We start from the raw sequence: 47,284 nt of genomic DNA on the forward strand, positions 1-47,284 counted from the left end.
GGGCCCTTGCCGGAACCGGGCAGGGCGTCGGGGGCCGGGGTGACCCGGGTCCACAGCAGCACGCCGTCGGGGAGCGGGTCGCCCGAGGCGACCCCGTGCACGAAAGCGGGGACCCGCTCGTGGGCCGACGCGGACGAGGACACATCGGTGCCGGCCACTACGGATCCGGCGACAGCGGTGGCGGCAGCGACCTTGACGACCGTGCGCCGGCTCGTGGTTGTGCGGACTCTGCTAGTCACGTCGGATCAGGTTACTGACGGGTCTCACGAACGGGCAGTCGCATTCAGGCCGCCGCCCGCATGCTCGCCGCCGTGAGTCGCGACCGACTGCTCCGGACCTCACGGACACGGCCCAGGGGGCCGAACTCCCCCGCGTGTGGCGGTGGTGGGCGCGCACGGGCCCACGACGAACCGTCGCGTAGTGACCGGCACAGGACAGCCCTCCGGCCTGGACGTCCCCCGCGGGCTCAGCGCTGGGCGCCGACCGCAGGGGCACGGGTCGGCAGCCCAGAGGTCCCCGTCCCCCGCCGCCGACCGCGAGCAAACGGCGGAACCTGCTGAAGCCCGTCCTGGCAGCCCGGCGTGGCCCGCATGCGCACCGCCCTTCACCGGCCGGGCGACTCGTCGCCGTACCGGAGACCCACTCTCGCCTGCTTGGATACCACCCCCATCCGGCGCCAGGCGGGCGCCGGACTCCCCTTTTCGTCATGTACACGACCCAACACGCCGCGTCTGCAAAGCAGTTGACAAGCAATCCAGGACAACGCTTTGATCTGGCACTCGTGACGACCCGACACCTACAGGGGGAACGCACGATGAAGCGCAGGACGGTAGCAAAGGCCGGTATGGCTCTCGCGGCGAGCGTCATCATCGTCGGGGGCATGGCGGGCTCGGCCTCCGCAAGCGGAAGCAATGTCACCGTCTCCCGGACCTGGGGCACGGCGACATTCAAGACCTACGGCGACGAGCTGTGGGTCAAGGACCTGTCCGCGGACGGCTACTCCGTGCGGGCCAAGATCCAGCGCTGGCAGAAGGTCAACATCGACGCGTGGAGCTGGGTGGATCACCGGACCGGCTGCTACGACACGACCTCCAAGAGCGACACGACCGACGGCTACTCGTTCTGCAACTACGACCTGATCGAGAACGACCCGGTCCGGGTCTGCATCGTCCGCTCGAAGAACGGCGTCCGCTACGGCGACTGGGTCTGCAGCGCCCAGACGAAGGCCTGATTCCTGCCGCCCGTCGCGCCCCGCCCACCACTTGCCGCGGGCGCGGGCGCGCTGGGCGCGCCGCTTCACCGTCCGCGGCGGAAGACAGGACGGCGTTTCCGCTCTCAAGCACCCGCGACGGGCACGGCGGTTCCACGTAGCCGGATCAAGGAGCCGTGCCCGCTGAAGCCGTCCCCCGTCCGCCTTCCGACCTCCTGGCCAGCCGCATGCGTGATCCCTACCCGTACTTCGCCTGGCTGCGGCGCCACGCCCCCGCCTACGTGGAGCGGCGCCCCGGCCGGGCAGCGGTGTGGCAGGTCTCCCGGTACCAGGACGTACGCGCCCTGCCGGCCGACCCCCGGCTCAGCAAGCACCCGGGGATGGTGCCGGGATACGTGCCGGGGCCGGCCGGCTCAACCGACACCTGGTCCACTCCGACCCCCCGGCCCACACCCGGCTGCGGACCCTGGTCAGCACCGCGTTCCTGCCCCGCCGGATCGCCCTGCCGGAACCCTTCATCACAGGGGTGGCGCACCGCCTCCTGGACCGGGTCGAACACCAAGCGCACATCGACCTGATCGCGGACTTCGCGGCGCCGCTGACGTTCCGGTTGATCTGCGCGGTCCTCGGCGTCCCCGAGCACCTGGACACAGCGTCGACGCCTCCGAGGGCGGAGCCATCCGCCTCCCCTGCCGGCTCCCCCATCACCGGGCCATGGAAATGCTCCTGACCGCATCACGGCTGACCGCCGCGGACGGCTTCCGGTACGGACTCGTCAACCGGCTCACCGTCGAGGGCGAAGCCCTCGACGCCGCGATCGCCCTGGCCGAGCGCGTTCGCGCCAACTGCCCGCAAGCGGTCCGGATCACCCGACAGGTCGTCACGGGCACCCGAGGCCTCGACGACCGCACGGCGTTCACCGTCCAGGACCCGCTCACCGCACCCGTCTTCCACACGAGTTCGGCAGCCGAGGGGGCCCTGGCATTCTGCGAGAAGCAGCCCCCGGCCTGGACACCCTGACGACCCGACCGAGCCCCGGGGAAACCCTTCCCCCATCGGACACCGACCGGGGAGGAGCCGCCTCATCCACCTGGCACCCCTCCGCTGAACACCCACCCCGCAGAGAGGGCACGCCGCCTCTCCAGCGCGGCAGACGGTGCCGGTCGCAGAAGCCGTGTCGAGCGCGATCCCCAGCCCGTTCCGCCGAGCGGGGTCGGCCTGGTCGTCGTGGTCCGCCCTGCGGGTACCCGGACCTCGTTGTGTCGAAATCCAGCCAGATTCGTGGGCCGATTGTGAACAATCGGCCCACGATTCCGTTCTTCCCGCGCCGCCGACCCGACGGGAACAACGAGACGGGATTTCCGCTGCGGACCGCTCGGACAACGGGCCGCAACACCCTCACGAGAAGTTTCCGCATTCAACGGAATCACTCGCTCCGAATGCGCACCGTCATCCTGCCGTCACATAAGCAGCCGCCGATTTCCCGCCATCACGCACAGCGACCCCACGCCGACGACGAGTGGTGATCGTCACAGGTCCGCAGCGTGAGACCGCCCGGATCGGTGCGATAGCGTCGACGTGCAGCGCACCGAGGTCCGGGGTTTCCTGTCGCCGGACCACGTCCCGCCGACGGTGAAACCAGAATTTTTCGATGGCTTCACCACACGAGAACATGACGCGGACAAGGATTCCCTGACGTCTGTTCATTAATCAGTGCGACGACGCGCCGCGTGAACGAGAAACCACCGGGAGAGTTTGTGTACAACAGTCGCTTAGAGTCCATCGGGGCCTATCTGCCATCGGCTTCCATGAGCACTCCGGAGCTCCTCGCCCGTATGGAGAAAGCGCCTGAATTTGACCTTCTGAAAATTACCGGAATGGCCGAGCGCCGGGTCGCGGACGACACCGCCGGCACCCCCGAGGACTGCCTCACCATGGCCGTCTCGGCGGCCCGCGCGTGCCTCGGCCGCTCGCGCTACACCGCCGACGAGATCGACATCGTGATCTCCTGCTCCATCAGCCGTACGACCGACGGCCGACGCCACCAGTTCGAGCCTTCGTTCGCCCGCCGCATCGCCGGGGAACTCGGCGCGGACAGGGCGATTCACTTCGATGTGTCCAACGCCTGCGCAGGCATGATGACCGGTGTCTATCTGCTGGACCGGATGATCCGCTCGGGTGAGGTGCGCAGCGGTCTGGTGCTCAGCGGAGAGCACATCACCCCGATCGCCTTCACCGCCGCGCGCGAGATGGAGGACAGCCGGGATCCTCAGTTCGCGTCGCTCTCCGTCGGTGACTCCGCCGTCGCCGTCCTCGTCGACCGCGCCACCGACGACGCCGACGTCATCCACGACATCGAACTGATGACCTGCTCGGAGTACTCGCACCTGTGCCTGGGCATGCCGAGCGACGACACCGGCGATCTGGCCATGTACACCAACAACAAGGAGATGCACGCCGAGGACCGTCTCTCGCTGTGGCCGGCCTTCCACCGCGACAGACTCGCCGACGACGGCCGCCGGTTCGGCGACGAGGGGTACGACTTCGTGATCCAGCACCAGGTCGGCAGCCGCTTCATCGACTTCATGAACCACGTGGGCGAGAGCATGTTCGGGACACCGATGCCCGAGTCGCTCTCGGTCGTCGAGAAGTTCGCCAACACCGCGACCACATCCCACTATCTGGCCCTGCACCAGGCACTCATGGAGCGCCGCATACCCAGGGGCTCGAAGATCCTCATGGTGCCCGCCGCCTCCGGCGTGGTGACCGGGTTCCTGTCCGCGACCGTCTCCTCCCTGGAGGTATGACCATGGCCACCGTCATCACCTCGACGGCACTCAGCCCGACCGACGAGACCGGCAGCGCGATCGGATACGCGGCATCCGCCGGTAGTGCGTGTCTGCGGCGAGCGGGTCTCACACCCGCGGACGTCGACGTGCTGATCAACGTCGGTGTCTACCGCGACTCCAACGTCTCCGAGCCGTCCGTCGCCGCGCTCATCCAGAAGCGCATCGGTATCAACCTGGACTACCTGCACGCCACCGACAGGCATGCCGCGTTCTCGTTCGACCTGATGAACGGTGCCTGCGGCGTGCTCAACGCCGTCCAGGCCGGGAGTTCGCTGCTGGTGGCCGGCAGCGCCCGCCGGGTGCTGGTCGTCTCTGCCGACACCCACCCCTCGATGGACCCGGCCAGAGCGGGGACGGCCGCGTTCCCGTATGCGAGCACCGGCGCGGCAGTGCTGCTGGAACGCAGCGACGACGCCCGCGGCTTCGGACGGGTGCACCACCGTTCGCTGCCCGGCGGCCATGGCGTCAACGGATACCTGCCGCTGTACGAGGCCGGCTCCGAAGGCCGGAACACCGTAGCGGTCGACCGCGACAGCGGCGTGGTGGAGCGCATGCTCGATCTCGCCGTCGACTCCGTGCGCGACGCGCTGGCAGCCGAGTACGGTGCGGAAGCGGCCCAGGCACCGACGGTCCTGGACCGCACCCTGCTGATCACCTCCCAGCCGTCGCACGACTTCGCCTCCCGCCTGTCCAAGCGCCTGGGCCTGGCGTCCGATGCCGCGGTGACCGTCGAAGGGCTCAAGGGCGACCCGCACACCTCCGCACTCACCTACGGCTTCGCTCAGGCCCGGGACTCGGGACGGCTCACGGGCCACGACCGGATCCTCTTCCTCGCCGTCGGCGCGGGCCTGAGCTCGGCTACGTCCCTCTACCGTCTGACCGGCGACACCGAGGGAGCCGCCCGCTGATGTCCGGCACCATGACCGGGCCGGCCCGGAACGCGTCCCTGGCCGAACTGCTCGCCCGGCACGCCGCGCGTACCCCCGACAGGGCAGCCGTCATCCATCCGGCCGGGAGGCAGGGCTCGTCGGGGCAGGCCGCCTACACCTCGGTCGGCTACGGCGACTTCGCCGCCCGGGTCACCGCGTGCGCCGCCGGTCTCAGCGCTCGTGGCATCGGCCGCGGTACCCGTACGGCCCTGCTGGTGACTCCCGGCGCCGACCTGCTCGTCCTGGTCTTCGCCCTGATGCACACGGGCGCGGTCCCCGTGGTGGTCGACCCCGGCATGGGACTGGGCCGCATGCTGGACTGCATCCGCCGGGTGGAGGTCCAGGCCTTCATCGGCGTACCGTCCGCGCACATGCTCCGGCGTCTTCGGCCACGTGCCTTCGCCGGAGTGAAGAGCGTGATCACGCTGCCCCGGCGGAGCGGCACCGGACTCGCGGAGCTGTCCGCCCTCGGTGCGGGCCGGCCGCAGCTGCCTCCGCAGGCGTCCGGGCCGGACGACGTCGCGCTGATCGGCTACACCACCGGCAGTACGGGTCCGGCCAAACCGGTCGAGATCACCGTCGGCATGCTGCGAGGGATGGCACACGGCGTCGAGGCCGGCCACTTCACCGCTGACATGACCAGCACTCTGGTCACGATGCCGCTGATGGGTGTGTTCGACCTCGCGGCGGGCCGCACGGTGGTGGTGCCGAGGATGAACATGGGCCGGGTCGGCGCCGCCGACCCGATGCTGCTCACCGACGCCATCCAGCGTTTCGGTGTGAACGCCATGTTCGCTTCGCCCGCCCTGCTGGGACCGCTCTCGGCCCATCTGGCGAAAACCGGCGCCCAAGTACCGTCACTGCGTCTGATCGTCTCCGGTGGAGCCCCGGTGAGCCCTGGACTGATGACCGCTCTGCGCGCCGTGCTGCCGGACGACGCAAACGTGTTCAGCACCTACGGGTCGACCGAGGCACTGCCGATGGCGCTGGTCGAGAGCAGGGAGGCACTGGCCGGACCCGCCGACGGCCCTGCCGCCGCCCTCGGTGTCTGTGTGGGGCGGCCCGCACCCGGCACGACAGTCCGCACCATCGAGGTCAGCGACGGGCCGGTGCCCTTCTGGACGCCCGAACTTCCCGTCGCGGAAGGTGAGATCGGCGAGATCGTGGTCAGCGGCCAGGCGGTCAGCCCGCGCTACTTCCGCTCACCCGGGGCCGATGCCGAGCACAAGATCCAGGATGACGGGCGTCGCTGGCACCGCACCGGCGACGTCGGGTGGATCGACGGCGAGGGCCGCATCTGGTTCTGCGGACGCAAGAGCCACCGTGTCCGCACGGCGAACGGCGACCTGCACACCGTGCGATGCGAAGGCGTCTTCAACGCCCATCCGCAGGTCAGGCGCACAGCGCTGGTGGGCTTCGGCCCGCACGGCGAGCAGCGGCCCGTGCTGTGCGTGGAGCTCGAACCGGACACAGGTCCGGGGCACTGGCCGCGGATCGAGCGCGAGCTGCGCGCCCTGGGCGCCGGCACCCCGGTGACCAAGGGGATCGAGGACTTCCTGCCGCACCCCGCCTTCCCCGTGGACATCCGCCACAACGCCAAGATCCGCCGGGAGCTGCTGGCCGGCTGGGCCGAGGACCGGCTCACCGGAAGTCGCCGTCCGACAGCCGCGGACCGGGCGTTGCGCACCGTTCCGCTGCTCGGCTGGGCCTATCTGCCGGTCTGGCCGCTGCTGCCCTGGGACCACGTGGCGCTGACCGCCTTGTGGTGGATCGACGCCTTCCTGAGCGTCGTCGTCCATGCGCTCCAGATACCGTCCGCCCTGCGTGTGGAGCAGGAGCTGGCCACTGGGCGAAGGCCCTGGACGACGGCCGCGCTGACGATGCTGTTCGGTGCGACCTGGTGGCGCCGGCGCGGCGGCAGGGCGAGGGGGGCGGCCTCGTGAAAGTACTGGTGACGGGCGCGTCCGGGTTCCTGGGCAGCCACATTGTCGATGCCTGTCTGCGCGCGGGCGACACGGTGCGGGTCCTCGTCCGCGAGGAGAGCGATCTCAGCCGTCTGCGCACCGTCGCGGGTATCGAGTTCGCGTACGGAGATCTGCGTGACACCGCGTCCCTGCGAAGGGCGACGGAAGGCGTCGACGTCGTGCACCACAGCGCGGCCAGGGTCACCGACCGAGGCACCCGGGCCCAGTTCCGGGACGAGAACGTCGAGGGCACCGAGCGCCTGATGGCGGCGGCCCGGCGGGCCGGGGCACGGCGCTTCGTGTTCATCAGCAGCCCCAGCGCGCTGATGGGCGTTCGCGGCGGTGACCAGATCGACATCGACGAGAGCGAGCCCTACCCCGCACGGCACCTCAACCTCTACTCGGAGACCAAGGCCGAAGCGGAGCGTCTCGTCCTGGCCGCGGACCGCGGGGAGTTCACCACCGTCGCACTGCGCCCGCGGGCCGTGTGGGGCCCGCGTGACCACTCCGGTTTCATGCCTCGGCTGATCGCGAAGATGATGACGGGAAGTCTGCCCGACCTCTCCGGCGGCAGACCGGTGTACGCCTCGCTGTGCTACTGCGAGAACGCCGCCGATGCCTGTGTACGGGCGGCACGTGCCGACGGGGTCGGCGGCCGGGCGTACTTCGTCGCCGACCGGGAGCCGGTGGAGGTGTGGAGCATGCTCGCCGTCCTCGCCGGACGGTTCGGGGGCAAGCCCCCCACCCGGCAGGTCTCCCACGGTCTGCTGCGGGCGCTCGCCGTCACGGCGGACACGCTCTGGAAGCTACCGCCGCTGGCCAGGCACTCCTCCCCGCCGCTCTCCCGGTACACGCTGGCCCTGCTGACGCGTTCGGCGACGTACGACACCTCGGCAGCACGGCGGGACCTGGCGCCGCCGCCGGTCACCCACGAAGTGGGGATGGCCCGGCTCGAGGCCTGGATCGACAGCATCGGCGGCGTCAACGAGTACATCAGGAAGGTGCAGTAGTCATGAGCACGCAGCACGCCGCCGTGGGCGGCGGTGCCGGTACCGGGTCCCGCGGCCGGGCGACCTTCCGCCGCCCCGTCTCCCCTACCGAGTGGTCCTATCTCGCCGCCGCCCGGCTGGGCGGCGAACTGCTGGTGCTCCAGTTGGTGGTCGAGGGCACCGGGCCGATCGACGCCCTGGCCCTGAGCCGTGCCGTGGCCGAGGCCTCAGCGTCCTGCCCCGGCTCGCGGTTGGTGCGCCGCGGCAGGATGTGGGTCGACAGCGGACGTCCCCCACGGGTCGTGCTCGTCGAGGGAACGTCGTTCGACCGCACGTCGCTCACGGGACCGCCGGAGCTCACCACCCCGCTCGCCCACGCGGAGGACCGCCCGGGCTGCGAAGTGCTGCTGCTCACCGGCGAACCCGGCACCGTGGTCTTCAGGGCGTCCCACGCCGTGATGGACCTCAAGGGCGTGTCGGTATGGGCCACGGAGGTCTTCCGGGCCCTGCGCGGCGAACCCCCACGGGGTGCCGCGGACCCGCTGACCGACTACGCGCTCCTGGACTCGGTGGGCAGGACCGGGCAGCGGCCCCGGCTCGGGCTCGACCAGCGCTCACCGCTCGGCGGCCGGCCCGGCAGCGATTCGGTGTGGCGGCGGCGTACGGTGGCGGGCCGCCACCCGGCGCTGGCCGCCAAGGTGGCGGCAGCGATCGCGGAGGACCTACCCGGCCCGGCGGCCCGGATCATGCTGCCCGTGGACCTTCGACGTCACGACCCCGGTGTGTCGTCGACGGCCAATCTGGCCCTACCGGTGTTCCTCGACATCCCGTCCGGCCAGGGTGCGGACGCCGTCCACCGGCGGTTGCTGGATGCGCTGGCCTCCCGGCGGGAACTGGCGGCCGGCCCGGAAGCGGCCCTGGCCCGCCTTCCGCTTCCGGCGGCAGCGGCCCTGGTGGGCGCGTCACGGGCCGCCGCCTCGGCACGGCACCGCTACCTGGCATCGGCCGTCGTGTCGAACGCCGGCCGGCTGACGCCTGCCGACTTCAGCGCAGGGGAGTTCACCGCGACGACCGTGTACGTCCTGCCGGTGCACGCTCCCCTGGTACCGGTCAGCATCGCGCTGCTGGAACTGCCCGAGCACGTCGAGCTCGTGGTCTCCGCCCGTGGAGCGGCGGACGTCGGCGAGCGCTGCGAGGCCCTGCTGGATCGCATCGGCTCCGCGCTGGGCGCGGACGCACCGGCCTCGTGCACGCCACCCCCGGCAGCGCCGCGGGAGCCCGGCGCCGCCGAGCTGCTGCTCGCGCCCGGGCCAGGTGGCCTTCCTTCACTGGACGGCTCGGTGGTGCAGCTGTTCCGGGCTCAGGTCGCCCGCCGGCCGGACGCACCCGCTGTGCTCGGCGACGGCCTGCGGTGGTCGTACGCGGAACTGGACCGTCGCTCCGACGCCGTCGCGGTCGAGCTGCTCGCCCGCGGCGTCCGGCGCGGCGAGGTCGTCGGAGTCCTGGCGGACCGTTCGGCAGCGGGCCTGGCCGGAGTCTGGGGCGTCCTGAAGGCGGGCGCGGCCTTCCTGCCCGTCGACGTGCGCAATCCGGCGCGGCGGGTCGAGGAACTGCTGCACGACGCGGGGGCTCGCATCTGCCTCGCGGAGACGGCCTCGTGCGACCTGACTCAGGGCAGCGGTTGCACGACGGTTCTCCTCGAGCACGTCGCGGGCGACGGAGCGACCGTCGACGAGCCAGGCCGCGCGGCCCTCACCGCCGCCGCTCCCGGCCCCGACGATCTGGCGTACGTCATCTACACCTCGGGCTCCACCGGCAGGCCCAAGGGCGTACAGATCGAGCACCGCAGCCTGACCAACGTCGTCGGGTGGATCGCCCCCTTCATGCGCTGCGACGAGGAGACCCGGGCCGCGTACTCCTTCTCCCCCGGATTCGACCTGTCGATCATGCAGATCTTCCCGCCCCTCGTGCACGGCGGTGCTGTCGTGCCAGTGCCCGGTGAGCTCGACCACGTCAAGCTGCGCGAGATGTTCTCCGGACGCCTGGCCAACACCCTCGGGATGACGCCGACCCACCTCGATCTCGCCTGGCGCCTCGGAATCCGCGCCACACGCATCCGCGCCCTCCAGTCCGGCGGCGAGAATCTCACCACGGCCGGCAGCAGCCGGGCACGCGCGTCGTTCGGGCCCGACTGTCTCTTCGTGAACGTCTACGGCCCTACCGAGGCCACGGTGGCCTGCACCGTCGCCGTCGTCGACGACGGCACCGGACGCCCGTCCGCACCGATCGGAGTGCCGGTGCACCGCACGTCCGTGGCCGTACTCGACGAGCGGGGACGCGAAGTCCCGGACGGCGAGTTGGGCGAACTCCACGTGACCGGCGTCCAGTTGGCCCGCGGCTACCTCGGCCGCCCCGATCTGACGGCCGAACGCTTCGTCCACCTTCCGGACGGCCGACGCGCCTACCGCACCGGGGATCTGGTGCGCCGTCTGCCCGACGGACAGCTGGAGTACGCCGGCAGGATCGACTCCCAGGTGAAGATCCGCGGTCACCGTGTCGAGCCGGGCGAGGTCGAGGCCGCGCTCACCGCTCTGCCGGACATCGCGCAGGCCGCGGTGGTCGCCCGCCGCAGGAACGACACCGGCGCGCAGGCGCTGTGCGCTTTCGTGGTGCCGGTCCGGAGCGCTGCTGCCTTCGACGAGGCGGCCGTACGAGCGGATCTCGAGCGCGCGCTGCCGTCCCACCTGGTGCCCACGGTGATGCGTACGGTCACCCGACTGCCGGAGACGGCCAGCGGCAAGACCGACCGCGGCGCGCTGCCGAACCCCTTCGACGGGGCATCCGCTCCAACGCGGGCGACCGACGTCCCGGACCCCGCCACCGGAGCGCGTCCTGCGGGGGCGGCAGACGAGCCGGGACCGGGTGTGGCCTCTGTGACGGCCGGGATCTGGGCCCGTGTCCTGCGCTGCGAAGCCACGGACCTCGATGCCTCGTCCGACTTCCATGCTCTGGGCGGCGACTCGCTCGCCGTCCTGGAGATGCTGGCCGCGCTGGGCCGGGAGCTGCCGGGGAGGGACGCGGAGCAGCGGTTCCTGACCCAACTCGGCCCCCTGAGCGACAAACTGACGCTCGGCCGGGTGGTCGAGGCCGTCGAGGCCCTGCGGAGCGGGTCGTGATCTTCGTCGGAGAGGGCGCTCTCCTGTGGCGCGCCGTTCAGCACACCCTCGACAGCGGCCTGCCTGTGGACCTGGTCTGCGGGCCTCCCCCTGCTGCGAACGCCACTCGGCCCGATGTTCCCTTCCGGGCCGCCGCGGACGTCAACTCCGTGGCGGCGGAACTGGTCACCGCCAGCACGGACGGTGTCGTCTGGTCGTTGAACAACCGGATGATCTTCCGTACGCCGGTGCTGTCCAGCGGGCTGCGCGTCCTCAACGTCCACCACGGTCCGCTGCCCACCTACCGGGGGCTGCCGGAAGTGGCCCTGGTCTACGCGATGCTGCGTGGCGAGCGGGAGTTCGCCGCGACCCTCCACCAGGTGGACGAGGGAATCGACACCGGCCCCATTCTGGCCGCCGACCCCTATCCGATCGGGCCCGACGAGCCGTTCCACATGGTTCTGCGCCGCGGGCTGCAGATCTGCCACCGGCTCTTCGAGCGATGTCTGCCCCTGGTCGCAGCCGACCCTGCCTGGAACGGCGAACCGGCCCGCCGAAGCGGCGCCGGCGCCATCGGGTACTTCGGCCGCAGGGAACTGGCCCGTCTGCCCGATCACCGGGACCACCCGGAATTCGGCCGGGCCACCAGCCTGGGCTTCCTGGCGGACTACCTCCCGGAGCTCGCCGCGGTCCTGGGATGAGGCGACCGCGGGTCCCGCGGGGACACAAGCAGCACGGACTGCCCGTCCTTCACCTCGCGGATGTGCGGGGTGATCGTGTGGCGAATCGCGCAGGCCCCCGAGGGGCGGCGCCGCGGCGTTCCCACGGCCGCGTGTGGCACCCCGGCACCGCGGCAACGGGACTGCGGGCTTCGTGTCCCGGGAAGGCGATCGGGGCGCCGGCCCTGGAGGTCAGCGGCCGATCGCCTTGCTCAGGACGGGTGCGCCGATACCGGCGGTCGTCACGCCGGTGAGGACTGCTGTGTCGATGCTGCGGGTGCCCGGTGAGGTGAGGAATCCGGCGATCTCACCGATCAAGGCGGCCGTCAGGACAACGATCGCGGCATGGGCCGTCAACAGCGGCGGCTCCGGATCGCGAGACGGCGGGGCAGTGGAGGGAGGAACGCCGGCGGTCACACGAGCTCCTTGCTCCGCCGCTCGCCGGGATCGCGACGCCCGAGCCCCCGGCCGACGTCGCGCACGCCCACGCGCACGCGTCTGCGGCGAGCCGGCGGCGCGCACCCGCTCTCCTCCGCAACGGCCCTATCCGGCCAACCTCGCAGCGTCTTCGACGCCGCGGACAACCGAGCGTCCGGTCCGTTCCTCTCACCGTGCGGGCAGGCGGCCGCGTATGTCGTCGAGCCGAGTGGCCCGCTGTCTGCTTCCTTCCCACACAGCATCCCGGAGGACGAGGGAACGATGACCACAACGCGTACCACCCGGCTGCGGCGTCCGCTGCTCGCGGGCACCACGGCCATCGCCGTCATGGCCGTGACAGCCGGATTCGTGGCCACCACGTCGGACGCGCCGAAGGCCGCGACGGGGCCCAACCTGAGCCTCATCGCGGCGAGCACCTCGCTCACGCTCACCTCCTGGAAGGAGGATCCTGGCGTCTACCTGGATCTCGGCACCTACCTCACCGCGGAGGGGGCGCCGCTGGAGCTGAAGGTGACCCGGAAGTCCTACAAGGACCCGGTGACCATCACCCAGACCGTGTACGAGGGCGGTAGGGCGAAGGCCAGGACGCTGCCCAACGGCACCGTGACGGACTTCTCCGGGCTGCCGGGCTTCGCGGTGATCACGGTCACCGACAAGGCGGGCAAGCAGGTCCTCAGCCGTGCCGAGAGCTTCTGCCCGAACAACGCCAGTGGGCGCGTACGGCCCGACGCGCCCGCCACCTCGAAGTATCCGGAGAGCTGCCCCACCAACCCCTTCACCCTCGGTTCCGTGTGGGGCGTGGAGAAGGGCTGGGCCGCCAACACCTACGCGGGTTCCTACACCGAGCCGGTCAAGCTGGCCGCCGGTACCTACACCGCCAAGGTCTCGGTCGCCAAGAAGTACCGTGACCTGTTCGGCATCGCGAACAAGCCCGTCACGGTGAAGGTGACCGTGCAGGAGCACAGCTTCGAGGACGGTCGGGGCGCCGCAGCTCGGACAGCCAAGCCCGGTGAGCACTCGGGACACGGGGCCGCCCACACGGCGCCGTCGGCAGCCGGTGCCGCGCACGCCGGCCACGGGCCGGGGCACGCCCCGACGCCCGCCCAGGCCGCCGCGGCGGTGACGAGCGGCGCGGGCCCTTCGTACAACGTCGGTCACGGGCCGCTGAAGGCCGCCCCTCCCGCTCTGCCGTGGGCGCTGAAGAAGCAGCAGGCGGCACGTTCGACAGAGGTCGGCGACTCCGAGGGCCGGACCGACGGCTCGCGCCAGGCGCCCGCCCTGGGGCCGCTGTCCAAGCGGCCGGCCGGCAAGCCCTCCGTCCCGAACGTCCCCAAGCCCGACCTGCGGTCGCTGCCGGCCTACGGCATCACCATCAGCGACGGCGGAGAGGACGTCCCCGGCAGGGACTACCTGGCCTTCAGTGCCAACGTCTGGAACGCCGGCCCGGCGCAGCTCGTGGTGGACGGATTCCGCTCGCCCGGCAAGGCCAAGATGGACGCCTACCAGTACTTCTACGACGCCCGGGGCAAGCAGGTCGGCTACACCCCGACCGGCACGATGGAATGGGATCCGAGGCCGGGCCACATGCACTGGCACTTCACCGACTTCGCCAGCTACCGGCTGCTGAAGTCGGACAGGAAGGAAACCGTGCGCAGCGGCAAGGAGGCCTTCTGCCTGGCCAACACCGACGCGGTCGACTACACGGTGAAGAACGCCAACTGGCACCCGTACAACACCGATCTGGCCACCGCCTGCGGCCAGGAGAACTCGATCTCGGTCCGCGAGGTGCTGGACGTCGGCTCCGGTGACACCTACACCCAGGACCTGCCCGGCCAGTCCTTCGACATCACCAACCTGCCCAACGGCACGTACTACATCCAGGTGCTGGCGAACCCGGAGAACCGGCTGAAGGAGACCAGCACCGCCAACAACAGCGCTCTGCGGAAGGTCGTGCTCGGCGGCAAGCCAGGAAAGCGGACGGTGACGGTACCGGCGCACGACCTGGTGAACGCGAACTGACGCGTACTTCCGCACCATCACGGCCGCCCGTGGCGTCACCGGCAGGGATCTCACGGCGGCCGTGATCCACCGGGCACGCGCCGGGGATCAGTTGCCCACCCGGACCGTGGAAGTGGTCTGCCGGCACGGACGGATCGGACGGCACGCAGCCCGACAGGTTCGCGCGGATGAAGCCTCCCCTCGATCGTGGACGCCTGAAGGCTGGGATCTCGAGGTTCCGGAGGAATGGCAAGTGAGGCGCCCGCTTTTGCCGACTTGGCAACGTTTCTGGCCGTGCCGGGCGGTACCGGGCAGGATTCCCGCTGTGGGAGCCCGGTCGTGGATCGGTCTTCGGGCGGGCCCCCGCGCCTGGACCGGCGTCGGGTCCGCCCGGGGAACACCCGGCGTCCGGGCGCCCCCGCTCCGTACCGTGGAAGGACGACGCCTCATGGGCACAGAGGAGACCGCAGCGGCCGATCCGCAGGCCGCGATGTTCGAACCGGCGGGCTGGGACGAGCGGTATGCCGGGAAGGGCGCCGCCTGGCGGGGGACGCCCAACCCGCAGCTCGTCGCCCTGGCGCAGGGGCTTCGGGCCGGGCGCGCGCTCGACGTCGGCTGTGGTGAGGGCGGAGACGTGATCTGGCTGGCGCGTCAGGGGTGGACGGTCACCGGCGCGGACTTCTCCGCCGAGGGCCTCGCGCGGGCCGCCCGGCACGCCGAGGAGGCAGGCGTGGCCGAGCGTACCGACTGGTGGCGGACCGACGCGCGGGCCTTCACGGCGGGCGGGCGGACGTACGACCTGGTGACGACGCACTACCTGCACCCGCCGAACGGCGCGATGGTGGACTTGGTGCGGCAGCTCGCCGGGGCCGTCGCTCCCGGCGGACATCTCCTCGTGGTCGGGCACTCCCCCACCGCCCACTTCACACAGCTCACGGAGACGCACCTGCGGGCCATGTTCCTGGCCGAGGAACTGGTGCCGGGGCTGCCCGACGGGTTCGAGGTGCTCGCGGCGCAGCAGCGGCCCCGGACGCTGATCCGGGAGGGCCGGGAGGTCGAGGTCGAGGACTCGACGCTGCTCGCCCGCCGGCGCCCCGAGTAGCCGGGGCGAGGAGGTCGGGGACGACCCCGTCGCGTTCGAAGGTGCACAGGGCGCCGTGCGGCACGGGCCGGTCCGCTCCTCGTCGAGGACCAGGAGCATCCCGCGCTCCCGGCACTCGCGGCGGTGGCGGCGAGGGCGGCGGGGGCGGCGAGGTAGCCGGCTGTGTCACTCGGATGCCGGGAGCCACCCGCTTGAGGGTGATGAGAGCCGGAACGTCCCGTCAAGGGCGCCTTCGCCGTCGCCTGCGGCGATGACCTTCGGTCACCTCTGACCGGCCGTTCCGGCTCTTGGCCGGCCTGGTTGTCGGGCGGCCCCTCCTGTGTGGCGCCCGACCAGAAGCCGTACGCGGCGAACCGGTTGGCGCTGAGGCGCAGGTCCTACTGCCACGTCAGGCAAGGTTTGCCCGACAAGGAGCGGCGTCGGGTGCGGTGGATCGCAAGGCGCCGGGTCGACCTCGTAGTGGGCCTACTCGGTTGACTCGGCAACGCCGCGAGTCGCCGTGCCGGGCGCCGCGACAGGGCGAACGTTGCCTGACGCGGCACTAGCTCAGTGTCTTCAGCGCCGTCGCGTCGTACGGCTTCAGCTCCTCGAACCGGCCTTCCAGGACCTTCGCCGCCCACTCCGGGTCCTGGAGCAAGGCGCGGCCGACGGCGACCATGTCGAACTCGTCGCGCTCCATGCGGTCCAGCAGGTCGTCGATGCCCTGGACCGGGGCACCCTCGCCCATGAAGGCGCCGATGAAGTCGCCGTCCAGGCCGACCGAGCCGACGGTGATGCTGGGCCTGCCGGTGAGCTTCTTCGTCCAGCCCGCCAGGTTCAGGTCCGAGCCCTCGAACTCCGGGAGCCAGTACCGGCGGGTGGAAGCGTGGAAGGCGTCGACGCCGGCCGCTGCGAGCGGCGTCAGGATCGACTCCAGCTCCTCCGGGGTCTCAGCGAGCCTCGCGTCATAGGCCTCCTGCTTCCACTGCGAGTAGCGGAAGATCACCGGGAAGTCGTGCGAGACGGCCGCGCGGACCGCGGCCACGATCTCGGCCGCGAACTTCGCACGGGCCACGGCGTCGCCGCCGTAGGCGTCGGTACGGCGGTTCGTCCTCTCCCACAGGAACTGGTCGAGGAGGTAGCCGTGGGCGCCGTGCAGTTCGACGCCGTCGAAACCGATGCGCTCGGCGGCCTCGGCGGCCTCGGCGAACGCGCCGATGACGTCGTCCAGGTCGCTCCGGGTCATCGCCTTGCCGGTGCCCTCGGTGCCGTCGACGCGGATGCCGGAGGGGCCGACGGCGGGGGCGTCGGCGTAGGGCGGCTGGCCCTGCTTGCGCACCATGCCGATGTGCCACAGCTGCGGCACGATCGTGCCACCCGCCGCGTGGACGGCCTCGGCGACCTTCGCCCACCCCGTCAGCTGCTCCTCACCGTGGAACCGGGGGACACGGTCGCTCTGCCCGGCCGACTCGTGGCCGACGTAGGTCCCCTCGGTGACGATCAGCCCCACGCCCGCTGCGGCGCGACGGGCGTAGTAGGACAGCACGTCCTCACCGGGGACGCCGTCCGGGGAGAACATGCGTGTCATCGGCGCCATCGCGATGCGGTTCGGGACGGTCAGGCCGTTCAGCGCGACGGGCCGGGACAGGACCTCGGCCGCACGGGAGGCGGAGGACGCAGTGACGGTCACGGGATACTCCTCACAGGTACTTGACAACTTTGATGCTTGAGAACTTCAGACAATGAGGAGACGGTAGAGGCAGATATTTGAGATCGTCAAGTTTCCTGGGTAGAGTGACCCCCATGCCAGAACCTCCCCGCGTCGACACGGCCCAGCTCATGGAGCTGCTCTCGGTGTCGCTCGGCGCCTACTACGGCGACTTCACGGTCGCGGCGGCGAGCGAGAACCTCACAGCGAGCCAGGGCAAGGCGCTGACCGTGCTGCGCCGGGGACCCGCCGCGATGCGCGCCCTGGCCGACACCATGACCTGCGACGCCTCCAACATGACCGGGATCATCGACCGGCTGGAGAAGCGCGGCCTCGTGCGCCGCGAGGCCAGCGCGTCCGACCGGCGCGTCAAGACCGTCGTCCTCACAGCCGAGGGCGAGCGTGTCACCGACGCGATCCGCGCGAGGATGCACGCCACGCGGGATGGCCTGGACAGGCTCAGCGACCAGGACCGGGACTGCCTGTACGCCCTGCTGGAACGAGTCTTCATCTCCCAGCCCGCCCCCTGACCGAGGGTGACCTGCAGCCGACCGCGTTGATCAGCCGGCCCGCGGCCCAGGCTTCGTGGCCGCCCCGCAGACCGGAACGCGCCGGCGGAAGCCCACCGGGACGGGCACCGACCGGAACGACGGATCCGGAACCCCGCTCGCAGACGGTGCCGCTGCCGGTCCTGAACAACAGCGGCCACACCGCCACCGCACACCCACGGGCCGGGACGGGCGGCCGCACCGCCACCCCGCCCACCCTTCACCGACGCTTCGTGCGCTCCACTGGCACCGCACGACAGTACGGGTGGAGGGCAACCACCCCCGTCCGCTGCACCGCCGACCCTGCGGCGAATCCAGCCCCAGGCCCTCCTCACGGGTTCGGCAGCGGTTGTTCAGCGCTTCGGACAGCCCCGTGAATTCGGACAGCCCCGTGCAGGTGAGGGAATCCAACGAGGGCCCCGACGCCCATGCCGTCAGGACCCGCTGAGGGCGCCTCCGACAGCCGGGCGGAGGGCCGATGTCAGGCAGTCTGCTTCTGCGGGTGCAGGTCGAGTGCGATGTGCGGGGCGAGCGCGCGGAGGAAAGCCTGGGCGTCGAAGATCTCTCCGGCGGAGGCGACGCCGACGGCCTTGGTGCGGCCGGTCAGGACACGCTCGAGGGCCTCGGCGACAAGCGGCGCGGTGACGGCGTAGATGTCCCGTCCGCTGGCCGTGGCCCGGCGGTCGGCTCCGCCCGAGCGCACGACGACGTCGACGAGGAAGGTCTGGTCCGAGCGCCCGCTCGTGTCCGCGGCGGTCGGGGCCGGTGTGTGGGGGGCGGCGACGTCGCGGACCGCCTCGGCGGTCATGTAGGTGGTCACGTCGGGGACGGACAGGTGTTGGGAGACGGTGACGACGTCAGCCATCGTGAACTCCGCGATCACCGGCCGGGGTCCCATCGGATCCGGGAAGCTCCACTCCAGGGTGGGGGCGTCGTCGGTGCGGTGCTCCCACTGTCCGCCGCTGTAGCGCAGGCGGTTGGCGCCGCGCCGCTCGCGGGAGACCGCGCCCGAGAGCCGGGTGCCGGCGGTGGGGTGCCAGCTGCTGAGTCCATAGGCGATGTGTGCCTCGTCGGCTTCGGTCCAGTCGCCCATCGCCGCCGTGGCCAGCAGGTCGCCGAGACCGCCGAAGAAGGCCATGGCCGGGACGATCAGCGCTCCCGCGTCCCGGGCCCGCTCGCGGTAGTGGGCGAACGTGTCGAGGTTGGCCTCGAGCTCGGCGGCCACGTCAAGGTACGGGATCCCCGCGCGCAGCGCGGCCTCGATCACCGGGCCGGCAGTCGAGGCAAAGGGGCCTGCGCAGTTGATGACCGCCGCCGTGCCCGCCAGGGCCCACACCAGGGAGGCCGGGTCCTCGACCGATGCCACCCGGGCCTCCAGCCCGTGCTCGTCGGCCAGCTCCTCCAAAGCCTGCGCGTTGCGCCCGGACGGCACCGGGACGAACCCGCGCGCGGCCAGCTCCGCAACCACGAAGCGCCCGGTGTGACCGTACGCGCCGAACACCGCCACCAGCTGACCCGACCCCATGAGACTGCTCCCGTGTACTCGAACGCCCGCTGCGATGTCGATCCACAGCTGCCTGACAGCCACATCCTGTCCTCGCGGCAGCACCCCGCACGAGCGTCGGAAACGACACGCCGCATACAGTTTCGGACATGCCCACTGTCGCGCTGGCCGTCACCGACGGCATGCTCCACTACGAACTCTCCGTGGCCGTCGAGGTCTTCGGAGCCGACCTCACCCACATCGTGGACCCCTGGTACGACTTCTCCCTCTGCGGGAGCGGTCCGGTGCGTGTCGACCGCTTCCGCCTGGAACCCGATCACGGACTCGACCGCCTCGCGCACGCCGACACGGTGATCGTCCCCGGCTGGGCCGACACGGATCGCGAACCGCCGGCCGAGCTGATCGAGGCGGTGCGCGCCGCTCACGCGGCCGGCGCCCGCGTGGCCTCACTGTGCACGGGCGCCTTCGTCCTGGGCGCGGCGGGGCTGCTGGACGGTAGGCGCGCCACCACACACTGGGCCCACACTCGGGAACTGGCCCGGCGCCACCCAGCGGCCACCGTCGATCCAGACGTCCTCTACGTCGACAACGGCGACGTCCTCACCTCCGCGGGCAAGGCCGCCGCCATGGACCTGTGCCTGCACCTGGTCCGCCTCGACCACGGCTCGGCCATCGCCAACAAGATCGCCCGCCGTCTGGTCATCCCGCCGCACCGCGACGGCGGCCAGGCCCAGTTCATCGCAACGCCCGTCCCCTCCCCGGACAACCACCCCCTGGGCGAGCTCTTCCCCTGGGCGCTGGAGCGGCTGGACCAACCGCTGACCGTAGAGGACCTGGCCCGCCAGGCCCGCATGAGCTCACGCCACCTCGGCCGCCACTTCAAGCACCTCACCGGCACCACACCACTGCGATGGCTCCACACCCAGCGCATCCGCCACGCCCAGGAACTGCTGGAGACCACCAACGCCACCGTGGACACCATCGCCGCGGCCACCGGCATGGGCACCGCCACCACCCTGCGTCGCCACTTCCACCGCAGCGTCGGCGTTCCACCCGACACCTACCGCCGCACCTTCCGCCCCTAGGAGTCGTCCCCCAGTCCCCACCGGGCAATCGAGCAACGCCACGGCACCGTGCTGCCAACGTGCTGAACAACCGATGCCCGAACTCGGGTTCTGATTCACCTTCTGTGATGAAGACACGGTGAACGATGGCTGGGAGATGGCGCTCTGGCTGACCAGGAGTGTGTCCCGGTAACCGGCAACTGACCGGGTGATCGTGGTCGCCGAGGTCGGTTGCGGTCGCCCGGCCAGTGCCTGCCGCGCGGGTGTCGGGTCCTGTGTGGCCCGGGAAGCAGCGCGAGGGAACGGGGGGCCCGGGCCGGTCAGGCGATCGCCGCGGCGAGTCCGGCGGTGCCGACGTACCGGAAGGCCTTGCGGAAGTTGTGGCAGGCGGCCGGCAGGCGCCACTCGCCCCGGGCGCCGTCCTCATCATCGGCGCACTTGCGCTCGATCGCCCGGGAGGAGCGGATGCCGGTGGTGCAGCCGTAGATCAGCAGGCGCACCATCAAGCGGGGGTCGTAGGGCGGGTAGCCGCGCTTCTCGGTGCAGTCGGCCAGGATCGGCGCCGGGTCGAGCGCATGGTCGACCAGGTCGGCGACGAACCGGGCCAGGTGGTCCTCGGGCAGCCAGTCGTCCAGGGACGGCGGCAGCAGGAGAACCTGGTGCGGGTCGAAGGGACCTGTCCCCTCTTCGGCCCTCGCCGAAGGATCGCTGGTGGATGATGGACGGCAATGAGAAACCATGACGCGCACCTGGAGGGCCCGGACCTGGCTGCTCTGGCCGGACTTCTGGCGGACGGCACCCGCGCGAGCTTCTGCCTGGCTCTCTTGGACGGTCGGGCATGGACCGCGACCGAGTTGGCGCGACATGCCGGGGTGGCCGCCTCGACTGCCACTGAGCACCTGAACCTCCTGGTCGGCGGAGGATTGCTCGCGCAGGAGCGTCGGGGCCGTCATCGCTTCGTTCGTCTCTCCGATCCCGACACGGCCCAACTGATCGAGACCCTTGCCTCCATGGCGCCTCGGCGCGTCACTCCGCCACGCTCACTGCGTTGCTGACCCACGCACCCAACGGCGGCTGTCGCGCCTCGCCGGCCGTCCCCCGGCGAAGCCCCGTGCGTGATGTGAGTGCGTTCAAACATGGTTGGGGCCCGGCCGGCGAGGCCGGACGGCGGCGGCTGCCCGGGGCGTGCGGGGAGGGGTTGGAAGCCGTCGAGACGCGCGGCGAGGTCCGCGACGGTGCCTGGTCGCGGACCTGGCCGGTGACATCCTGACCGGCCGATCGCCGAGTTCGGGCTCCGCCACCCGCACCGGGCCCGGATCATCGCATTGCCCGCCCATCTCGGCGCAGATGTACACCTGGCCGGGATCGAGTGGATCGCCAGTTCTCCCACAGCGGCGGCAGCTTGCGCATCAGGTGCTCCGTCCCCTTGGCATAGCCGATGCCGAAGAGGACGGCGGTGACGAGCGACAGCGGCTCGGAGACGTCGTCGAGGATCGGGTAGATCTGCCAGTGCGTCAGATAGATGGAGAGCGAACTGGCGGCGAGGAGTCCCGCCACCTGGTTGACACGAGGGTTGCTCGGCAGAGTGGGGAACCACACCAGCAGGACGAAGCCGATGACGACGAACGCCTCACGCCGGGGTTCGCCCGGGAAGAAGCCGGGGACCGTGGCGAGCGCGGCGAGGGTGACGAGCAGCCGATGGGGCGTCGTGCGGGATTTCGCGGCCGCCCATCCAAGGGCGAACAACCAGAAGACGGTGACCGCGTCGGTGATCTGGGAACGATCGGGGAGGCCGACCAGTTCGTAGCGGGTGAGCAGGCCGATCGCGACGAGGGTGAGGGGCAGCCCGTACGGGAAGCGTCGCTCCGCCCGGTCGACGGCGGGGAGGGCCAGCAGCGCGAGGGTCGCCAGCAGGATGTAGACGAGCGCTTCGACGAACCACAGATGTATGCCCGGTCCCATGTCCTGCGGGAAGAGCGCGTTGTGCAACAACAGGACGTTGCTCAGGTCGTAGTCGGCGCCGATCAGCAGCGCGAAGGCGGTCCATGCCATGCACGGCAGCGCGATGCGCGCGATGCTCCGCCCCGTCCGGCGGACGCGTTCGCGACGCTCTGCCGAGGTGAGCAGGAAGCGGGCGAAGTTGAACCCGGCCACCGCGAGCAGCAGATGCGCGCCACCCCGGATCTCGAAGAGCCGGATGTGCGAGCCGACGATGCACACGATCGCCACCGCGCGCAGGGCGACGCTGGTCTCCAGGGCCCGGATTCGCGAGGGTGGCTTGGGTTCGGCCGAGCGGAGGGCTCGTATCGGTGTGGTGTGCCAGCTCGCGGGCAGATGGCCGAGGCGCTGCTCGAGGCGGAGCGACACTTCGACGTAGGAGAGGGAGTCGCCGCCGAGCCCGACGAAGGTACTGTCCGGCGTCACGTCCGGACGGTCCAGGATCCTTGCGTACAGGGCGCACAGGTCCTCGCCGGTCGCCTCGCCGGCCGCCTCGCCGGCCGTCCGGTCGAGGGAACGGACGGCCTCGTAGTCGGGCTTCCCCGAGGGCAGGCGGGGGAGGTCCGGCAGCAGGTGGACCCGGACCGCGCGGGCGGGGAGCCCGCATTCGTCCACCACACGTCTTCGGATCCGCCGCGCGTCTCCCCCGGGCTTGCCCATGACGGCGAGCACGAGCCGCTCGTCGTCGCCCGCGCACAGCGCGCTCAGCCCGTGCCGTTCGAGCATCACCTCGACCTGCCGGGGGTCGATCCGCAGGCCGAGGATCTTCAGGAACCGACTTCGGCGGCCGACGATTTCGTACAGGCCCTCCTCGGTGCGCCGTGCCAGATCGCCGGTGCGCAGGGTGTCCACGGTGCGGCCGAGGGCGAGGTCGTCAGGGGTGGAGGCGTAGCCCAGCATGACGTTCGGCCCGTCGTAGACGAGTTCACCGACACCTTCTTCGGCTGCCTCCTCGACGGGTTCGAGGGAGAACGAGCCACCGGGGACCGGCACGCCGATGGCTTCCGGATGTGCGGCGGCGAGCTCCGGCGGCAGGTAGGCCATACGGGCGGTCGCCTCGGTCTGGCCGTACATGACGACGAGGTCCCAGCCGCGCCGCTGCCCGAGCTCGGCGTAGTGGGCGACCCGTTCGGGGGCGAGACGGCCGCCGGCCTGGGTGACGTACCGCAGGTGCGGCAGGTCCATCCCGGCGAAGCCGACCCGGTCCAGCAGGTCGAAGGTATACGGGACGCCCGCGAACGCCGTGCCACGGGCGGCGCGGAACAGGTCCCAGAAGCAGGTGTCCGCCACCGAGAGTTCGGTGAGGACGAGTCCGGCGCCGCGCAGCAGGTGGCTGTGGACGACGGACAGGCCGTAACAGTAGTGCATCGGCAGGGTCGTGGCCGCCCGGTCGGTGTCGCGGATCCCGAGGTATGTGGCGATCGACTCGGCGTTCGCCTGAAGGTTCTCGTACGAGAGCCGGACGAGTTTCGGCGATCCGGTCGAGCCGGACGTACTGAGCAGCATGGCCAGGTCCGGGTGCAGCACATGGGCGGAGCCGGTCCGCCGCTCCTCGATCCGCCACCCGGCGGGGTCCGGATGGACCACGACGTCGGGGTCGTAGGCGACGGTCATCGCCTCCACGGCCTCTGGATGGCCCCCGGGCACCAGGAGCACGGGATGTCCCGCGGCCAGGGCGGCGAGAAGGACGACGAGCGCTTCGACCGTGTTGGCCCCGGGCAGCAGCACGAGGCGCCGCCCGGTTCCGAGGCGCAGCGCGGTGTCCGCCACTCGCACGGCCAGCTGACCGTAGGAAATCTCACCATTGGAGGTGATAAGGGCAGTTTTGTCGCCATGGGCTGCGAGATCGCGGGCGAGGGGAAGCGTCTTGCCGCTGACGAGCGGTGCTGGGTGGAGCGTCACGGGCGCATCGTAGGTAAGGCTTCCCTTATCGGGAAAGGGGTCCACCGGCCGGCCGGGCGGGGAGAGTGGCGGCGAAGCCCCACTGCAGCACGCCAACGGGCATGCAAGTCGGGGGAATTGGGTGCACGAAAGTACGGCGGGGATACGGCGCGCCCCCGCTCGGTGGGCCCATCTGCGGCCAAGCCGTTATACAGCGCACTTGACCCTTAGGTAAGCTTTACCTTATTAATGCCTTGTTCAAGGTTCTCCCCTCGGCACCGTTTTCGCCGCTCGCGGTGGCACCCTCCCTGAGCCCTGCGGGCGCGGGGCCGCCAGCGCGGTGACGGCGTTGAGCACGGCAGGAAGGCATTACCCGTCATGCGACGCCCCTTGGCCCGCAGTCTCACCGCGCTCGCCGCGGCAGCCCTGACCCTCCCCGTCCTCACGAGCTGCAGCGACGAGCCGGCCGGGCTGGTCATCTACTCCGGCCGCAACGAGAACCTCGTCGGGCCGCTCATCGAGAAGCTGGAGAAGCACCTCGGTACCAGCGTCGACGTCCGCTACGGCGACAGCGCCGAACTCTCCGCCCAGCTCCTGGAGGAGGGCGACGAGACCGAGGCCGGGCTCTTCCTGTCGCAGGACGCCGGCGCGCTCGGCGCGCTCTCCAAGGAGGGCCGGCTCGCGCAACTGTCCCCGAAGACGCTCGACCGGGTCGCCCCGATCTACCGCAGCGCCGCAGGGGACTGGGTCGGCGTCAGCGGGCGTGTCCGGGTCATCGCACACAACCCGGACAAGGCACCCACACCCCCGGACAGCGTCCACGACCTGGTCAAGCCGGAATGGAAGGGCAAGATCGGCTTCGCCCCGACCAACGCCTCGTTCCAGGCGTTCGTCACCGGCATGCGCGTCCTCGAGGGCGACGAGGCCGCACGGTCCTGGCTCAAGGGCCTCAAGGCCAACAAGCCGAAGGCGTACGAGAACAACCTCAACGTCCTCGACGCCGTCGACTCCGGCGAGGTGTCTCTCGGCCTGCTCAACCACTACTACTGGTACGAGCAGGCGGCCGAGAAGGGCGCCGACAAGCTCAAGGCCAAGGTGCACTACCTGCCCAAGGGCGACCCGGGCGGCCTTGTCAACGTCGCCGGGGTGGGCCTGGTGAAGGGTGCCGACAAGCAGCAGAGCGCCTACGCGCAGAAGGCCGCCGACTTCCTGCTGTCCACCGAGTCGCAGCGCTACTTCGCCGCGGAGACCAAGGAGTACCCGCTGGCCGCGGGCGTCGAGCAGGCCGACGGCGTACCTCCGCTGGAGAGCCTCCAGCCGCCGAAGATCGACCTCGGCGAGCTCGACTCGCTGAAGGAGACGCTGGCCATGCTCCAGGAAGCCGGACTGGTCTGACGTGGTCTCGCCGGATTCCCCCGTCCGGACGCGTCACGACACCCGCCCGGCGAGCGCCCCCGCGCCCGCCGGGCGGAAGCGTGCCGTCGATCCGAAGCGTGCGGGCGGCCGCGTCGACCGCGCCGCCGGACCCTCGTGGGTCGTGATCGTGCCCGCATGCGTCGCGGCGGCCCTCGCCGTCCTGCCCCTCGGCTACCTCGCCGTACGCGCCCTCGAACGCGGCCCCGCCTTCGCCTGGAACGTCATCGCGGGCGACAGGAGCGTGCAGTTGCTCCTGCGCAGCCTCGGCCTGAGCGCCACCGTCGTCGCCGCCTGCCTGCTCCTGGGCATCTCACTGGCCTGGCTGACCACGCGCACCGCCCTCCCCTGCGCCCGCGCCTGGTCGGTCCTGGTCACACTTCCCCTGGCCGTGCCCAGCTACGTCACCGCCTTCGCGTGGCTCTCCGCGGCTCCCTCGCTCGCCGGGTTCGCGGGATCCGCCCTCGCGCTGACCCTCGCCAGCTTCCCGTACGTGTACCTGCCGGTCGCCGCCGCCCTGCGCGGCACCGATCCCGGGCACGAGGAGGTTGCCCGCTCGCTCGGCCACGGCCCGCTGCGCACCTTCCTGCGCGTCACCCTGCCCCAGGTGCGGCCGGCCGCCGCGGGCGGCGGGCTGCTCGTCGCGCTCTACGTGCTCTCCGACTTCGGCGCGGTGTCGCTCATGCGGTACGACACCTTCACCCGGGGCATCTACACGTCCTACCGGGCCAGTTTCGACCGCACCCCGGCAGCCGCACTCAGCGCGGTGCTCGTCCTCATGACCGTTGCGCTCGTCACCGCGGAGACCCGCAGCCGCGGCCGGGCCGGGTACTCGCGCACCGGAGGCGGAACCGCCCGACGGACCGCTCCCGCCGCGCTCGGCCGTCTGCGGCTGCCCGCCCTCGTCTGGTGCGGGACCGTTGTCACGACCGCGGTCGGCTTCCCGCTCGCCATCCTCGGGTACTGGCTCGCCGTCGGCTCCTCCGCCACGTGGGAACCGGCAACCCTCACCACCACCGCTCTCACCACCCTCGCCGTCGCCGCCGGCGGCGCCGCCCTCACCACCGTCCTGGCCCTGCCCGTCGGTGTCATCGCGGCCCGCCACCGGGGTCGGCTCGCCCACCTCCTGGAGCAGGCCGCGTACGCGGGGCATGCCGTACCAGGCATCACCGTCGCACTCGCCCTGGTCTTCTTCGCGGTCCGCTACGTCCGACCGCTGTACCAGGAGACGCCGCTGCTGATCTGCGCCTACGCCGTGCTCTTCCTGCCGGTCGCGGTGGCGGCCACCCGCGCCGCCGTCATCCAGGCACCCCCCGTGCTGGACGACGTCGCCCGCTCCCTCGGGCGCACGCCCTTCGGGGTGCTGCGCGAGGTCACCGTGCCGCTCGCCGCACCGGGAGTCGCCGCCGGCGCGGCCCTCACCTTCGTCGTCTGCATGAAGGAACTCCCCGCCACTCTGCTGCTGCGGCCCACCGGCATGGACACGCTGGCGACACGGCTGTGGACCGAGACCGGCACCGGGTCCTTCGCAGCCGCAGCACCGTACGCCGCCGGCCTCATCCTCCTGGCCGCCGTCCCCTCCTACGTCCTCGGAAGGCACCGCACATGAACGACCTCCAGGTCAGTGGCGTGGTCAAGTCGTACGGTCCCGGCGCCACCGTCCTCGACGGCCTCGACCTCACCGTCCAGGGCGGGCACCTCGCCGCCGTCCTCGGCCCCTCCGGCTGCGGGAAGACCACTCTGCTGCGTGTGATCGCCGGCTTCCTGCAGGCCGACGCCGGCACAGTCACCGTCGCCGGTCGCACCCTCACCGGCCCCGGCGTGCACCTTCCCCCCGAACGCCGACGCATCGGCATCGTCCCCCAGGAGGGCGCCCTCTTCCCGCACCTGAGCGTGGCCCGCAACATCGCCTTCGGGCTGACGGGAACGGACCGCCGCGCCCGGGCACAGCGCGTCGACGAGATGCTGGAACTCGTGGGACTCGGCGGCTACGGCGACCGGATGCCGCACGAACTCTCCGGCGGACAGCAGCAACGCGTCGCCCTGGCCCGTGCCCTCGCACCCGAACCCCAGCTCGTCCTCCTCGACGAACCGTTCGCCGCCCTCGACAGCGGACTGCGCGGAGCCGTACGAGCGGATGTCCGCGCCGCTCTCCGGTCCACTGGCGCCACGGCCGTCCTCGTCACCCACGACCAGCAGGAGGCGCTCTCAACGGCCGACGTCGTCGCTGTCGTCCGCCACGGCCGGGTGGCCCAATGTGCCGTTCCCGAAGAGCTCTACCAGCGCCCCGCCGACCCGTGGGTGGCCTCCTTCGTAGGCGACGCCGTCTTCATCACCGGTACGGCGGAGACGAACACCGCAGCCGCCACCGCACTCGGCCGAATCCCCCTCGCCGCCCCGGCCGGTCTGCGCGAGGGCCTCGTCCTCCTCCGCCCCGAACAGCTCCACCTGACCGACCCGGGCACGGCGACCGCCCGAGGCACCGTTACCGACGTCCGGTTCTTCGGCCACGACTCCATGGTCACCGTCTCCGTCGACGGTGTGAACCAGCCGATCGACATCCGCGCCCCCGGCCCGCTCCAGGTGCGCCGGGGCGGGACGGTCGGCATCCGGGTCACTGGCAAGGCCACCCTGCACGCGAGCCCGTCCTGATCAAACCACACGGCGTTCGCCGTCCAGGACCCGCTCACCGCACCCGTCTTCCACACGAGTTCGGCAGCCGAGGGAGCCCTGGCGTTCCGCGAGAAGCGGCTCCCGGCCTGGACACCTGACCATCCGACCGAGCCCGAGCGCGTCGAGGTCCCTCTTCGCCGCACGCACGGCCGGGTGGTCACCCGACCAGGAACTCTGTTCGACCATGCAGACCCCGACATCGGTTGGGATGGGTCCTACCGCAGTCCCCGCCACCCACGAGTTCAGGAGATGCGGGCCGTGAGGGTGAGGCCGGGACGGAGTTGGCCGCAGGGTTCGTTGGGGTTCGTCTTGTACCGGCTCAGCAACCTCGGCACCTCCCGGGCAGCCCATGCCCTGGTGGCGGCAAGCCGCTGTGGGTCATGAACGGCCTCTGCCCGCACCCAGTCGCCGCCGGCGCCCTCGGAGAAGAGGCGAACGTAGCCCGCGGCCGTCAGCCGGGGAACGGTCAGGCCAGGAGTGGTGACCCAGACTCCGTGGGTGTGGATGAAGGTGGGCCGGAGGGTTGTAAGGACATGGCGCCGCAGGGCGGTCATGTTCCGGCTGGCGTAGGCCTCCGCGATGGTGGGCTCGGTCAGGCCCGCGAGGTCTCTGACGGCGAGGTTGCTCGTGAGGAGAGTGCCGCCGAGGTCTGGGGCGAGAAGTGTGCCGTTGGTCAACCTCAGGTGCTTGGCGTACTCGTTGAATACGGCGCCGTACCGGTGGGCGACATGGCACACGGGCAGGGTGGGATGGGCCTGGAATGAGGCGGCACGCTCTCGCTGCCCGCTCCAGGACACGAGCAACGCCGTGCAGACGGTGACGCCGGCCACGACCCTGGCACGTCGTGTTCCTCGTTCCACCTGGTCCGTCAGAGCGATGCCGACAGTGAGTGACGCCAGCACCCACACCGGCGTCGCGAAGCGGAACATGCGCATCCAGTCCGGATTGAGCACCCCGAAGGCAGCGAGAGTGAGGGCAAGGGGTACGAGCACGCCCGGCAGTGCCGTCCGCACGGGTCCAGAGCGTCCCAGGGCCGCTCCCGTCACCAGAGCTCCGGCCAGCACGGCCGTCCATCCGGCGAACGACAGGAGGGACCCGGTCCCGGAGAACGTCTCCCACGTTGGGGCGTCCTGTGCCTTCGCCAGCGCGGTGTTGGGCACGAGACGGGCGAAGACGGCATAGCGCCATCCGAGGAAGGCGGCATACGGCACGGCGAAGGCAGCGACGGCACAAGCCGCCGCTCGTGCGGACGCGCCCAGCGTCGCACGATGTACCCGCAGCAGCAGCACCCCGGGATAGGCCGCTGCCAGGACCGCCCCGTCCGGCCGGGTCAGCGCCGCCAGCAGTGCCAGAAGACCCGTCACCACAGCAGGACGCGCCGCTGTGAGCCGGTTTTCCAGCAGAGCACGGGCGAGCACGGCGGCCAGCAGCACGGCCAGCAGGGCGTACAGCGGATTCTCCAGACCGGAGAACATCCAGGCCACAAACGACATGTTGCCGGCCAGAAACACACCGCAGAACAGCACCACGACCCAGGAACTCGACACCAACCGCCGCGCGACGTGGGAGACGGCGATCAGGATCCCCAGCGTGCACAGGACACCGAGGACCTTCGGGTACAGGACCTGATCCGGCACACCGAAGTAGGTGCGGTGATCGAACAGGCCCAGGCGCCTGCCCACGACCAGCAGAGCGAGCCAGGCCGGGTTGGAGTAGCCCTCGACCGGAGGCGAGCCGGCCTGTTGCACCGGCCCGAGACCCTCGTCGATGCTGCGGGCGTAGGCGAAGGTGATCGCGGCGTCGTCGACCACCCAGCGACCGAGCCGCGAGCCCCGCAGGGTGATCAGGACCGTGCCCAGCAGGACGGCAGCCGTGTCGCGAAGCGAGCGACCCGTGAGACCGGTGCTTCTCGCGGGCCAGGGCCCCGCGTCCTTCTGCGCGACGGGGTGGACTTCGCGGACACTGGAAGGAGGCAAGGCAGACCCATCGCTCGACCGGACTGGGCATATGAGAGAGCAACGGCCCACCATGCCCACCGGTTACGCCCGGCACCTCCAGTAGCGGTAGCGTGGCGCTCAGGCCGAGACGGACGCGTGATCGTCGGCACTTCCGGCCTGGCGACGTAGACGCGAGGAGTGCGTTCCCACCACGTGCGTTCTCCACCCGGAGCAGATCCTGGAGCGCCAGTTGCCTCGGCCTACTGAGTGAGGCCCTCCAAGAGCAGATCGCCGAATGGGAAGAGGGCCTCCTCGACGAGGAGGATGCCGAGGACGCCCACGACTCCTCGGCTCCGGCAAGCCATGCCACCTACGAGGAGTTCGAGGCGGCCATGGACCGCAGCCCTCGCCGAGGAACCGGACGAGATCGACTGCATGAGCGACCTCTTCCTCGCCCCGGGCCGGAAAGTCGGCGGCTGCGCCTCCTGGCACCTGACCGACCCCGCCCCCGTGGACCGCCCTCGCTGCGGGACCCCGATGCCGCCGATGCCCACCGTCGACAAATGGGAGTGCGACGGCGCCTCAGGGAGCTGGCTGCCCGTCGAGGACCGGCGGGATGCCCGGGAGCCATCGGTCCCGTCGGTGTCCGTCTCCGCCGAGGCCAGACACGCGTTCCGCACCTGCCCGACCGATCCCGCCCACCCACACCGCCTCAGTTTCCCGTGAGCCCCCATCAGGGCGTGCGGCAGCAAGGGGATGCGTGACCCCAACGGCAGGGGCGCCGGATCTCGGATCAACGCCCGCCGACGGTGTACGGCGAATCGCGCTCCTGCTCCGGCATCGGCAGCGCGGGGCACGGAGCCGGACAAGTTACCGGCGTCCGTCGACCTGCGGAGGAACGCGCCGGCCGTGAGGCGGGCGCGCCCCCGGGCCCGGTCGGGCCACGGCACGAATCGCTCCCCCGGCGTCGCCCGGCCGTGCTCCCCGAGCAGGTCGGCGGGGAAGGGCGGCGCGGCGAATGCGACGTCGGCAGTACGTACTTCTTCGTCTGCCGCGTCTGCCCCGAACTGCGTACACCCACCACGATCGCTGATTCCCCGCCCGGGAACTGCCTTGCGAGTGCAGCGGAGCGCGGCGAACTGGCCACCGCGTCCGGCGCACGAACCAGGCCCCCGGAGCGTCGGGCGGACTCCGGGGCCTGGTCGCGGCCGGCGCCGGTCAGGCGAGGGTGATGTTCTCCGCCTGGGGGCCCTTCTGCCCCTGGGTGATGTCGAAGGTGACGGCCTGGCCTTCCTGGAGCTCACGGAAGCCGGTGGCGTTGATGTTGGAGTAGTGCGCAAAGACGTCGGGGCCGCCGCCGTCCTGTGCGATGAAGCCGAAGCCCTTTTCCGAGTTGAACCACTTGACGGTTCCGCTGGCCATGCCGGTGCCTCTCAGTCGATAACGGATCCGCACCGTGCGGACCCGGAGGTGATCGCCCTGGTCCTCAGGCACTGCACAGCAAAACGCCCACGCCAGGGCGCGGGCAGGTACTGCGAACCACGACAGCTACGACTGACGCTACACGGCGATACCGTCCATGACCAGAGAGCAACGGCCATCCGTTGATCTCGCGGAGTAGTGCCGCACGCTGTCTCCCTGCCGAAGGGGGCCGCCCCAGTCTGCGGTGAGTCCGACGGCCGGAGCGCTGCCTCGGCAGCGGTCGTTGCGGAGGTGGACGCGTGTCCTGGGCGTCTGCGATCGTTCTTGTCCCCTCGGAGCGACGCCGTCGCTTGCAGGCGAACCGTTCTTCCGACCTCGCGCCAGATCCCGTGTGGGGCGACGGATGACTGCAGTGGCACGGTACGCGTACGACATCAGCCTTTCGGCCTTGGCCTCGCCGGGGTAGGGATCGGCGATCGGCCGCATCGTCAGACCCCCTGACCAGCGGTCTGTCGGTGCGTCCGGAGCTGGTGACACGGCCACCCAGGCCATGCGTTCGACAGGGGAAGAAGGTCATGCCGACTCCGGAGGCCGGGCGCCCCCTTTGCGGGGCCACCAAGAAGGCAATGGGTGACGACATCCCCCTCGTCGAGCCCGACTCCGCCACCTCCGGTGCCGGGTAGCGAGCCGCAAGCCCCTCCAGCGGAGGAGCGTGGGCGGCGGGCGGCGGGGGTCTTCTGGTCGTCGCGGACGACCGCCCAGGACATGTGAACAGCCTTGGGCGTCGTGACGCCACGCGGCGAGTCGATGGCGGTGAGTGCTTCAGTCGGCGGCTGAGTGCCCGGCCTGACGGCGCTGAGCGCTCGAGGCGGCGGAGCCACGGCCAGGGGGGTTCCCCGGGGTCGTCTGATCCGGGCCCGCGGTCTCGTCCGGGTGGAGGGCATCAAGGATGAGGGTGAGGCCGAAGGTGAACTCGTCGGCGTAGTCGTAGCCGGGCATGAGGGCGTACTCGGAGGCGAGTTCGGTGAGGTGGGGGTAGGCGTCGGCGGGCATCTCGCGCAGGATGGCGCCCGCGACCTCACCCAGCTCAGCCGAGCCGCTGAACGGCAGGCTCAACTCCTGGATCACGAAGCCGTACAGATAGCTGTCGATCAGCGAGAAGGCGTGCGCGGCCATCGGGACGGAGAAACCTCCGGCGCGCAACACGCCGATAACGGCGTCGTGGTGGCGCAGGGTCGCGGGACCGGGCTGGGAGCGGGAGTCCATCAGGCCGATGGCCCACGGATGGCGCCCGAGGACGGTACGGGCGGAGAACGCGCGGTGGCGCATGGCACTTTTCCAGTCCGTGTCGCGCGGCGGCAGATCGATCTCCCCGAAAACCGCGTCCACCATGCCGTCGAGGATCTCCTCCCTGCCCGCGACGTGGTGGTAGAGCGACATCGCCTCGACGCCCAGCGGTTCGGCGATGGCCCGCATGGTGAGCGCGGCCGACCCCTTCTCGTCCGCCACCGCCACGGCCGTCCGAATCACGCGCTCGCGACTGAGTGGGGCGCGTGCCGACGCCCCCCTCCGACCCTTGTCTCGCTCGCGCATCCGGCTCTCCTTTTCGCCCCTCTTGACTACCTTACAGCATAAGGCTAGCTTGCCTTACAGCATAAGGTTGACATACGGGCGAAGGGCTGGGGCATGGGCACGGATCACGCTAAGAAGGTCTGCATCGTCGGCGCTTCGGGGAAGCTCGGGCAGTACATGGTCAGGCACGCGCTGGAGCGCGGTTACGAGGTGGTCGGCGTGTGCCGGGAGCGCAGCGTGCCGAAGCTGGCCCCGTTCGAAGGTCGGATGACCGTCGTCCCCGGACCCACGAACGACCCGGAGGTGATCCGGCGGGCGGTCACCGGTTGCGACGGGGTGCTGACGGTGCTGGTGCCCTGGGGCGTCCAGCAGTACGCGTCGGGCACGGCGCAGGCGGTGCTCGACCACGCACCACCGGGCGCACGACTGGTCTTCTCATGCGGCTGGCACATCACACGCGATGGAAAGGACGCCTACTCACGGACGTTCCGGGCCGCCGTCCGGGTCGCGGCCCTGCTGGGCAAGCTGGCCCGCGTTGTCGAGATCGACGACCAGGTGGAGGCGTGCCGCCGCGTGTTCGCCAGCGAGACCCGGTGGACCGTGGTGCGCGGCAGCAGCCTGGAGGAGGGCGAGAGTCAGGGCCTGCCCGTTTGGAGCCGGCACGTGGGCGACCCGGTACTCGCCAGCAACCTGACGCGCCGTGTGGACTTCGCACTGTTCATGGTGGAGGCGCTTACCGACGACTCGCTGGTCCGAGAGGCCCCGGCGATCGTCGGCCGCCGCACCCCCAGCGCACTCGCCCACACCGGCGGCCCCGACGGCTTCGGCCATGACCGGTGATCGGGGGACGGATCGGGACTGCTTTGCGGGGTGAGAACCCGACCGTGATGCGACGATCGACGTCGGGGTTCGCGGTGATCGGGGATGTTCGGTTCCTGCCGGGCCAATCGGTCCCGCTCGTGGACGCGGGCGGCCCGAGCGTTGCGAATGTACGAGGGACGTGCTCGCGCAGCCACTCGTCGATCCGCTTCCACGAATCCCGGACCAGGTCTTTTGTCATGAGGCCGACCCTGAGGACAGACACTGACAGCCTGGTCACCGCCCGCCGGCCTTGGACGTCGAGCCTGCCACTCATTCCCGCCAACTCAGTTGCTGTCCTGTCGCATCCGAACTGGCAGCGGCTGGGTCTCTGGCCAGTGAGGTTGCCAGGTGGTTTGCGAATGTCGGCGGGCGTGATTCTCAGGCGAGTTGGCTTTGACGGAAGCGGCGCTCCGGCAGCGAGCTCGTCAGTCCCCTCTGGGTGGCGAACTGTCTCACGATCCGACCGACATGTCATGGCCGGTTCGCCGGCCGATGCTGTCGGACGCTCGGGCTAGGGTGAGCGGCCACCACGCCCGAGGAGGTGCGGTAGTTGACCTTGATGCCGTAGTCGTTGACGGTCCTCCAGACTGCGGGCAGCAGTTCGATGCAGTCCTCCGCCGACAGGGCGACGGGCAGGTATCCGGCGCGGGCGACGGCGATGGCGTACGACTCGTTCGGCGACAGTGTCCGCCGCGCCATGTAGGGGTTGCGCAGGCCCTCGTGGGGACGCTGCTGCCAGCAGATGATCCACTCGTCCAGGAGGCCCTGGAGCTGGGCGAGGGTCCAGACCGACTCGGAGGCCGGATCGCTGCCGCGACGGGTGACATCGGAGCCGGTGCAGCCCGCGACGTACTGGCAGAACAGCGAGTTGATCGACGCGAACGTCCTCTCCACGATCGTCTTGTCCGTCGGAGTCCTGGGCCGCGCGAGCTGCAGCGAGATCCCCAGCAGCGAGCAGGCGGAGGAGAAGGTGTCGGAGACGAACACCTTGCCGTGGTCGATCACGATGGTGTCCGGGACGATGACCGGCTTGGCCGCGGCCTTCTCCAACCGCGCGTCGGCTGTCATGAGCCTTTGGTGCGGCAGGATCGAGTCCGACATCGCCAGCGTCTGGCTCCAGCCCGGCCGCATCGGCTCGGGAACCAGCATCCTCGCCAGCAGCACCGCGGCGTCGACACCCTTCGTGCCCGCGGGCCTGAGCAGAGCCGCGCAGATCGTGCGCGTCGTGACATCGACCGCGATGGTCAACTCCGGGCGAGCGACGACTCCGTCGTCCAGCACCGCCATCACGTCCAGCCGTGTGGAGTCGATCTGCACGATCTCCCCGGGGCGGGCGGCCATGGACGGGGTGAACGGGCGCATCCTCCGGGCCGACCCGGCCCACCGGCAGGACATCGACGACCAGGCCTGAACCGTCGTCCAGCCGTGCGAAGTAGTCCGGCGTGTGCGAGATCTGGCGCTTCTCGCCCTGCCATGTCACCCGGAACGGCTGCGAGGCCAGTCCCACCACCCTCTGGTCATGATCCAGGAGCATGGCCCGGTCCCGCTCCAGCCATGACTCGAACCCCACCAGCGACTCCGTCGTCGCCGCCCAGTACCAGCCGGTGAAGTGCCGCTGCCCGCGGTACGAGGTGAACCGCCGCACCGGGAGCACCGACTCGAACCGAACCCGGGAGACCGCCTCCAGCACGGACTTCATCGGCCCGCCGCCTTCACCGTCAGCCCACTCGACATCGACCAGATCCAGATCCATCGCCACCCCCGGCTCCGCGCACCTGCCGAAAGCGACCGGGACAGGTACAGCGAGAACCGGACCAGGAAAATGAGATCAAACCCCACGCACTGGGCAAACGCCGCCGCTCAGCGCGCGACGCAATGAGAATCCGACAGCACGAACGAGAAGCACTGAGAATCCGACAGCTTCGGTGCGACAGGACAGTTGCTCACTCAACAAGAACAACGCTCAGTCCCACCCGATGACAACAAGCCCGCCTACGTGACAACTATCGTGCCGGCTCAGGCGCACGGAGAGAGGGGCACTGGCCGGGCGGGTCAGATGTCGAACTCGACGTAGTCGACGTCGGTGAACTCCACGGACAGACCCGCCGCACGGCGGCCACGGTCCTTGAAGTACTCCTCCTGGAGTCCCTCCGCCGCGATGCTCCTCAGCTCCCGGTCGGTGGCTCCCTGTGTCTGGGCGTCGAAGAGACGGGCCGCGTACGCGGGGGGCAGGTGCTGGGTGATCAGCCGGATGCGGGCGTCGTCGGTACTGCCCGGAGCGGCGGTGAACCCGAACCTGGCGCGGGTCTCGATCACGATGCCCGTGGACGTGGCGGCCTGCTTCCTGGCGCGCTGCCGCACCCGGGGCTGCCAGCGCCGTCGCACCTCCGCGGCGAGGCGGGCCGCGAGTTCCGGGCGGGGCCGTTTGATCTGGTCCTTCACGTAGCGCTCGACCGTGCGCTGGGAGACGCCGAGCAGTTCGGCCACCGGCCTGGTGCCCCTGAGCTGCCTGACCAGGAACCGCATCTGCGCCGGGGCGCTCTTCGGCGCCGGTCGGGTGACCTTGTTCGCCAACGCTTCGTCGAGACTGTCGTCGAACATGCCCATCGCGTCCCACTCCCCCTCGTGGGCGGCGTCGTGTAGGTTCTGGCCGCCGTTGTCATTCCGGACCGCGGTGACCTGCTGCTTTTGCTGCTGTCTCATCAAATGTCCCGCGGGTTCCGTCTCAGTTCGGTGGCATTTCTTCATGCCGCATCGCCTTGCTGGTCCCGGTCCCGCTTCCAGGTCTGGTCGAACCAGGTGATGAAGTCCATCACGGTGCCGACGCGGGCGATGCGCTCGTGAATGGCCCGCTGGTCGTGGCCGGGAAGGAAGTCGCCCCGGCTGATCGGCTTGCCGCATCCGCAGTTGCACTCGCGGTTGCCCAGGGGGGAGTCAAAGTAGGTGATGGGATTCTGCTGGGCACCGTTCGGGGCGGGCTTGCCGACGTAGTGGTCGTGGACCGGATGCCCGGGGCCAAGGAAGCGGCCTTCGAAGGCCCGTCGCCCACCAGGGACGTCGACAACCCGGTCGATCTCCATGGCCTGGCGGATGACTCCGCCGCCGTTGACGACCGCGAACCGTTCTCGTTCGATGCGCGATCCGGGCATCACCCAGACTCCGCGGGCAATGTCGTAGAGCTGCCGGTCTGACAGCCCGTCGCTCCAGCCGATCTGTGAACGGCGGAGAGGATCACTGTTCGGGTTGACGTCCTTCTTCTTGCCGAGAGTGATCTGAATCATCGCGCCTCCCTGCGAGGCCGCCTCGTGGTCGGAGAGGCCGAGGCGACCTGTTCAGGATAGACCATGTACCCCCGTTATAACGGGGTATCTTGAGTTCGATAGGCATGGCGGCAGTGGTGATCATTGGCATCCGCGCTTCCGGACCGCGTCATTGCCCCAGCCACAGGCCCAGAGCGCAGCGCACGAGTTCCCTCACCACACCCGACGCCACCCACCCTCCGGCGGTCTTCAGCACCTCGTGCCTCCATGCCTGGTCATGCCACTTCTCTGCGAACTTCTTCATCGCCTGCCCCTTCTCGGAATCCGCCCGGTTGGCCGGTCGGTGACCAGTGATCCGGTTCGGCGTGGGGTTCAGCGACCGTCGAACATGCTGAACAGGACGACGACGCAGGCTGGACCTGGTGAAATTGGCGTTCAGCGGAGGTTCAGACTGAACGGGGGACGAATGGAGGTGCGGCCAGCGCCTGAGCTCCTTGCACACGAGCTGAGGCAGCTCAGGGAGGACGCCGGCGCCCCCTCGTACGACACGATCGAGGCCTGGGGCCTGCAGCAGAAACCGGCCGTCAACCTCAGCAAGGGCAAGCTCAGCGCGTGGTTCAGCGGCTCGAGCGTGCCCGCACACGGCCGGCCCTTTGACACCCTCGTCGAACTGCTCGAGGGTCGCGCGCTGCGGAGGTCCGGCACGCCTAAACGAGGCGTTCCCGTCTGGCGGGAGATGCGGAAGGCGGCGGACCAAGAGCGGCGCCGCGCCACTTCAGACAACCTCGCCTCCAAAGGCGACACCCCGTCAGCCCGAGACGGAGACGAGGGTCCGCCTTCTGCGGCACGCGATGCCGGCAACGCCCGCCACGGCCTACTGCAGCGGCTGCCTCCGCCCGCGTTCACGCTCCGCCGAGCGGCGACCTGGACGGCGCAGCGGCTAGGTGTTCACGCGGCCGTCTCCGGTCGGCCCGCGCACCTGGAGGACGATCCCTTCGTGCTCCCCACGTACGTGATGCGTGAGCACGACACGCGGGTACGCGGCTATTTGACGGAAGCTGTAGACGGCGGGGAGAGCGTGCTGGTGGTGGTGCGGGGCGAGTCCTGCACTGGCAAGACCCGCACGATGTTCGAGGCTGTCCAGGCGACCGTGCCGGATTTCGACCTGTTCTTTCCCCTGGCCCGGATACCCTCCGGGCGGCGTTGGAGGAGGGAGTACTCGGCGCGCGTACTGTGCTGTGGCTGAACGAGGCCCACGAATACCTCTCCGGAACGCAGGGCGACGCGATTGCCGAGGCGCTGCTGCGGCGCTTGGACAACGACACCCCGCTGATCGCGATCGCCACCCTCCACCCCGACCGGTATGACACCCTCACCGCACAGCCCGCGACGGGCAACAGCGACCCGCACCGCTCCGCCAGGATGCTGCTGGCTCAAGCCCGCCTGGTCAGTGTGCCGCGCTCGTTCGCCGAGCACCTGGACGCTGTCCGTGCCCTCGCCGCACACGACTCCTCCTTGGCCGCCGCGCTGGAGTCCGGGGCGGCGGCGATCACCCAAGTCCTGGCTGCTGGACCTGACATGGTGGACCGCTACGAAAATCCCCCCGATATCAACGGCGCGTACGCCCGGGCTGTGATCACCGCAGCGATGGACCTCCACCGCCTGAGCGCCGTCAGCCAGGTCCCCCTCGAGTTTCTGCGCGCCGCCGCACCCGACTACCTCACCGACGCCCAGCGTGCCGACGCCGATCCCGACACCTGGTTCGACAGTGCCTTGGCATCGGCCAGCGTTCGAGTCAAGAACGTTGTGGTCCCTCTGGAGGGCGTACGTCAGCCCACCGGCATGGGGCGCATGCCCGGGGTGGTCCGCTCGGCGGATTACCTTCAGCAGCACGGCCGCAGATGCCGCAGCACAGTGTTCCCGCCCCGCTCCTTCTGGGAGGCCGCCCATGACCACCTCACCGAGCCCGACGATCTGACCGCCCTGGGCGGCGCCGCTTCGAGCCGTTCCCGTTACCGGGAGGCCTCCCGACTGTTCGAGCAGGCCGAGCGCCGCGGCGGCCGTGCTGCATGGCTGGGGCTGACCTGGATGTGGCAGGAGGCAGGACAGCGAGAGCAGGCCGAGCGGGAAGCCCAGCGTGCCGCCGCTGACGGAAAAATCGACGCCCTGCGGTGGCTGGCGAGGTAGCGTGCACTCGCCGGAGACCACCAGGGCAGCCCATCGCCTGAATCAGCAGGCCGCCGAGGCCGGAGATGCCGACGCGCTCGAGGCGCTGGCGTGGGAGCGATGGCCCGGGAACACTGCGGCGGCCGAAGAACTCGCGCTGCGTGCTGCGGAGGCCGGAGCTGCCATGGGCATGGTGCTCCTGGGGCGCATACGCGAGACTGCGGGGAATCGCCCGGAGGCCATCGAGTGGTACCGGCGCGCAGTGCAGGTCGAGGACGGTGGGGCTGAGGCTGAGGCACTGGGGTCCCTGGTGCCCTTGCTGGAGGAGGCCGGGGACCATGAAGGTGCCCAGGAGGCCGCACTGCGGGCTGACGTAGTGCTAGGGAGTCCCGAATGCCTGGAGCCTCTGGTCGAGTGGCGGGAGGATGCCGGGAACCACCAAGGCGCGGAAGCCGCAGCGCAGCTCGCAGCCGAGGCAGGAGACCCCGGGGCTCTGGAACTCCTGGCGCGGCTGCGTGAACAGCGGGGGCGTCCGGCTGACGCGGAACGCCTGGCCCGGTGCGCAGCCGACGCCGACGGCCTGGGGCCTTGCTGTGGCTGGCGCAGCGACGACGGAACAGCGGGGACGCGGACGCGGCAGACCAGCTCCATCAGTACGCCCTGGGTGCAGCCTCCGCGCAGAGTCTTCTGTTCGGGCATATGAATACAAGCGCAAGGGGGACCGGGAGGAGGCAGAACGCCTGTGTCGGTGCTTACTGCCGGGCAGCCGGCGGCCATGGTTCTACTGGCCGAACTGCGGGCGCAAGTCGGCGACTACCGCCAGGCGGAGCAGCTCTACCAGCGCGCCGCCGACGCCCAGTTCCCGGAAGCGCTGGCGTGGCTGGCACAGCGGCGGGAGGAAGCCGGGGAGCGGGACGGGGCCGAGCAGGCCGTCTTGGCCGCCTTGGGCGTTGCCGAGAACGATGGGTCTGCCACCGAGTGCCTCAAGTGGCTTGTGCAGCGGCGGGAAGAGCACGGGGACCGGGACGGGGCCGAGCAACTGGCCAAGCGCGGTCTCGACGCGGGCGCGGATGACGCGCTGAGATGGCTGGCGGAGCTGCGGCAGGAGTCTGGAGACCTTCACGGAGCTCAGCAGCTGTACGAGTACGCCGCCCAGGACGGACACTCGTTCGGCCGATACGGACTGGCCATCTGCCTGGCGAAGGCAGGCGACCGGCAGGCCGCCCGGAATGAGCACCTGCAGTGCGTCAACGCGGGATACTTCCGTGCGGCCCGTCGCATGGCTGCCTTCCTCGGCGGCGAGGACGGTCAGCGGATGATGCGGTACGGGCTGGAGCTGGGCGGCTCACCCTGCGCCCCCTGGCACCGCGATGAGCGGTACTGACCCTCGGCCACCGCCTCTCCTCCTGCAGGTAATGAAGGGAGGCAAGGTCACGACCGGCAGTTGGGAGAACCGCCTCCCGCTTCGGCCTCCATCGCCTCTTCGCAGCTGCCGCACAGACGGATCCCGAGAAGATCCAGGCGTTCGCACCGGCCACACCGCACCGCGAGGACCGGGTAGGGGGTGCCGGTGAAGACCAGAGCGCCTCGCGGACGGACGAGCCAGTAGTGCGCTCCGTCAATCAGGATCTCGTCACCCTCGGCCACCTGACCCAGCAACGGGCCTCTGTGAGAGGGCAGTTCGTACATCAAGCTCGGGAGGAGATCCTCCTTCCCCCGAGCACACACCATCATGGGCAGCGGCTCCTCATCTGCCTGCCACGGCATCACCAGCAGGTGCCCGTAACTGTGCTTGAGCCGGCTGTCGAATCGGGGGCGCCACCCCGTGTATATGGTGATCACCGGCGGAGCCTAAATCCTGCTCCGCCCCTGCCGTACCTCGGCCCCGGCCACGCGACACGGCACCCCGGCGCTCTCCTCTGAACGGTGATTGGGGGTAGTGGCTTGGACCACCCGCTTCAGTTCGGGCAGATGTTACGTGGCAGCCAATTGGGCAGTCCCCGGCGCTCGTCCCTGGTGACGTCACGGCCGAGGATGTCGCACAGTTGGTCCTTCCAGAGCTCTGGTTCGAGGTGGAGGAGGTCGACGTGGGTGTCGTCGGTGAGCCGTAGCAGAGTCCTGCCGTCCTGGGAGGCGGCGAGGAACTCCTGGTCCTCCGCGAAATCGTAGGACTCCGCGTTGCCAGGGTCGACCGCGTCTTGGAAGCGTATGGAGTTCCCGTTGGCCAGCAGGAACTCCGAGCTGTCGCCAAGGAAACCGGCCCGGTACCGGCCGTACGACTGGAGGGGTCCGAAGGGACCGAGTACCCGCTCCGGCGGTCGCCCGGGCCGTATCGACCACAGCTCCACCATGGTGCCCTTGGTCTTCACGGCCGCGTACCGCCCACTGTCATCGAGTGAGACGATGTCCACCTCCCGGGGGAACTTAATGCCAAGTGCCTTGTTTTCCCTGCCCGTTCGCAGGTTCACGGCGTGGAGGACCGGGCTGCCCTTGATCATGACCTGCACATATCCCGGCTTCGGGTATCTGTCCAGGCTGAACTCTGGCGGGTCCTCCTTGGTGAGCCCAAGGCTGCGTACGTCGACCGTCTTCGCCAGCCGCTGGCCGGTCCGGGCGTCCCAGTACTCGATCCGGCTGCCGGAGACCGTCACCAGCTCGTCGCCCGGACCGAAGAGAAATTCCACCGGATCGCTTGTCGTCGCCGTGCCGGCGGGAGGCATGACCGTGGTGATCTCGGCGACCTCCCGCAGGGACGGGATTGCCCAGACCCGGATCTTGTTCCGGCCGACGACGTCGGCCACGAACGTTTGTGCCCCATTGACCTTCACTTCCGGAGCGTCCTGAGCCGCGTCCGTCGACGTGTCCCGCGGAGGCCGCTTCACCTCCTTGACGATCGTGGTGTCTCCGTCCACGTCCATCCGTGCGATGCCCATGCGGTCGCCGTTCGCGCCCATGCGGAGCACCATCTTGTCCCCGCGGCCGAGCAGCACCGGATAGCTGTCGGCATCGATGGTGCCGGGGATCAGCGGTCGCCCGGTCACGGCGGTTTCGTCCCAGGTGACCAGCGTCGGCTCTCGCCTGTCCCCGACGAGGCGCAGGGCGTCCAGATCGGAAACCTCGCTGGGCCCGTCCGCCTCTTGCACCCCCTTGCCCGGACGCGTGTCGACGAGGACCCACGAACTCCCTGTGTCCTGCGCGGCGAAGTGCTCGCCCGTTCTGTCGATCGCAATGCCTTTGCACGAGTCGCTGCCGAGCTTGCCGGGCTGGTAGCGGGTCAACACCCGCCCGTCCGCCACGCGTACGGCCCGGTACACCGGGCGGTCGTCCGAGCCGGGCCCCCGTCGGCAGAAGGCCAGCACACCACCGTCGCCCGACAGTGCGAGACGCGGTCTCATCGACGTCTGAACACCGGCGGCCAGTTCACGCGTCTTGCCGGTGAGGATGTCGACGGCCATGACCGAGGAGTCCCCATCCGTCTCGCGGCCGTACTTCGGCTGAACCACGAGCGTGTTCTCGTCCGGCCCGAACCACACCTTCTCCAGCAGGGGGACCCCGTCGGGCAGCCCTCGCCCCCGTCTCGTGGCCAGATTCCAGAGCCGGGCGCGCCCGTTCACCACGGTGACGACCTCACGGGCGTCCGGGGAGAAGTCCGCGACTCCGAGTTGCTGACCGAACACCGGGAATCCGTTGAAGTCGCTGCTACGGATCGAGTGCGCCGGGCCCAGGATCTGCTCCGGTTCCTCGGCCTCGCGGTCCACGTCGTACCAGACGAGTGTGCCGTCATTCGCCGAGGACAGATAGGCGACCCTCCGCCCGTCCCTGCTCACCAGCGGATAGAACGCCTGCTCGGCGAGTCGAAGGTACACGCGCTGGACCCTGCCCGCGGTGCCGCGGACGAACAGCACCGCACTGCCGAGCTCACTCGCCAACCCTCCGACGTCGGTCGTCACGAGGGTCACCGCGCCGTCCGCGCTCGTCGCGACCTCGTCCACCGGTGACTCGGTACCGGTCAGCACCCACGAGTCGTTCTTGTACTGGTCGTATCTGCGCAGCAGGACGTCGCGGGCCTCCTGCGTCGGAGAGATGTCATAGGCCGCCATGGCGACCAGGGCGGCCAATCCCGAGTCCCGCTTCGTCAGCTCCTCCGAGAGCGAGGCCAGTGAACGCGACCTACCCTGCGCCTCGCGCTCCGAGCTGACCTTCGACTGGTACACGAGGAAGGTGCCCAACCCGACGATCAGGGCGAGTACCAGCGCCGCGGCGATCCACGCGGCGCGGAGCCGGTTTCGTCTCGTCCGGTGGTGACGTTCGGTGAGCTTGAGGAAGTCCCTTTCCTCCTGGTCAAGTTGGTCCTTGTGCTTGGCCAGTCGGCTCTGCAGGGATTGAAGTTCGTGTGGGCTGGGCAGCAGGTCGGATGATTCGTCGGCTCGCCGCCAGCGGTCGAGGTCGTGCTGGAGTTCCGCTCGGCCTGCCAGGAAGTCCCTGTTGTCCTGCACCTGTTGGGCGAGCGTCGGCCAGGCCGTGATCAGTGCCTCGTGGGCGAGTTCAACGCTCTCCGGTTTCCCGCTGCCGCCCTGGAGCACTAGCAGTCGCTGTTCGGCGAGTGACTCTGCGATCCTCCACTGCTTCTCGCCCGCCTCCTTGCGGGGGAGCATGCGGCGCAAGGGAGCCTCGCCGCCAGGCAGGAACCGGACGAGGCCGGTAAGGAGCCGGAGCGCCTGCATCTCATGCTCCCTTTGCTTCTTTTCCTCACCTTCATCCTTTTCCTTGCTTTTGTTCTTTTCTTCCTTCTTCGGCTTGACGCACGCCTCCCAGGCCTCTTCCGCATGGCGCTTTAGCGCTCCGGAGACGCCCTTGATCTCCTCGTAGGTCGCGGCCTGCAGTCTCCCCTCGTTTTTCTTGTCCCACAGCTGGGTCAGGACGAATCCGAGCAGGGGCAGCACGCCTGGCTCGCCGCCTGCGTCGTCCAGGATGCGCCGTTCAAGTCCCGGGTCGTAGTCCACCGCGGGGATGCGCCGGACCGGCTCGCTGATTACCTTCGCGAGCTGTTCCCGGGACATCGGGGCGAGCGGGACCGTCACGCCCCGGTTCAGCGCGAGGCCGAGACGTGCGTGCTTGAGTGCCGCGTCCATGTAGTCGGCCCGCAGCGTGAGCAGGACACGGACCCCGCTCTGCCGCCCCTCGGGAAAGAGCAGATCGGCAGCCTCGCCGGCCACGTCCTTGGACGGGTCCAGGAGCGCTTCGGCCTGGTCGAGTATGACGAGGAGTTCGTCGACTTCCGGCCCCAGCGCACGGCGGGCGGTGTCGGCCAGCCCCAACTTCGTGAGGCAGGACTCGATTTCACCGGCGCTCGCAATACGGGGTTCCCCGTATCGCAGAGACCGAACGATCTCGTAGAGCTGGGTGGCGAGTTCGGCGCGCAGGGATTCGAAGTGCCCGGCGTTGAGCTTGAGGATCTCGCGGCCACTCCGGCGGACCTTCGGCACCACACCGGCCATCACGAGCGACGACTTGCCGCAACCCGACGGCCCGTACACGGTGACGGACGGCGCACCGCGGTCCAGGGCGGTGACCACCCGGGCGATGTCGGCGTCCCGGCCGAAGAAGACCCCGGCGTCGCCCTCCTGGAAGACGGCCAGGCCACGGAAGGGAGTGGGCGGACTCACCACCGGGTCAAGTGCGGGCACTTCATCGAGCAGGGTGCTGGTGCGCAGCACAAAGGCCTGCTGGGCCTCGCGCACCGGCTGCGCCGCCACCATCATGCCGACAACGGCGCGCAGCCTGTTGTCCCAGACCGGGCTGCCGCTGAAGCCGCCCTTGACGCGGACGGCCTCGCCGTCGTCCCGTGAAAGCTGGACCCAGCCTCCGCCGACGCGTCCGCGGAGTCTGCCGCTGTGCCAGATTCCGTTCAGGTTGTCATCGGTGAACCCCATCGCTCGCGCGTTGTGGTTCCAGACGTCCCGCGCGTCGAGCAAGGGCAGCGGACGGGCGCCCGGGATTGTGTCCGGCAGGCGCAGTACGGCTATGTCCCCGGTCTCATCGCCCCTGATCGGTTTCCAGTGCTCGACCACGGCTGTCCACTCGCCGCCGTTCCCGGCCAGCGGCTGGTCGAGAGTGACCTTCCTGCCGATCTTTACGGTGCCCTCGCGCTTCAGTCCCAGCGCGTCCAACACCACATGGGCGCAGGTCAGCGCAAGATCTGGGGCGATGAGGAAACCCGCGCCGCCGATCGTGCCGTCCGGACCCTTGACGCGGACGATCGCCGAGACCAACAGAGTCTCGGCGTCTTCCTCGTCCGTGTGCATCTCCGGCTCTGCCAACGCCGCCTCCGCTTCACTGCGCCCCCGTCAGGTCAACTCCCTTGGACAGTATTTCCGTTGACGCCACGTCCGTCACTCCGGCTCCACGTCAGGCTTACGGAGAAGTTGGCCGCGGTCGCCGTGCTGGCGATCACCACGTCTGCCTCGGCCGACAGGGACACTCCGAAAGCCAGGGTGATCTCGTCCGGCGCGTTGGCGAGATCCCGGAACCGTCCGACGAAGCTCTCCGCGACGGGGCGTACGGTGTCCAGCATCTGTCCCAGCGACCGCTCGGCCCGCGCAATGGAGCGGCCGCCCCGGCCCACGCGGACGAGGGTCTCGTCCACCTCGCGGATCTGTATGCGGACAGATGCATCGCTGCCGTCACCCAGGGGAACTTCCACCGTGTGGACGGGACGATCACTCATAGCAGTCCTCCAACGCTCGGGATCCGGAGATCGTAGCGATGTCCGTCAGGGGAGTCCTGCCGGACGGCATACTCGGGGCTGCCGAACGGGGCCTGGACGGGGTCGGTGTACGACGGGGAGCGCGACAGTGACTGCGACCGGGACCAGCAGCGATACGGCCTTGCACAAGGCGATCGTCCGAATTCGCGACCACGCGACCGGTGATGGCACAGGTGTCGGTTTCCTGTTCCTGGTCACCTCGGAGATGGTCGTGACCTGCGCCCATGTGGTGCGCGCAAGTGGCTCGAGGTACGGCATGACGTCCTCAGTGACACCGAAGCCGACGACTTGGAGCGCGGGCCACGATCGCTGCCTGAGACCATCGAACGCATGGGCAAGCGCCACCGCCAACCCAGTCCTCCCGAACCAGCCGTCCCGCGCGTGAATGCGGATGACCCGCTCGCCGCGCACAACAGGCGCCGCCGGGGATCGACCACGTGGACCCGCTGGTCGTAGCGGGCCAGGGTCATGGCCTGCACTTCGTCCTCCGTGGCGCCGGCGGACCAGGCGAGGGCCGCCGCCTGGTCCGGGGTGAGGAGGGTGACGAGGCAGCTCAGGATGCCCGAGCTCACCGGCTTGGACGGGCTGCGGGGCAGTAGGCCGATCGACGTCAGCACGTCGCCGGTAGTGGTTCCCAGCCGGTGGGCGATCGCCTCCCACCAGGAGTCGAGTGCCTCGCCCGGATGCGGGGCGAGGCGGATCGGCAGAGTCCGCGCGCGCGTCACCGGCGAACCGCCTTCTGGCGGGTCCGTCGTGACCGCTGGCCCTTCAGGCGATTGCGCTCGCCGTCCTGGGCCAGGTGGGCCGCCTGGTCGATCTTGACGCGGTTGAGGAGATCCTCGTCAAGCCGCTCGACGCCGGTGCGGACGGCCCGCTGGCAGCCGCGGTTGATCAGGGTCATCAGCGAGCCGATGTGGCCGCTGGAGCGGATGAACAGGTAGTCGAAGAGGTCGTCGGCGAGCATGCCCCGGTATTTACCGCTCAGCACTAGGGTGCGTTTCAGAAGTGGATCTTGATGTGTCAAGATCCACTTCGTGGGGCGGCATGATCTGACGAATGCACAGTGGGCGAAGCTGGAGCCCTTGCTCCCGGTCGGCAAGAAGCCTGGACGCCCACCGGTGCACACCAAGCGGCAGTTGATAGACGGCATACGCTGGCGTACCCGTGCCGGTGCTCCCT

40 protein-coding genes and 4 pseudogenes are annotated in these 47,284 nt (G+C 70.1%); 24 read left to right on the forward strand and 20 right to left on the reverse strand.

The window, feature by feature from the left end:
* Positions 1-239 (reverse strand): PhoD-like phosphatase N-terminal domain-containing protein (locus QMZ92_RS30395; protein ID WP_283300786.1); only part of this gene is annotated, 239 nt, incomplete at its 3' end.
* 575 nt (positions 240-814) lie between these two features.
* On the opposite strand from QMZ92_RS30395, the gene QMZ92_RS30400 reads away from it, so the two are divergent.
* The 9 genes from QMZ92_RS30400 to QMZ92_RS30440 all read left to right on the forward strand — a co-directional run bounded on the left by QMZ92_RS30400 (position 815) and on the right by QMZ92_RS30440 (position 11,797).
* Positions 815-1,231 (forward strand): hypothetical protein, encoded by a 417-nt coding sequence (locus tag QMZ92_RS30400; protein WP_283300787.1) that lies wholly within the window; start codon positions 815-817, stop codon positions 1,229-1,231.
* A gap of 505 nt (positions 1,232-1,736) precedes the next feature.
* A complete protein-coding gene (locus tag QMZ92_RS30405) occupies positions 1,737-1,940 on the forward strand; it encodes a hypothetical protein (RefSeq protein ID WP_283300788.1) in 204 nt (67 codons plus the stop codon).
* Positions 1,925-2,230, forward strand: a complete 306-nt coding sequence (locus tag QMZ92_RS30410; protein WP_283300789.1) for an enoyl-CoA hydratase-related protein — start codon at positions 1,925-1,927, stop codon at positions 2,228-2,230. Before QMZ92_RS30405 ends, QMZ92_RS30410 begins: the two co-directional genes overlap by 16 nt.
* A gap of 788 nt (positions 2,231-3,018) precedes the next feature.
* A complete protein-coding gene (locus QMZ92_RS30415) occupies positions 3,019-4,017 on the forward strand; it encodes a 3-oxoacyl-ACP synthase III family protein (RefSeq protein WP_283300790.1) in 999 nt (332 codons plus the stop codon).
* A gap of 2 nt (positions 4,018-4,019) precedes the next feature.
* Positions 4,020-4,967, forward strand: coding sequence for a beta-ketoacyl-[acyl-carrier-protein] synthase family protein (locus QMZ92_RS30420; RefSeq protein WP_283300791.1), 948 nt, complete (start codon positions 4,020-4,022; stop codon positions 4,965-4,967).
* Positions 4,967-6,931, forward strand: a complete 1,965-nt coding sequence (locus QMZ92_RS30425; RefSeq protein ID WP_283300792.1) for a fatty acid CoA ligase family protein — start codon at positions 4,967-4,969, stop codon at positions 6,929-6,931. The genes QMZ92_RS30420 and QMZ92_RS30425 overlap by 1 nt, the downstream gene beginning before the upstream one ends.
* Complete coding sequence (locus QMZ92_RS30430; protein WP_283300793.1) at positions 6,928-7,962, forward strand: NAD-dependent epimerase/dehydratase family protein; 1,035 nt, start codon at positions 6,928-6,930, stop codon at positions 7,960-7,962. The genes QMZ92_RS30425 and QMZ92_RS30430 overlap by 4 nt, the downstream gene beginning before the upstream one ends.
* A 2-nt stretch (positions 7,963-7,964) precedes the next feature.
* On the forward strand, positions 7,965-11,117 hold the full coding sequence (locus QMZ92_RS30435) for a non-ribosomal peptide synthetase (protein WP_283300794.1): 3,153 nt from the start codon (positions 7,965-7,967) through the stop codon (positions 11,115-11,117).
* Positions 11,114-11,797, forward strand: coding sequence for a formyltransferase family protein (locus tag QMZ92_RS30440; RefSeq protein WP_283300795.1), 684 nt, complete (start codon positions 11,114-11,116; stop codon positions 11,795-11,797). Before QMZ92_RS30435 ends, QMZ92_RS30440 begins: the two co-directional genes overlap by 4 nt.
* 210 nt (positions 11,798-12,007) lie before the next feature.
* On the opposite strand, the gene QMZ92_RS30445 is transcribed toward QMZ92_RS30440, so the two are convergent.
* Positions 12,008-12,172 (reverse strand): hypothetical protein, encoded by a 165-nt coding sequence (locus QMZ92_RS30445; RefSeq protein ID WP_283300796.1) that lies wholly within the window; start codon positions 12,170-12,172, stop codon positions 12,008-12,010.
* 342 nt (positions 12,173-12,514) lie between these two features.
* Here QMZ92_RS30445 and QMZ92_RS30450 point away from each other — a divergent pair, with 342 nt between their 5' ends.
* Both QMZ92_RS30450 and QMZ92_RS30455 read left to right on the forward strand, forming a co-directional pair.
* A complete protein-coding gene (locus QMZ92_RS30450) occupies positions 12,515-14,272 on the forward strand; it encodes a lysyl oxidase family protein (protein ID WP_283300797.1) in 1,758 nt (585 codons plus the stop codon).
* A 427-nt stretch (positions 14,273-14,699) separates the two neighbouring features.
* Positions 14,700-15,353, forward strand: a complete 654-nt coding sequence (locus QMZ92_RS30455; protein WP_283300798.1) for a class I SAM-dependent methyltransferase — start codon at positions 14,700-14,702, stop codon at positions 15,351-15,353.
* A 541-nt stretch (positions 15,354-15,894) separates the two neighbouring features.
* Here the strand turns inward: QMZ92_RS30455 and QMZ92_RS30460 are convergent.
* On the reverse strand, positions 15,895-17,022 hold the full coding sequence (locus QMZ92_RS30460; protein WP_283300799.1) for an NADH:flavin oxidoreductase: 1,128 nt from the start codon (positions 17,020-17,022) through the stop codon (positions 15,895-15,897).
* A 113-nt stretch (positions 17,023-17,135) separates the two neighbouring features.
* Here QMZ92_RS30460 and QMZ92_RS30465 point away from each other — a divergent pair, with 113 nt between their 5' ends.
* Positions 17,136-17,570: a MarR family winged helix-turn-helix transcriptional regulator gene (locus QMZ92_RS30465; protein ID WP_283300800.1), complete on the forward strand. Its 435-nt coding sequence runs from the start codon at positions 17,136-17,138 to the stop codon at positions 17,568-17,570.
* 499 nt (positions 17,571-18,069) lie between these two features.
* Here the strand turns inward: QMZ92_RS30465 and QMZ92_RS30470 are convergent, their stop codons facing one another.
* Complete coding sequence (locus QMZ92_RS30470) at positions 18,070-19,113, reverse strand: saccharopine dehydrogenase family protein (protein ID WP_283300820.1); 1,044 nt, start codon at positions 19,111-19,113, stop codon at positions 18,070-18,072.
* 128 nt (positions 19,114-19,241) lie between these two features.
* Here QMZ92_RS30470 and QMZ92_RS30475 point away from each other — a divergent pair, with 128 nt between their 5' ends.
* Complete coding sequence (locus QMZ92_RS30475; protein ID WP_283300801.1) at positions 19,242-20,177, forward strand: helix-turn-helix domain-containing protein; 936 nt, start codon at positions 19,242-19,244, stop codon at positions 20,175-20,177.
* 404 nt (positions 20,178-20,581) lie between these two features.
* Here the strand turns inward: QMZ92_RS30475 and QMZ92_RS30480 are convergent.
* A pseudogene (locus tag QMZ92_RS30480) lies at positions 20,582-20,806 on the reverse strand (transposase); the annotation flags it as partial.
* Positions 20,807-20,884: 78 nt separating this feature from the next.
* Here QMZ92_RS30480 and QMZ92_RS30485 point away from each other — a divergent pair.
* Positions 20,885-21,202: pseudogene (locus QMZ92_RS30485) on the forward strand (helix-turn-helix domain-containing protein); the annotation flags it as partial.
* A gap of 271 nt (positions 21,203-21,473) precedes the next feature.
* Here QMZ92_RS30485 and QMZ92_RS30490 read toward each other — a convergent pair.
* Positions 21,474-24,056 (reverse strand): AMP-binding protein, encoded by a 2,583-nt coding sequence (locus QMZ92_RS30490; protein ID WP_283300802.1) that lies wholly within the window; start codon positions 24,054-24,056, stop codon positions 21,474-21,476.
* Between the two features lie 357 nt (positions 24,057-24,413).
* Between QMZ92_RS30490 and QMZ92_RS30495 the strand changes: the two genes are divergently transcribed.
* From QMZ92_RS30495 to QMZ92_RS30505, 3 genes are read left to right on the forward strand one after another with little or no spacing between them, the layout of a single operon-like run.
* Positions 24,414-25,430, forward strand: coding sequence for an iron ABC transporter substrate-binding protein (locus tag QMZ92_RS30495; protein ID WP_283300803.1), 1,017 nt, complete (start codon positions 24,414-24,416; stop codon positions 25,428-25,430).
* A 1-nt stretch (position 25,431) separates the two neighbouring features.
* On the forward strand, positions 25,432-27,057 hold the full coding sequence (locus QMZ92_RS30500; protein WP_283300804.1) for an ABC transporter permease: 1,626 nt from the start codon (positions 25,432-25,434) through the stop codon (positions 27,055-27,057).
* Positions 27,054-28,100: an ABC transporter ATP-binding protein gene (locus QMZ92_RS30505; protein WP_283300805.1), complete on the forward strand. Its 1,047-nt coding sequence runs from the start codon at positions 27,054-27,056 to the stop codon at positions 28,098-28,100. Before QMZ92_RS30500 ends, QMZ92_RS30505 begins: the two co-directional genes overlap by 4 nt.
* A 263-nt stretch (positions 28,101-28,363) precedes the next feature.
* Here the strand turns inward: QMZ92_RS30505 and QMZ92_RS30510 are convergent, their stop codons facing one another.
* Both QMZ92_RS30510 and QMZ92_RS30515 read right to left on the reverse strand, forming a co-directional pair.
* Positions 28,364-30,097 (reverse strand): hypothetical protein, encoded by a 1,734-nt coding sequence (locus QMZ92_RS30510; RefSeq protein ID WP_283300806.1) that lies wholly within the window; start codon positions 30,095-30,097, stop codon positions 28,364-28,366.
* A 221-nt stretch (positions 30,098-30,318) separates the two neighbouring features.
* Positions 30,319-30,495 (reverse strand): hypothetical protein, encoded by a 177-nt coding sequence (locus QMZ92_RS30515; protein WP_283300807.1) that lies wholly within the window; start codon positions 30,493-30,495, stop codon positions 30,319-30,321.
* On the opposite strand from QMZ92_RS30515, the gene QMZ92_RS30520 reads away from it, so the two are divergent.
* Positions 30,494-30,784, forward strand: coding sequence for a hypothetical protein (locus QMZ92_RS30520; protein WP_283300808.1), 291 nt, complete (start codon positions 30,494-30,496; stop codon positions 30,782-30,784). The two genes, QMZ92_RS30515 and QMZ92_RS30520, sit on opposite strands and share 2 nt — an antisense overlap.
* Before the next feature lie 492 nt (positions 30,785-31,276).
* Here QMZ92_RS30520 and QMZ92_RS30525 read toward each other — a convergent pair whose 3' ends face one another.
* Together QMZ92_RS30525 and QMZ92_RS30530 are read right to left on the reverse strand one after the other, a co-directional pair.
* The gene (locus QMZ92_RS30525; protein ID WP_138051508.1) at positions 31,277-31,480 is read right to left on the reverse strand and encodes a cold-shock protein; all 204 of its coding nucleotides are present in this window, start codon (positions 31,478-31,480) and stop codon (positions 31,277-31,279) included.
* 822 nt (positions 31,481-32,302) lie between these two features.
* On the reverse strand, positions 32,303-32,995 hold the full coding sequence (locus QMZ92_RS30530; protein WP_349307781.1) for a TetR/AcrR family transcriptional regulator C-terminal domain-containing protein: 693 nt from the start codon (positions 32,993-32,995) through the stop codon (positions 32,303-32,305).
* A gap of 171 nt (positions 32,996-33,166) precedes the next feature.
* Here QMZ92_RS30530 and QMZ92_RS30535 point away from each other — a divergent pair, with 171 nt between their 5' ends.
* Positions 33,167-33,892, forward strand: coding sequence for an NAD(P)-dependent oxidoreductase (locus tag QMZ92_RS30535; protein ID WP_283300811.1), 726 nt, complete (start codon positions 33,167-33,169; stop codon positions 33,890-33,892).
* Positions 33,893-33,939: 47 nt separating this feature from the next.
* Positions 33,940-34,017 (forward strand): annotated as a pseudogene (locus QMZ92_RS30540) (diadenosine tetraphosphate hydrolase); the annotation flags it as partial.
* A 367-nt stretch (positions 34,018-34,384) separates the two neighbouring features.
* Here the strand turns inward: QMZ92_RS30540 and QMZ92_RS30545 are convergent.
* The 5 genes and pseudogenes from QMZ92_RS30545 to QMZ92_RS30565 all read right to left on the reverse strand — a co-directional run bounded on the left by QMZ92_RS30545 (position 34,385) and on the right by QMZ92_RS30565 (position 37,477).
* Positions 34,385-35,254, reverse strand: a complete 870-nt coding sequence (locus tag QMZ92_RS30545; protein ID WP_349307779.1) for a TnsB C-terminal domain-containing protein — start codon at positions 35,252-35,254, stop codon at positions 34,385-34,387.
* Between the two features lie 76 nt (positions 35,255-35,330).
* Positions 35,331-35,666: pseudogene (locus QMZ92_RS30550) on the reverse strand (TnsA-like heteromeric transposase endonuclease subunit); the annotation flags it as partial.
* Positions 35,667-35,965: 299 nt separating this feature from the next.
* Positions 35,966-36,520: a telomere-protecting terminal protein Tpg gene (gene tpg, locus QMZ92_RS30555; protein WP_283300821.1), complete on the reverse strand. Its 555-nt coding sequence runs from the start codon at positions 36,518-36,520 to the stop codon at positions 35,966-35,968.
* 137 nt (positions 36,521-36,657) lie between these two features.
* Positions 36,658-37,194 (reverse strand): hypothetical protein, encoded by a 537-nt coding sequence (locus tag QMZ92_RS30560; protein ID WP_283300812.1) that lies wholly within the window; start codon positions 37,192-37,194, stop codon positions 36,658-36,660.
* Positions 37,195-37,342: 148 nt separating this feature from the next.
* Entirely contained in the window at positions 37,343-37,477 is a 135-nt protein-coding gene (locus tag QMZ92_RS30565) for a hypothetical protein (RefSeq protein WP_283300813.1), read from the reverse strand.
* Positions 37,478-37,645: 168 nt separating this feature from the next.
* Here QMZ92_RS30565 and QMZ92_RS30570 point away from each other — a divergent pair, with 168 nt between their 5' ends.
* The 3 genes from QMZ92_RS30570 (at position 37,646) to QMZ92_RS30580 (ending at position 40,723) form a co-directional block, all read left to right on the forward strand.
* Positions 37,646-38,419 (forward strand): hypothetical protein, encoded by a 774-nt coding sequence (locus QMZ92_RS30570; RefSeq protein WP_283300814.1) that lies wholly within the window; start codon positions 37,646-37,648, stop codon positions 38,417-38,419.
* A complete protein-coding gene (locus QMZ92_RS30575) occupies positions 38,377-39,360 on the forward strand; it encodes a hypothetical protein (RefSeq protein WP_283300815.1) in 984 nt (327 codons plus the stop codon). Before QMZ92_RS30570 ends, QMZ92_RS30575 begins: the two co-directional genes overlap by 43 nt.
* A 721-nt stretch (positions 39,361-40,081) precedes the next feature.
* A complete protein-coding gene (locus QMZ92_RS30580; RefSeq protein ID WP_283300816.1) occupies positions 40,082-40,723 on the forward strand; it encodes a tetratricopeptide repeat protein in 642 nt (213 codons plus the stop codon).
* Between the two features lie 47 nt (positions 40,724-40,770).
* Here QMZ92_RS30580 and QMZ92_RS30585 read toward each other — a convergent pair whose 3' ends face one another.
* The 5 genes from QMZ92_RS30585 to QMZ92_RS30600 form a co-directional block, all read right to left on the reverse strand.
* Entirely contained in the window at positions 40,771-41,181 is a 411-nt protein-coding gene (locus QMZ92_RS30585; RefSeq protein WP_283300817.1) for a hypothetical protein, read from the reverse strand.
* A gap of 116 nt (positions 41,182-41,297) precedes the next feature.
* Positions 41,298-45,659: a serine protease gene (locus QMZ92_RS30590; protein ID WP_283300818.1), complete on the reverse strand. Its 4,362-nt coding sequence runs from the start codon at positions 45,657-45,659 to the stop codon at positions 41,298-41,300.
* A gap of 32 nt (positions 45,660-45,691) precedes the next feature.
* Positions 45,692-46,066: a CU044_2847 family protein gene (locus QMZ92_RS30595; protein WP_283300819.1), complete on the reverse strand. Its 375-nt coding sequence runs from the start codon at positions 46,064-46,066 to the stop codon at positions 45,692-45,694.
* A 233-nt stretch (positions 46,067-46,299) separates the two neighbouring features.
* Positions 46,300-46,830, reverse strand: coding sequence for a TniQ family protein (locus QMZ92_RS36580; RefSeq protein ID WP_502962170.1), 531 nt, complete (start codon positions 46,828-46,830; stop codon positions 46,300-46,302).
* On the reverse strand, positions 46,827-47,069 hold the full coding sequence (locus QMZ92_RS30600; RefSeq protein WP_349307780.1) for a hypothetical protein: 243 nt from the start codon (positions 47,067-47,069) through the stop codon (positions 46,827-46,829). The genes QMZ92_RS36580 and QMZ92_RS30600 overlap by 4 nt, the downstream gene beginning before the upstream one ends.
* 70 nt (positions 47,070-47,139) lie before the next feature.
* Between QMZ92_RS30600 and QMZ92_RS30605 the strand changes: the two genes are divergently transcribed.
* Positions 47,140-47,284: transposase (locus QMZ92_RS30605; RefSeq protein WP_283300822.1), on the forward strand; the 145-nt coding region annotated here is incomplete at its 3' end.

This window comes from Streptomyces sp. HNM0645 (assembly GCF_030056615.1).
In the GTDB taxonomy this organism is placed as follows: Bacteria; Actinomycetota; Actinomycetes; order Streptomycetales; family Streptomycetaceae; genus Streptomyces; species Streptomyces marianii.

Coding starts and splice junctions, on each gene's coding strand:
- QMZ92_RS30400 (WP_283300787.1), top strand. CDS start 815: ATGAAGCGCAGGACGGTAGCAAAGGCCGGTATGGCTCTCGCGGCGAGC.
- QMZ92_RS30435 (WP_283300794.1), top strand. CDS start 7,965: ATGAGCACGCAGCACGCCGCCGTGGGCGGCGGTGCCGGTACCGGGTCC.
- QMZ92_RS30425 (WP_283300792.1), top strand. CDS start 4,967: ATGTCCGGCACCATGACCGGGCCGGCCCGGAACGCGTCCCTGGCCGAA.
- QMZ92_RS30520 (WP_283300808.1), top strand. CDS start 30,494: ATGAGCGACCTCTTCCTCGCCCCGGGCCGGAAAGTCGGCGGCTGCGCC.
- QMZ92_RS30535 (WP_283300811.1), top strand. CDS start 33,167: ATGGGCACGGATCACGCTAAGAAGGTCTGCATCGTCGGCGCTTCGGGG.
- QMZ92_RS30595 (WP_283300819.1), bottom strand. CDS start 46,066: ATGAGTGATCGTCCCGTCCACACGGTGGAAGTTCCCCTGGGTGACGGC.
- QMZ92_RS30475 (WP_283300801.1), top strand. CDS start 19,242: ATGCCCACTGTCGCGCTGGCCGTCACCGACGGCATGCTCCACTACGAA.
- QMZ92_RS30410 (WP_283300789.1), top strand. CDS start 1,925: ATGGAAATGCTCCTGACCGCATCACGGCTGACCGCCGCGGACGGCTTC.
- QMZ92_RS30420 (WP_283300791.1), top strand. CDS start 4,020: ATGGCCACCGTCATCACCTCGACGGCACTCAGCCCGACCGACGAGACC.
- QMZ92_RS30465 (WP_283300800.1), top strand. CDS start 17,136: ATGCCAGAACCTCCCCGCGTCGACACGGCCCAGCTCATGGAGCTGCTC.
- QMZ92_RS30495 (WP_283300803.1), top strand. CDS start 24,414: ATGCGACGCCCCTTGGCCCGCAGTCTCACCGCGCTCGCCGCGGCAGCC.
- QMZ92_RS30455 (WP_283300798.1), top strand. CDS start 14,700: ATGGGCACAGAGGAGACCGCAGCGGCCGATCCGCAGGCCGCGATGTTC.
- QMZ92_RS30450 (WP_283300797.1), top strand. CDS start 12,515: ATGACCACAACGCGTACCACCCGGCTGCGGCGTCCGCTGCTCGCGGGC.
- QMZ92_RS30560 (WP_283300812.1), bottom strand. CDS start 37,194: ATGATTCAGATCACTCTCGGCAAGAAGAAGGACGTCAACCCGAACAGT.
- QMZ92_RS30505 (WP_283300805.1), top strand. CDS start 27,054: ATGAACGACCTCCAGGTCAGTGGCGTGGTCAAGTCGTACGGTCCCGGC.
- QMZ92_RS30565 (WP_283300813.1), bottom strand. CDS start 37,477: ATGAAGAAGTTCGCAGAGAAGTGGCATGACCAGGCATGGAGGCACGAG.
- QMZ92_RS30525 (WP_138051508.1), bottom strand. CDS start 31,480: ATGGCCAGCGGAACCGTCAAGTGGTTCAACTCGGAAAAGGGCTTCGGC.
- QMZ92_RS30470 (WP_283300820.1), bottom strand. CDS start 19,113: ATGGGGTCGGGTCAGCTGGTGGCGGTGTTCGGCGCGTACGGTCACACC.
- QMZ92_RS30515 (WP_283300807.1), bottom strand. CDS start 30,495: ATGCAGTCGATCTCGTCCGGTTCCTCGGCGAGGGCTGCGGTCCATGGC.
- QMZ92_RS30415 (WP_283300790.1), top strand. CDS start 3,019: ATGAGCACTCCGGAGCTCCTCGCCCGTATGGAGAAAGCGCCTGAATTT.
- tpg (WP_283300821.1), bottom strand. CDS start 36,520: ATGGGCATGTTCGACGACAGTCTCGACGAAGCGTTGGCGAACAAGGTC.
- QMZ92_RS30600 (WP_349307780.1), bottom strand. CDS start 47,069: ATGCTCGCCGACGACCTCTTCGACTACCTGTTCATCCGCTCCAGCGGC.
- QMZ92_RS30545 (WP_349307779.1), bottom strand. CDS start 35,254: ATGGCCGCCCGCCCCGGGGAGATCGTGCAGATCGACTCCACACGGCTG.